This is a genomic window from Massilia genomosp. 1, assembly GCF_011682185.1.
GTDB classification, from domain to species: domain Bacteria; phylum Pseudomonadota; class Gammaproteobacteria; order Burkholderiales; family Burkholderiaceae_D; genus Telluria_A; species Telluria_A rubra.
Genome location: NZ_WHJF01000016.1, coordinates 1 through 57,671, shown reverse-complemented (window position 1 = coordinate 57,671; position 57,671 = coordinate 1). Strand labels below are relative to the sequence as shown.

The window sequence follows — 57,671 nt, the reverse complement described above, 5'->3', positions numbered from 1 at the left end:
AAGCAGGCATTATGGGGTAATCTCCTGCGTGTCGCCCCTCAACCGCCGAGAAGTCTATGCCCGCTACGCCTCAACTGCAAAAAACCATCGCGCTGGTCGTGCGGCCGAACACGGTCGGCATCGACGAGCCGGTCGGCCGCCTGCTGGCCTTTTTGCAGGGCGCCGGCTACCGCGTGGTACTGGAAAGCGAAACCGCGGCCCATCTCGGCCTGCCCGGCATCGAGGCGATGAGCGTGGGCGGCATCGGCGCGGCGGCCTGCGCCGTCATCGTGATGGGCGGCGACGGCACCATGCTCGGCATCGCGCGCCAGCTCGCGCCCTTCGATGTGCCGCTGATCGGCATCAACCAGGGGCGCCTCGGCTTCATGACCGATATTCCCATCGAGCGCATGATCCCCATCGTCGGCGACATTCTCAGCGGCAAGGCGCGCGCCGAAAAACGCACCCTGCTGGAGGGGCGCGTCCTGCGCGACGGCGCCATGATCGCCTGCGGGCTGGCGGTCAACGATGTGGTGGTGGCGCGCGGCGCCGGCGCCGGCATGGTCGAGCTGAAAGTGGCGGTGGACGGCAATTTCATGTACAACCAGCGCTCCGACGGCCTGATCATCTCCACCCCCACCGGATCAAGCGCGTACGCGCTCTCGGCCGGTGGCCCGCTGCTGCATCCGAGCCTGGGCGGCATCGTGCTGGTGCCGATCGCCCCGCACGCCTTGTCGAACCGGCCGATCGTGGTGCCCGACAGCAGCGAAATCGTGATCGAGATCGTCGGCGGGCGCGACACCAGCGTCAACTTCGACATGCAGACCTTCGCCAGCCTTGCGCATGGCGACCGGATCGTCATCTCGCGTTCGCCCAACCACATCACCTTCCTGCATCCGGAAGGCTGGAGCTATTACGACACCCTGCGCGAAAAATTGCACTGGCACGAATATCCGTCGGGCGAGGGCAAGCTGCGCTAAGGCGCTGTCCCGCACGCCATTCCCCATTCGAATACTGGACTGACACACCTTCATGCTGCGTACCCTGACCATCCGTGATTTCGTCATTGTCGATACCATCGAACTTGAATTTTCCAGCGGTTTTTCCGTCTTCACCGGCGAAACCGGGGCCGGCAAGTCGATCCTGATCGACGCGCTGCAACTGGCGCTGGGCGGGCGCGGCGACGCCAGTGTGGTGCGCGAGGGCGCGCCCAAAGCCGACATCACGGCCGATTTTTCGGTCAGCGCCGCCGCGCCAGCCCGTGAGTGGCTGGAACAGAACGAATTCGCCGTCGAGGAGGGCGGGGCGCTGCTGCGCCGCGTGATCGACAACGCCGGCCGCTCCAAGGCCTTCATCAACGGCATCGCCGCCACCGCCGCCCAGTTGCGCGACCTGGGTGACATGCTGGTCGATATCCACGGCCAGCACGCGCACCAGTCGCTGCTCAAAAGCGAGGCCCAGCGCGCGCTGCTCGATAACCAGGCCGCCTTCAAGGATGCCGGCGCCGGCGCCGATGCGCGCGCCGTGGCGGCCTCCCACAAGGCCTGGCGCGCCCTGGCCCGCCAGCGCGAGGAATTCGAAACCAATGCCAAGAACGTGCTGATCGAGCGCGAACGGCTCGAATGGCAGGTGGCCGAGCTGCACAAGCTGGCCGTCAAGCCGGGTGAATGGAGCGAGATCACCAACGAGCACAGCCGCCTGTCGCATGCCGCCAGCCTGCTCGAAGGCGCGCAGGAAGCGCTGGCCGCGATTTCCGAATCGGACCATCCGATCCTGTCGCAATTGTCGTCGCTCAACCAGAAGCTGGGCAAGCTGGTCGCGGTCGATGTGCAGTTGCAGACCGTGCTCGACTGCATGGAACCGGCCCGCATCCAGTTGCAGGAAGCGGTGTACGCACTCAATAACTACCTGGACAAGGTCGACCTCGATCCCGAGCGCCTGCGCACGGTGGACGCGCGCATGGAAGCGATCCATACCACGGCGCGCAAGTTCCGCGTGACCCCGGATGCGTTGCCGGAGGAGTTTGCCAGCCTGTCGGAGCGCCTCAAGCAACTGGCCGACGCCAGCGACCTGGACGGCCTGCGCCAGCAGGAAGAGAAGATCAAGGATAGCTATATGGCGGCGGCGGCGCGCCTGTCGGCCACGCGCGCCAAGGCGGCGCGGCTGCTCGGCACGCAGGTGACGGCGGCCATGCAGGAGCTGAACATGACCGGCGGCAGTTTCGTGGTGGGATTGAATGCCTGCGAGCCGACCAGCAATGGGGTGGAGCAGGTGGAGTTTCTGGTGGCCGGTCACGCCGGCGTGGCGCCGCGTCCGCTGGCCAAGGTGGCCTCGGGCGGCGAGCTGGCGCGCATTGCGCTGGCCATTTCGGTGATTACCTCGAACGCCACGACCACGCCGACCCTGATTTTCGACGAGGTCGACAGCGGGATCGGCGGCGCCGTGGCCGAAGTGGTGGGGCGCTTGCTCAAGCGGCTGGGGCAGGAACGGCAAGTGCTGTGCGTGACCCACTTGCCGCAGGTGGCCAGCCAGGCCAACCAGCATTTCCAGGTGGCCAAGGGGACCACGGGGGAGGGCAAGACCGTGTCGCATATCGATGTGCTGGACAACAAGGCGCGGGTGGAGGAAGTGGCGCGCATGCTCGGTGGGGTGGAGATTACCGCGACCACGCGCAAGCATGCGCGCGAGTTGCTGGCGATGTAATAGTGTCTGCCGTTCCCGCTACCTTCAGAACCGTCTTTCCCGCGCAGGCGGGAATCCATAGCACCTACGATGAGCGAAAGTGCTCTGGATCCCCGCCTGCGCGGGGACGACGTATCTGAGGCCGGTGGCGCTACCGGGTCGCACCCTGTTAAAACCGGTTCAACTCCCGTAAATAATGCTGGAATTTAACCCGGAACCCTATAATATCGGCTCTCCCGCTCACGATCGCCGAATCCATGTCCTTCCGCAAAGAACCCCCCTTCACCCACGGCACGCCGACCCGCAACGCCGTGGTGCTGGTCAACCTGGGCACGCCGGACGCGCCGACCACCCCGGCCGTGCGGCGCTACCTGAAGGAATTCCTGTCCGACCCGAGGGTGGTCGAAATTCCGCGCGCCATCTGGTGGATGATCTTGCACCTCATCATACTGCCATTCCGCTCCAGCAAATCGGCCGCCAAGTACGCCTCGATCTGGACCAGGGAAGGTTCCCCCCTCAAAGTCCACACCCAGAAGCAAGCCATCCTGCTGCGCGGCCTGCTGGGCGAGCGCGGCCATGATTCGGTGAACGTGGTGATGGCCATGCGCTACGGCTCGCCCTCGCTGCCGGAAGTGCTGGACCAGCTCAAGGCCGAGAACTGCGAGCGCGTCGCCATCCTGCCGGCCTACCCGCAATACTCGGGCACCACCACCGGCTCGATCAGCGACGCCGTGTTCGCCCACTACGCCGGCGTGCGCAACGTGCCGGAACTGCGCATGATCAAGCACTACCACGACCAGGATGGCTACATCGATGCCCTGCGCGATAGCGTGCTGGCGCACTGGAAAGTCAACGGCCGCGGCGACAAGCTGGTGATGAGTTTCCACGGCGTGCCGAAACGCACCCTGATGCTGGGCGACCCTTACCACTGCGAATGCTACAAGACGGCGCGCCTGCTCGCGACCAGGCTCGGGCTGTCGTCCGAGCAATACCTGGTCACGTTCCAGTCGCGCTTCGGCAAGGCCGAGTGGCTGCAGCCGTACACGGCGCCGACCCTGGTGCAGATGGCGAAAGAGGGCCTCAAGCGCGTCGACCTGATCTGCCCGGGGTTTACCAGCGACTGCCTGGAAACGCTGGAAGAGATCGCCATGGAAGCGAAGCACGACTTCGAAACCGCCGGCGGGCGCGAATTTCACTACATCGCCTGCCTGAACGAGTCGCCCAAGTGGATCGCCGGCCTGGCCGACATCGCCGAGCAGCACCTGCTGGGCTGGGATACCAAGACCACGCCGGCCCAGCGCGAGGCTGAAATGCAGGACAAGGAAACGGGCCGCCGCAACGCCGTCAAACTGGGCGCAAGCTGACCTGCCGCCGTGCCTACCGCCGTGCCTACCGCGGTGCCTACCGCCGTGCCTACCGCCGTGCAGATTGACAGGCGCTATTTGCCGCCTGTTAAAATAGCGTTCCGTGTACACTCAGCTCTGCGTAGCAGATCCAGGCCAGCGCGAGCACGGTGTAGGCAACAACGCTGACGGCAATCAACGGCAACTTCATGTCGAACTCCCTGAAACAGCCTTCGCGCGGGCGATGCACGCGCATTCAGGCTGGATAACTTCATGGTAGCCCGGGCCGTCCTGAAAAGAATCTCCTCATTGGTAAGATTTGTAACATTGCACAAAAAAGCAACGCTGTAGGATTCCCCTTGAAAATGTAGGTTATAGCCCCATCTGGGTCCCTATGTGGCTAGCAAGACACGTCAAACAATTAGTTAAGTCATTGATTCCAGGAGCTTTTCCGATGCAAGAGCAAGAAAATCCAGAAGTCTCGCAACCGTCCGACGAATCGGTCCAGGCGTCCGCGCCCGCCAACGGCGAACGCAGCCTCGAAGAGCAGCTCAGCGCCACCGAAGCCAAGCTGGCCGAGATGCATGACGCCTTCATGCGCGCCAAGGCCGAAGGCGAGAACATCCGCCGCCGCGCCCAGGAAGACGTCAACAAGGCGCATAAATTCGCCATCGAAAGCTTCGCCGAGGCCATGGTGCCGGTGCGCGACAGCCTCGAAATGGCGCTCAAGGTCGAGTCGCCAACGCTCGAGTCGCTGAAAGAAGGCGTCGAAATGACCCTCAAGCAGCTCACCTCGGCGTTCGAGAAGAACAAGCTGGTCGAGGTGATGCCGGCCCAGGGCGACAAGCTCGATCCGATGAAGCACCAGGCCGTCGCCGTGGTGCCGGCCGAGCAGGAAGCGAACACCGTGGTCAGCGTGCTGCAAAAAGGCTATATGATCGCCGACCGCTTGTTGCGTCCCGCCATCGTTACCGCAGCGCAAGCAAAATAAATACGGTGTGCTCTCTTGCAAGGTCTTGAAAGCACGCAGTTTTTCCACATATTCAAGTCATCTGAAACTAAGTAATTAAAAGGAAAAAATCATGGGCAGAATTATCGGTATTGACCTTGGCACGACGAACTCTTGCGTGGCCATCATGGAAAACGGTCAGCCAAAGGTAATCGAGAACGCAGAAGGCGCGCGTACGACGCCTTCCATTATTGCTTACCAAGAAGATGGCGAAATCCTCGTCGGCGCACCGGCCAAGCGCCAGGCTGTCACCAACCCGAAGAACACGCTGTTCGCGGTCAAGCGCCTGATCGGCCGTAAGTTCGACGAAAAAGAAGTGCAGAAAGATATCGGCCTGATGCCGTATTCGATCATCAAAGCCGACAACGGCGATGCATGGATCGGCGTGCGCGACAAAAAACTGGCGGCTCAGCAAATTTCCGCTGAAGTCCTGCGCAAGATGAAAAAAACCGCCGAAGACTATCTCGGCGAAGAAGTGACCGAAGCGGTCATCACCGTGCCTGCCTACTTCAACGATTCGCAGCGCCAGGCGACCAAAGACGCCGGCCGTATCGCCGGTCTCGACGTCAAGCGCATCATCAACGAGCCAACTGCGGCGGCGCTGGCGTTCGGCCTCGACAAAACCGACAAGGGCGACCGCAAGATCGCCGTGTATGACCTGGGCGGCGGCACGTTCGACGTTTCGATCATCGAAATCGCCGACGTCGATGGCGAAAAGCAGTTCGAAGTCCTGTCCACCAACGGCGACACCTTCCTCGGCGGCGAAGACTTCGACCAGCGCATCATCGATTACATCATCGACGAATTCAAGAAGATCAACGGCCTGGACCTGAAAAAAGATCCGATCGCCCTGCAGCGCATCAAGGCGTCGGCCGAGCGCGCGAAGATCGAACTGTCGTCCTCGCAGCAAACCGAAATCAACGAGCCGTACATCGCCATGGCGAACGGCGCGCCGGTCCACCTGAACCTGAAAATGACCCGCGCCAAGCTCGAGTCGCTGGTTGAGGAACTGATCGCGGCCACCATGGAACCATGCAAGATGGCGATCAAGGATGCCGGCGTCAAAGTGTCCGACATCGACGACATCATCCTGGTCGGCGGCATGACCCGTATGCCGAAGGTGCAGGAAAAGGTCAAGGAATTCTTCGGCAAGGAGCCGCGCAAGGACGTCAACCCGGATGAAGCCGTCGCTGTCGGCGCCGCCATCCAGGGCGCCGTGCTGTCGGGCGAGCGCAAGGACTTGCTGCTGCTGGACGTGACCCCGCTGTCGCTGGGTATCGAAACCATGGGCGGCGTGATGACCAAGATGATCCACAAGAACACCACCATCCCGACCAAGTTCAGCCAGGTGTTTTCGACCGCCGAAGACAACCAGCCTGCGGTGACGATCAAGGTGTTCCAGGGCGAGCGTGAAATCGCGGCCGGCAACAAGGGCCTGGGCGAATTCAACCTCGAAGGCATCCCGCCGGCATCGCGCGGCACGCCGCAGATCGAAGTGACCTTCGACATCGACGCCAACGGCATTTTGCACGTCGGCGCCAAGGACAAGGCCACCGGCAAGGAAAACAAGATCACGATCAAGGCCAACTCCGGCCTGACCGAAGCGGAAATCCAGAAAATGGTAAAAGACGCCGAAGTCAACGCCGAAGAAGACAAGAAGGTCAAGGAACTGGCCGAATCGCGCAACCAGGCCGATAACCTGGTGCACTCGACCCGCAAGTCGCTGACCGAATACGGCGACAAGCTCGACGCTGCCGAAAAAGAAGCCATCAACGCGGCGATTACCGACGTCGAAGGCGCGATCAAGTCCGGCGACAAGGCCGAGATCGATGCCAAGATCGAAAAACTGTCGGCTGCGTCGCAAAAACTGGGCGAGAAGATGTATGCCGACCAGCAGGCGCAGCAAGCTGCCGGCGGCGCTGACGCCGGCCAGCAGGCAGGCGGCGCCGAGGGCAAACCAGCCCAGGACGACGTGATCGACGCCGACTTCAAGGAAGTCAAGGACGCCAAGTAATTGATGCCGGTGCAAGGTGCGGGCCGCTTCAAAGCAGCCCGTGCCAGATCGAGCAAAAGGCGACGACAAGCCGAGCCCTCCCGCGGCTCGGTTTTTTGCATAAACAGTAGCGTAGTAGCTAGACAGCAAGGTGCCGACAAATGGCAAAGCGTGATTTTTACCAGATCCTCGGGGTCGCCAAGAATGCTTCTGAAGATGACATCAAGAAGTCGTATCGCAAGCTTGCGATGAAATACCATCCGGACCGCAATCCGGACAGTAAGGAATCGGAAGAGAAGTTCAAGGAAGTCAAGGAAGCGTACGAAATGCTGACCAATCCGGAGAAGCGCGAAGCGTACGACCGTTATGGTCACGCCGGTGTCGATCCGAACATGGGTGGCGGCGGTGGCGGCTTCGGCGGCGGCGCTGGCGGCTTCCCGGACAGCTTCGGCGATATCTTCGGCGACATTTTCGGCGGTGGCGGCCGCGGGCGCAGTGCCGGCCCGCAGGTGTACCGTGGTGCCGACATGCGCATGGGCTTCGAGATCACGCTCGAGCAGGCGGCGCACGGCCACACCCAGGAATTGCGCATCCCGAGCTGGGACAAGTGCGAAACCTGCCACGGCAGCGGCGCCAAGCCGGGCACGTCGCCGGTCACCTGCACCCAGTGCGGCGGACACGGCCAGACGCGTGTGCAGCAAGGCTTCTTCAGCATCCAGCAGACCTGCTCGCGTTGCCAGGGCAGCGGCAAGATCATTGCCGAACCGTGCGCTCCGTGCGGCGGCGAAGGCATGATCAAGCGCCAGAAGATCCAGGAAGTAAGTATTCCGGCCGGTATCGAAAGCGGCGTCAGCATCCGTTACAAGGGGCTCGGCCAACCGGGCACCAACGGCGGGCCGCCGGGCGACCTGTTGATCGAAGTGCGGGTCAAGCCGCACTCGGTGTTCAATCGCGAAGGCGACGACCTGCATTGCGAAATGCCGATCTCGTTCGTGAAGGCCACCCTGGGCGGCGAGATCGAAGTGCCTACCCTGTCCGGCAAGGTCTCGTTCACGATTCCTGAAGGCACCCAATCGGGCCGCACTTTCCGCCTGAAAGCGAAGGGCATCAAGGGCATGCGTTCCGGTTATCCGGGCGACCTGTTCTGCCACGTGGCGGTCGAAACGCCGGTCAAGCTGACCGACAAGCAAAAAGACTTGCTGCGCGAATTCGAGCGCCTGACGGTCGAAGGCGGCGGCAAGCACAGCCCGCAGAGCAAGGGCTGGATGGACAAGGTGAAAGATTTTTTCGAATAAGGCGGGCCTAGTTGCGCCTATTCATCCAAACCGCTGAACTTGGCCCATGGCTCTGTCAGCGGTTTTTTTTCGAACAGACAGGACTGACATGACTCAAGCACAATACGATATCGACGCGCTCTTCAAACGCAATCGCGACTGGGCTGCGGCCATGGTGGCCAAGGATGAGAACTTCTTCAAGGCATTGACCGCCCAGCAGTCGCCCGAGTATCTGTGGATCGGCTGTTCCGACAGCCGGGTGCCGGCCAACGAGTTGCTGGGACTGGCACCGGGCGAGTTGTTCGTCCATCGCAATATCGCCAACGTGGTCGTGCATTCGGACTTGAACTGCCTGACGGTGTTGCAGTTCGCCATTGACGTGCTCAAGGTCAAGCACGTCATCATTTGCGGGCACTATGGCTGTTCGGGCGTACACGCGGCCATGATCAACAAGCGCGTGGGCCTGGCCGACAACTGGCTGCGCCACGTGCAGGATGTGCAGCAAAAGCACGAGAAATACCTGGGCGATGTATTGCCGTCGCGCGCGCGTGCCGACCGCTTGTGCGAGTTGAACGTGACCGAGCAGGTGGTCAACACGGCGCAGACCACGGTGGTGCAGGATGCATGGGAGCGCGGCCAGCCGCTGACGGTGCATGGCTGGGTGTACGGCTTGCACGACGGCTTGCTGCGCGACCTGGGGATGAGTGTCAGCGGCGCCGATGAGCTGGCGCCGAAACTGGCGGCGCGCTTGCTGGAGTATCAGGAATAGCCGGAATTGGCCATGTGATCGTCGCCCTCGCGCAGGCGGGGGCCCAAGGTGGTTCTTTCGCCTGTAACCGGGCATACAAAATTGGACCCCCGCCTGCGCGGGGGCGACGGTTTTGCGGTTTTAGTTGCTTTCCTTGATCACACGTCCGTTCAAGTGTTGCACCGGACGGGCGTTGTGCTTGTACAGCTTGTGAAACTGGGCCAGTTGCGCCTTCGACATTTCCACCGGCGTTTTCAGCACGAACCAGTTGGCTTCTTCGCTGCATGGCGGCGTGGTCAAGGAGCCCGGGAAATTGTAGTAACCCTGGGTCGGCGGCAAAATGCCCATCATGTCGATGGTCACGCCATCGACCGCCTGCTCGACTTCCGCTTGCTTCGGCAGGTTGTTGAAGATATTTGTCAGCGCCGGGTTTTCCTTGCCCAGCTTGAACAATACCGCCACCACGGCCAGCTTGTTGTCCGCGTTCTTGTGTACCAGGTGCAAGCCGAGCGGATACTGCTTGCCGTTGATGCGCTCTTCGCTCGGCGTATGGAAATGGAATTGCAGCAATTCATGGCGTACGCCACCGATCGTCATCCCGCTGCCCGGTGCATAATTGACCTGCACCGTGTGCCCGTTATCGATGATTTTCAGCGGCGAAGGCTGGTATTCGAACACAATCGGATCGAGCTGGGACTTGGTGGTCGCATTCGTGCGGATATCGATCGGCGACTGCGCGTGACCGGTCTTGCAGATAACATAGTCGGACTTGAGGCCGCCCCATTTGGCCGGCCCGGTGGCGCCCTCATACGTCCATTCGTGTTTGGCATGCCTGGCATGCGCGGCGGGCGCCGCTGTTGGTGCGGCGGCTGGCGCTGGCGCCCCGGCCGGCGCCTGGGCGTGCGCCGGCAGCGGCAGGATGGCGGCCAGCGCCAGCGAAACGACGGTCATGCGTGAAAACATGTGAGTTCCTTTGATCGAATGGGATACCGTATGGAGTGGCGTCGCGGCGGGGCATGGCCGCACAAAGCACAGGAACGCGTCGTGGCGCTCGCTCTGTCCGGTAATAATATCTTGTCTTAGCACAGGTAAATACAGCAACGCTCGCACTTGCTGCAAAGACGCAACACAAATGCTGGCGCGGTTCCCTTGACCCACGTGTGGAAAATACTAATGGAGCAATAATTTGAATCAGGAAAATAATCAGCTGGAAACTATTCGCACCCTGGCGCGCAGCTTTGTCGAGGAGCGCGACTGGGGCCAGTTCCACACGCCCAAGAATTTATCGTCGGCGCTGTCGGTCGAAGCGGCCGAGCTGCTGGAACATTTCCAGTGGCTCAAGACCGGGACGCAGGAAGAATTGGGGGCGGACAAACTTGTCCAGGTGCGCCACGAAATGGCCGACGTGCTGGTCTACCTGGTCTTGCTGGCGGACCAGCTCGATATCGACCTGGGCGCGGCGGTGCAGGAAAAGATGGTGCTCAACCGGGCCAAATACCCGGCCGACAAGGTGCGCGGCGATGCCCGCAAATACCACGAATACCCGCCGGACTGAGCCGGCGGGCTTGCTTTGCCAGGCTGCGCGTTACAGCCCGCCCATGCAGATGTACTTGATCACCAGATAGTCGTCGATGCCGTAGCGCGAGCCTTCGCGTCCCAGTCCCGACTGCTTGACGCCGCCGAACGGCGCCACCTCGGTCGACATCAGGCCGGTATTGACGCCGACCATGCCCGTTTCCAGGGCATCGGCCACGCGCCACACGCGCCCGATGTCGCGCGAGTAAAAATACGCCGCCAGCCCGAATTCGGTATCGTTGGCCATGGCGATGACATCTTCCTCGGTATCGAAGCGGAACAGGGGCGCGAGCGGGCCGAAGGTTTCTTCGGTGGCCACCTGCATCGTCGACGTCACATCGGCCAGCACGGTCGGCTCGAAAAAGCTGTGTCCCAGGGCGTGGCGCTTGCCGCCGGCTAGCAGGCGCGCGCCTTTGGCGAGCGCGTCGGCGATGTGCTCCTCGACCTTGAGGACAGCCTTTTCCTCGATCAGCGGGCCTTGCGTCACGCCCACATCCTGGCCATTGCCGACTTTCAGCTTGGCCACCGCCGCCACCAGTTTTTCGGCGAAGCGCTCGTACACCCCATCCTGCACATACAGGCGGTTGGCGCATACGCAGGTCTGGCCGGCGTTGCGGTACTTGGACGCGATCGCCCCTTCCACCGCCGCATCGAGGTCGGCGTCGTCGAACACGATGAACGGCGCGTTGCCGCCCAACTCCAGCGACAGCTTCTTGATGGTCGGCGCGCACTGCTCCATCAGCACGCGCCCGACCTGGGTCGAGCCGGTGAAGGTGAGTTTGCGCACCAGCGGATTGCCGGTCATTTCGGCGCCGATCGCTTTCGAGTCGCCCGTGATCACGCTGAACACGCCCTTGGGCACGCCGGCGCGCTCGGCCAGTTCGGCCAGCGCCAGGGCCGAGAACGGGGTCAGCTCGGCCGGCTTGACCACCATCGGGCAGCCGGCCGCCAGCGCGGGGCCGACCTTGCGCGTGATCATCGCCGCCGGAAAATTCCACGGCGTAATCGCCGCGCACACGCCGATCGGCTCCTTGGTCACCACCAGGTGCCGGTCGGGCCAGGGCGACTGCAGGGTGTCGCCTTCGATGCGCTTGCCTTCCTCGGCGAACCACTCGATGAACGACGCCGCGTAAGCGATTTCGCCCTTCGATTCGGAGAGCGGCTTGCCTTGTTCTGCGGTCATGATCAGGGCCAGGTCGTCGGCATTCTCGATCATCAGGTCGTTCCACTTGCGCAGAATGACGCTGCGTTCGCGCGCGCTCTTCTTGCGCCAGGCGGGCCAGGCCGCGTTGGCCGCCGAAATGGCGCGCGCGGCGTCCTCCTTGCCCATGCGCGGCACCGTGCCGAGGGTGTCGCCGGTGGCCGGATTGGTCACGGTGATGGTGGCCGCGTCGCCCGCATCGCACCATTCGCCGTCGATAAAACATTGCTGCCGCAGCAGCGCAGGGTCTTTGAGATTCAACATGACAGGGCTTTCGTGATCAGGCTTGGCGCGAGGCCGGGCAATCATCTTAGCGTTTTTTGCAAGCGGTTGCCGGGCAGCGCAGCGCGCGTGCTGCGATGCTTGCCACCAAGCAGCATCCGCTCACTGCCGTCTTGATCGCGCGCAGGCCGTCTGCATTCTGTGGGGAACTTTTTGTGAGGGCACAAACCCGGGCGCCGCGCCGGGACCATCCTGAACGGTGACGGCGCCGCTTCCGGCGTTGCCCGGTATCCCTGCGGGAACCGCCACCGCTCACGACGAGGTGCCTTATGCGTCAACCTGCCCGCCTTCTTCCCGCACTGGCGCTGTGCGCCGCCTGCCTGCCGGCGCTGGCCGCGCCAGCGCCGCGCTACCGCATCACCACCATCCTGGCCGGCCAGTTCGACTATGTCGAAGCGACCGGCATCAACAAGCACGGCGACGTGGTCGGCGGCACCTACGTGACCGGGCAAGAGTGGCGCGGCTACCTGTTCGCCGACGGCCGCACGGCGCAGCTGGGCAGCCTGGGCGGCCAGTACACGCGTGCGCAGGCGATCAACGACGCGCGCCAGGTGGTGGGCGAATCGAAGACGGCGGACGGCATCAGCCACGCGGTCATGTTCAGCGGCGCCACGGCGACCAACCTGACCCCGTGGGCGCTCAGGGAAAGCGGCGCCAACGCCATCAACAACGCCGGCACGGCGGTCGGCGCGATTCCCTGCGACTGCCTGGAATTCCACGCGGCGCGCTTTACGGGCAGCGGCGTGACCGACCTGGGCACGCTGGGCGGCAAGTCGAGCAACGCCGACGGCATCAACAGCGCCGGGCAGATCGTCGGCTGGGCCGCGCTGGCCGGTCCCTACACCCCGCGCGCCTTTTTGTACGACAACGGCACGATGCGCGACCTCGGCGCCCTGGGCGGTGAATGGTCGAGTGCGAGCGCGATCAACGAGGCGGGGCATGTCGCCGGCAGCTCTGCGCTGGGCGGGCAAGCGGGCGAGCACGCTTTTTTGTACGTCAATGGCGTGATGAGCGACCTGGGCGCCTTGTCCGGCATGGGCAGCGCCGCGCGCGGCCTGAACAATGCGGGGCAGGTGGTGGGACTGTCGTACCAGGGCTGGGACGTGAAGGAGGCGGTGCTGTGGGAGGGCGGGGCGCTGTTCAATCTGAACAGCCTGATCGACCCGGCGTCCGGCTGGCACCTGACCGATGCCGGCGCCATCAACGACCTCGGGCAGATTGCCGCCAGCGGCTGCCATCAGGGGCTGGGCGTGTGCGGCATGCTGCGGCTCGATCCGGCCAGCATGCTGCCGGTGCCGGAACCATCGACCTGGGCCATGCTGCTGGCCGGGCTGGCGCTGGTGGGCGTGCGCGGCCGGCGCCGCTGAACCTTGCTTAACCGGGGTCTGACCTCAATTAAGAAAATAGTTGCCTTTTTGGAATATTTAGGGCGGTGGCGGTTCGTGTTGGCATGTTTGACAACTTGCCGGTAAGCTCTAACTGTGGTCAGGCGCATCGATCTGCGCCAAACCTATGTTGTCCATTTGAGATGGATCAAGCAGCACTCGCCATCAGGCCGATTAGCCATTATGATGAACCGGGTGCGTCATTCGTTCCTATATCGACAATCATGCGCCGTCCTATCGTCCTCGTTCCCGCTTGCACGCGCCAGATCGGCCCTCATCCGTATCATGCCGCGCAGCTCAAATATGTCGACGCCGTCGTCCTCGGCGCCGACTGCGCTCCCATGGTCCTGCCCGCGCTCGGCGCCGCGCTCGACCTTGAGGCGTCGCTCTCCGTCTGCGACGGCATCATGCTGACCGGCTCGGCCTCGAACGTGCATCCGGGCTACTACGACCAGGACGTGTACGACCCGCGCCTGCCGCAGGACCCGGCGCGCGACGCCACCACCTTGCCGCTGATCCGCGCCGCCCTCGAGCGCGGCATTCCCATCATCGCGGTGTGCCGCGGTTTCCAGGAGATGAATGTGGCCCTGGGCGGCAGCCTGTACCAGGCGGTGCAGGAAGTCGAAGGCAAGATGGACCACCGCGAAGACCCGGACGCCTCCATCGAAGACCAGTACGGCCCGGCCCACGATGTGATCATCACACCCGGCGGCGCCTTCCAGCGCATGCTCGGCGGGCTTGACCGCATCGCCGTCAATTCGCTGCACGGGCAGGGCGTCGACCGGCTCGCGCCCGGCATCGCCATCGAAGCGCTCTCGCACGACGGCCTGGTGGAAGCATTCTCGGTGCCGTCCGCGCCCGGCTTTACCCTGGCCGTGCAGTGGCATCCGGAGTGGCGGATCCTCGAGAACCCGGCGTCGATGGCCATGTTCGGCGCCTTCGGCCAGGCTTGCCGCGCTTTCCAGGCGGGGCGCGCATGAACATCCGCAGCGCCAGCCGCTACGAAAAGTGGGCCCTCTGCTGCGTGCCTTAGCGCCGCTTGCCATCCTCGGTTCCACAGCACGCCCGCGGCAGTCGCCCGCGCGCGCAATGAGCAAACTACAGAGCGCAAATTACAGAGCGCAAACTACAGAGAGAACATCATGGCAATTCGCGAAAACTTTACCTACACCGACATGGACCTGTGGCTCAACGAGAAACGGGTCACCGAAATCGAATGCCTGATTCCCGACTTGACCGGGGTCGCGCGCGGCAAGATCCTCCCGCGCGGTAAGTTCACGCAGGAGCGCGGCATGCGCATCCCCGAGGCGGTGCTGGGCATGACCGTGACCGGCAACTATCCCGTCGACGACGAAGCCTACGACCGCGCCATCTCGGCCACCGACCGCGACATGATCCTGAAAGCCGATCCGACCACCATCACCATGGTGCCGTGGGCGGTCGACCCGACCGCGCAGGTGATCCACGACTGCTATTTCGCCGACGGCAAACTGGTCGACTTCGCGCCGCGCACGGTGCTGCGCCGCGTCTTGAAGCTGTATGCCGACAAGGGCTGGAAGCCGGTGGTCGCGCCCGAACTCGAGTTCTACCTGACCGCCAAGAACATCGATCCCGACCTGCCCCTGAAACCGCCGATCGGCCGCAGCGGCCGCGCCGAAACCAGCCGCCAGGTCTACAGCATCGACGCCGTCAACGAGTTCGATCCCCTGTTCGAGGACATCTACGACTACTGCGAACTGATGAACCTCGACGTCGACACCCTGATCCACGAGATCGGCGCCGGCCAGATGGAGATCAATTTCCTGCACGGCGATCCGCTCGGCCTGGCCGACAAGGTGTTCTTCTTCAAGCGCACCCTGCGCGAAGCGGCCCTCAAGCACGACATGTACGCCACCTTCATGGCCAAGCCGATGGCCGGCGAACCCGGTTCGGCCATGCACGTACACCAGAGCGTGGTCGATACCAAGACCGGGCTGAATATCTTCAGCAGCGAAGACGGCTCGGCCTCGCCCCTGTTCAAGCAGTACATCGGCGGCCTGCAGCGCTACATGCCGTCGGCCATGGCGATCGTCGCGCCGTACGTCAATTCGTACCGCCGCATCGTGCGCCACACCGCCGCCCCGATCAACATCCAGTGGGGCCTGGACAACCGCACGGTGGGCTTTCGCGTGCCGGAGTCCGGCGTGCAGGACCGCCGCGTGGAAAACCGCATCATCGGCGCCGACGCCAATCCCTACCTGGCGCTGGCCGTCACCCTGGCCTGCGGCTACCTCGGCATGACCGAGCAGCTCGAACCGACCGCGATGATGAACGGCAGCGCCTACGAAATGCCGTTCGAGCTGCCGCAAGGCCTGCCCGAAGCGCTGCACCTGCTGCGCGCCGAGGACAAGCTGCGCACGGTGCTGGGCGAGCGCTTCATCGATGTGTATGCGGCCATCAAGGACCTGGAACACCAGGAATTCATGACCGTCATCAGCCCGTGGGAACGCGAACACCTGCTGTTGCACGTGTAAGCATCGCGCAGCACCGACAACAACAATAACGAAAACGAAAACGAGGTCCATCATGACAGCCAACCCCATGGTCCCGAGCGCCGCGCTGGTCGCGTCGGTCAAGGCCGCCACGCACGACGTCTACGACACCGCCGAAATCCAGCGCCAGGACGCGGCGCACTACATGCATCCCTTCACCGACCACAAGGCGCTGGGCGAACGCGGCGCGCGCGTGATGGTGCGCGGCGATGGCATCTACCTGTGGGATTCCGAGGGCAACAAGATCCTCGACGGCATGTCCGGCCTGTGGTGCGTGAATGTCGGCTACGGGCGCACCAGCATCTCGGACGCGGTCTACCGCCAGATGCAGACGCTGCCCTTCTATAACAGCTTCTTCAACACCACCAACGTGCCGGCCACGCGCCTGGCCGCGCTGCTGGTGGAGATTTCGCCGCCCCAGTTCAACCACGTGTTCTTCACCGGTTCCGGCTCGGAAGCGAACGACACCAACCTGCGCATGGTGCGCCGCTACTGGGACCTCAAAGGCCAGCCGCAGCGCCACACCATCATCAGCCGCTACAACGCCTACCACGGCAGCACCGTGGCCGGCGCCGCGCTGGGCGGCATGGCGGGCATGCACGAGCAGGGCGGCATGATCCCGGGGATCGAGCATATCGGCCAGCCGAACTACCTGGAAAACGGCAGCGGCATGACGCTTGATGAATTCGGCATCGTGGCCGCCGGCTGGCTCGAGACCAAAATCCTCGAGGTCGGCGCCGACAAAGTGGCCGCTTTTATCGGTGAACCGGTGCAGGGGGCGGGCGGCGTGATCATTCCACCGGCCACCTACTGGCCCGAAATTCAACGCATCTGCGACAAATACGGCGTGCTCTTGATCGCCGACGAAGTCATTTGCGGGTTTGGCCGTCTTGGTACATGGTTTGGCTCCGAGTTGATGCAGATCAAACCTGATCTGATTACATTCGCGAAGGGTGTGACCTCGGGATATGTTCCTCTTGGTGGCGTGCTGGTCGGTGACCGGGTCGCAAACGTGTTGATCAACGAAGGCGGCGACTTCAATCACGGTTTCACGTATTCCGGCCATCCGGTGGCGTGTGCGGCGGCGCTCGAAAACATCCGCATCCTGATGGACGAGCGCCTGGTGCAGCAGGTGGCGCAAGACACCGGCCCGTACCTGAAAGAGAAGTTCGAAGGGCTGATGGATCATCCGCTGGTCGGTTACGCCGACACCTGCGGCTTCGTGGCGGGCCTGAACCTGGTGCGCAAGAAAGCCGCGGCGGTGCATGACTGCGAGTACTTCGATCCGGAGCAGGGCGTGGGCATGATCTGCCGCGGCTACATGTTCGCCAACGGGATCATCATGCGCGCCGTGGGCGAGCGCATGATCATCGCGCCGCCGCTGGTGATGACGCGCGCGCAGATCGACGACATGATTTTCAAGATCAGGTACTGCCTCGAGGCCACCCTGATCGACGTGCAGAAGCGGGGCTGGGTAACTTGAACGAACCTTGATCGGGAGCCAGGATGAAGACGATACGCCGCATCGCACACAGCTTCATCCTCGGCCTCGCGGCCGCCGCCAGCGTGGCGGCCGCCAACGGGGCCGCCGCCCCGCCGGAAGAGAAAGTCCTCAACATCTACAACTGGTCCGACTACATCGCCGACGACACGGTCCGCAACTTCGAAAAAGAAACCGGCATCAAGGTCCGCTACGATGTCTTCGACAGCAACGAAGTCCTGCACGCCAAGCTCAGCGCCGGTAAAACCGGCTACGACATCGTGGTCCCCACCGCCCACTGGGCGCGCCTGCAGATCGACGGCGGCCTGCTGCGCCCCCTCGACAAGGCCAGCCTGCCATACCTGGCCAATCTTGACCCGACCCTGCAATCGCTGCTCAAACGGCTCGACCCGGACAACAAGCACCTGGTGGTCTGGCTGTGGGGTTACACCACGCTCGGCATCAACGTCGACAAGGTCAAGGCGGCGCTCGGGTCTTTACCCATGCCCGACAATGTATGGGACCTGGTGTTCGATCCGCGCTACGCCAGCAAACTGACTTCGTGCGGCATTTCCTTTCTCGACTCGCCGTCCGAAGTACTGCCCGCCGCGCTGCTCTACATCGGCAAGCCGGCCTACTCGAAGAACAGCGCCGACTACCAGGACGCCGGGCGCATGCTGCAAGCGATCCGCCCGGCGGTGACCCTGTTCAGCTCTTCCGGCTACATCAACGACCTGGCCAACGGCGCGCTGTGTGTCTCGCTCGGCTGGTCGGGCGACATCAACATCGCGCGCCAGCGCGCCATCGACAACAAGAATGGCCACAACATCGTGGCGCTGGTGCCGAAGACGGCCACCCTGATGTTCGACACCATGGCCATTCCGGCCGACGCCCCGCATCCGGGCAACGCCCACCTGTGGATCAACTATATTTTGCGCCCCGAGGTACACGCGAGCCTGACCAACAAGGTTTTCTACGCCAACCCGAACAAGGCCGCCACCCCGATGGTGCGGCCCGACATCGCCGGCAACCGCACGGTCTACCTGCTTGATGCCGACAAGCAGCGCATGGTGGTGCCCGAGCCCTTGAGCGCCGAAGCGCGCCGCACCATGACGCGCGTGTTCACCCGTTTCAAGACCGGAATGTAAGCCGTAATGTAATCATTTTGCATGCAGACCGGCGTATGTCCGATAAAATTGCGGCTTTGCCTCATCTTTCATCATCCCTATGACGATTGCACAACCCGCAAGCTCGCAGCCCTTTCTCCTGATCCGCAACCTCGTCAAGGAATTCGACGGCGTGCGCGCCGTGAACGATATTTCGCTGGCCATCGACAAAGGCGAGATCTTCGCGCTGCTGGGCAGCTCCGGCTGCGGCAAGTCGACCCTGCTGCGCATGCTGGCCGGCTTCGAGACCCCGACCGCCGGCGCCATCGAACTGGCCGGCCAGGACCTGGTCGGCGTGCCGCCCTACGAGCGCCCGGTCAACATGATGTTCCAGTCGTACGCGCTGTTCCCGCACCTGACGGTGTGGGACAACGTCGCTTTCGGCCTGCGCCGCGACGGTTTGCCCAAGGCGGCCATCGCCGAACGGGTCGACCAGATGCTGGCGCTGGTGCAGCTGGGCCCCTACGCCAAACGCAAGCCGCACCAGCTCTCGGGCGGGCAGCAGCAGCGCGTGGCGCTGGCGCGCAGCCTGGCCAAGCGCCCGCAATTGCTGCTGCTCGACGAGCCGCTCGGCGCGCTCGACAAAAAACTGCGCGAACAGACCCAGATGGAACTGGTGAACATCATCGAGCAGGTCGGGGTGACCTGCGTGATGGTCACCCACGACCAGGACGAGGCCATGAGCATGGCCACCCGCATCGCCGTCATGAGCGAAGGGCGCATCCTGCAGGTGGGCGCGCCGGGCGAGATTTACGAAACCCCCAACTGCCGCTTCGTGGCCGACTTCATCGGCACCGCCAACATGTTCAACGGCCATGTGCGCGTCGACCAGCCCGACCATGTCGTCGTCGAGACAGCCGAATGCCGCCACTATGTCAGCCACGGCATCAGCGGCACCAACAACATGCCGGTGACGGTCGCGGTGCGGCCCGAAAAAATCGCCCTCCAGCGCGAAATGCCCGGCGTGGCGCAGCGCGCCTCGGCCGCCGAAGATGGCTACAACTGCGTGGCCGGCGAGATCGTCAACGTCTCCTACTTCGGCAACGAGACCCACTACCAGGTGCGCATGGCGCAAGGCGGCATCCTCAAGGTGGCGCGCACCAACGCCGCGCGCCATGAAGAGGCGCGCATGGAACGCGGCCAGCATGTCGTCGCGTGGTGGGATGGCAGCGACATCGTGGTCCTGACCCATTGAGGCGGCCATGATCAAGCCTTTTCGTCAATCGGCCGCTGGCCGCCGCTTCGTGATCGGCGTGCCGCTGGTGTGGCTTACCATCGCCTTCCTGATCCCGTTCCTGATCGTGCTGCGCATGAGTTTTTCGGAACTCGACGAGAGCGGCAGCCCGTTCGGCCCCCTGCTCACCTTCAGCGACGGGGTCCTCTCCATCAAGGCCAAGGTGGTCAACTACGTCGCCCTGACCGAGGACTCCACCTACCTGTGGACTTTCATGCGCTCGCTCGGCTACGCCGGCCTGACCATGGTCCTGTGCCTGGTCACCGGCTACCCGTTCGCCTACTTCATGGCGCGCGCCAATCCGGCGCACCGCACGGTGCTCCTGATGATGGTGATGCTGCCGTTCTGGACCTCCTTCCTGCTGCGCATCTACGCCTGGAAGGGCATCCTGGCCAACCAGGGCTTGCTCAACAACCTGCTGCTGTGGCTCGGCGTGATCGGCGAACCGCTGAAAATGATGAACACCCCGTTCGCGCTGGCGCTGGGGATGTTCTACGCCTACCTGCCGTTCATGATCCTGCCGCTGTACGCCAACCTGGTCAAGCTGGACGTGCGCTACCTGGAAGCGGCGGCCGACCTGGGCGCGACGCCCTGGCAGGCGTTCTGGCGCATCACCGTGCCGCTGTCCAAATCCGGCATTATCGCCGGCGCCATGCTGGTGTTCATTCCGGCGGTGGGCGAATTCGTCATTCCCGAACTGCTCGGCGGCCCCGAAACGCTGATGATCGGACGCCTGCTGTGGGACGAATTTTTCGTCAACACCGACTGGCCGCGCGCCTCGGCGCTGGCGGTGGTGGCGATCCTGCTGATCCTGGTGCCGATGGCGATCTTCAATAAATACAAGGCCGAACAGGAAGCGGAGGACCGCGCATGAGCACCAACATGAGCGCGAAGGTGAACAAAATGACCCTGGCCCGCTGGTTCGGGCGCGGCTGGCTGTCGATGGGCTACCTGTTCCTGTACCTGCCGCTGCTGGTGCTGGTCGTGTTTTCGTTTAACAGCTCGCGCCAGGACATGGTGTGGAGCGGTTTTTCAACCCAGTGGTACCCGGAACTGTTCAAGGATGCGGAACTGGTCAGCGGCTTCGTGCTGTCGCTCAAGATCGCCCTGACCAGCGCCACCGCCGCCGTGCTGCTGGGGACCATGGCCGCCTTTGCCCTGAACCGCTACAAGCGCTTTCCGGGCCGCCTGCTGTTCTCCGGGATGGTCAGCGCGCCGCTGGTCATGCCCGAGGTGATCATCGGCCTGTCGCTGCTGCTGATGCTCGTCTCGGTGCAAAAGATCTTCGGCGTTCCCGAACGCGGCGCGTTTACCATCTGGATCGGCCACACGCTGCTCGGCATGGCCTATGCGGCCGTGGTGGTGCAGGCGCGCCTGCGCGAGATGAACCGCTCGCTCGAAGAAGCGGCCATGGACCTGGGCTGCCGTCCCTACCAGGTGTTCTTCCTGGTGACCTTGCCGAACATTACGCAGTCGCTGGCCTCGGCCTGGCTGCTCACGTTTACGCTCTCGCTGGACGACGTGGTGCTGTCGAACTTTTTGTCGGGCCCCGGCTCGACGACCATGCCGCTGGTGATCATGTCGCGTGCGCGCCTGGGGCTGGACCCGCGCGTGAACGCGGTGGCGGCGTTAACAATCCTGGTGGTGTCGACCGGCGTGATCATCGCCGCCATCATGATGGCGCGCGCCGAGCGGCAGCGCCAGAAGCAGGTGGCGGCCGCAGTCAAGTCGTAACGCTCTTCGGCCGCTGCATACGGTGGCGGGCAAGCATGCCCGCCACCCTCACCGTTGGCCCGAGAGGAGTGATTCATGCACAACTACCGCAACGCCGTCATCGCATTCGCCGCAGCTTGTCCCGCCGTCGCGCAAGCCCAGAGCACCGAACAACTCAAGACCGAACTCGGCGCCCTCAAGGCGCATGTGCAGAAGCTCGAAGCCATGATCGACCAGGCCGACCAGGCCAGGGCCGAGGCCAAGGCCAAGGCCAGGGCGCCCGAACCGGACACCTCGGCCGAAGTGGCGCGCCTGCGCGTGAAGACCGACGCCACCGACGACGCCATGCAGGCCAGCGGGCTGAAAGGCCTGAAGATCTCGGGCTACATCGACCCCACCTATATCCGCAACCGCAACGCCGGCACCTCCAGCTTCGTCTTCCTGAACAATAACAGCTCGATCAACGGCTCCGGCGAGAGCTTCGGCTACGACAATACCTACTTCGGCAGCGCCTTGCTCAATCTCGACAAGGAGCTCGAAGGCGGCAGCAAACTGAGAATCTCGCTCATGCCCAGCAAAGGCACCGCCTCCGGCTACAATTTCGGCAACCTGGTGCATGAAGCGTCGGCCTCGATTCCGCTCGGCGACCAGTCGACCCGCCTGTTGCTCGGGCAAATTCCAGACTGGAGCGGCTACGAATACATCCCCTCGACCCAGAACAAGCTGCTGACCCACAACCTGCTGTTCGATTTTTCGTCCGCCAATTTTTACACCGGCGCCGGCTTGCAGCTGTTGCGCGGCAAATGGGACAGCAAGATTATGCTGGGGAACATGAACAGCGCCCGCGTCAACGATGGCGGCGACAGAACCCCCGGCGTGTTCTACCGCGTCGATTACGCCATGAGCGAATTTTCGGGTTTCGGCATATCCGGCACCCATGCCGGCTTCGACGATGAGGATACGGTTGGGCGCCTGGACCTGATGGAGGTCGATGGCTTTTACACGCGTGGCGACTGGAATATCCAGGGTCAGTTAAGCTATGGGCGCCAGCAAGCCACCGCCGCCAACCGGTATGGCGCGGAGCAGCAGCGCTGGTACGGCTTGTCGTCGCTGGTGTCGTACAAAATCATGCCGCGCCTCGAAGCCATCGCCCGCCTCGACTACATCTTCAACGGCACGGGCGGCGGCGGGGTGTTCGGCGCGACCCTGGCGCCCGGTTGCAAAGACCTGGCCGGTTTTGCGGCCAATTGCCCGGACGGGCGCAATGGCTTCGGCCCTGGCATGGTTTTGCGCGGTGGACAATGGTTCGTGCTCGACCCCACCCAGGGCGCCAATCGCGGCACGCTGTCGGTGGGCACGCGGTACCTGCTCGTTCCTGGCGTAAGCGTGAAGGGCGAATACCGTTACGACTACGCCACGGCCAGGACATTCAGGACATTGGACGGACAGTACCGCCGCGACAATCAGGTTATCGGCGTATCGACAGTAGTGAGCTTTTAGGGAGCACGGCATGGGAAACACGCAATGGCACGCACGGGCGGCAGCCCTGGACATCGACGGACGCGCATTCATCGGCGGTGAACGCGTCTGGGCCAGGTCGGAGCAGCAGTTCGACAATCTCTCTCCGATCGACGGGCGCCAGCTTGGCCTGGTCGCGCGCTGCGACGGGCTTGATGTCGACGTAGCCGTGGCGGCTGCGCGCGCGGCCTTCGACGACCGGCGCTGGGCCGGCCAGGCCCCGGCGGCGCGAAAGCGCGTCATGATCAGATTTTCCGACCTGATCCTGGCGCACGCCGAGGAACTGGCCCTGTTAGAGACGCTCGACATGGGTAAGCCGATCAGGTACAGCCAGAGCGTGGATGTGGCGGCCGCGGCCAACTGCATCCGCTGGTACGGCGAGGCGATCGACAAGATCTACGACGAAATTGCGCCCACCGGCGAAAACAGCCTGGCCCTGATCACGCGCGAGCCGGTCGGCGTGGTGGCGGCCATCGTGCCGTGGAACTACCCGATGATCATGGCTGCCTGGAAGATCGCCCCGGCGCTCGCCGCCGGCAACAGCGTGATTCTCAAACCGTCCGAAAAGTCGCCGCTCACCGCCCTGCGCCTGGCCGACATCGCGCTCGAAGCCGGACTGCCGGCGGGTGTGTTCAACGTCGTTCCCGGCTACGGCATTGAAGCCGGGGCGGCGCTGGCGCTGCACATGGATGTCGATTGCATCGGCTTTACCGGCTCGACCAAGGTCGGCAAGCAGATCTTGCAGATGGCCGGGCAATCGAACCTCAAGCGCGCCTGGACCGAATTGGGCGGCAAGTCGGCCAATATCGTCTGCGCCGACTGTCCCAACCTCGATGCGGCGGTGAGCGCGGCGATCGGCTCGATCTACTTCAACCAGGGCGAAAGCTGCAACGCGCCTTCGCGCCTGTTCGTGGAAGCGTCGATCAAGGACGCCTTCCTCGAAAAGGCGCTGGCGCTGGTGCCCGATTTTGCGCCGGGCGACCCGCTCGACGAAGCCACCGTCATGGGCGCCATTGTCGATGCGGCCCAGATGAAAACCGTGATGGGCTACATCGAAGAAGGCAAGCAGGCCGGCGCCAGGCTGCTGGCCGGCGGCGAGGCCGCGCGCCTTGATACCGGCGGCTTTTACGTGGCGCCGACCCTGTTCGACCAGGTCGACGGCTCCATGAGCATCGCGCGCGAAGAAATCTTCGGGCCGGTGCTGTCGGTGCTCGGTTTTACCGACATCGACGACGCGGTACGGCAGGCCAATTCGACCCAGTACGGCTTGCAGGCGGCGGTGTGGACGGGGAACCTGAACAAGGCGATCAAGACCGCGCGCGCCCTGCGCGCCGGCACCGTGCATGTGAACCAGTATGACGGCGACGACATCACGGTGCCGTTCGGTGGCGTCAAGCAGTCGGGCAACGGGCGCGATAAATCGCTGCACGCGTTCGATAAATACACCGAGCTCAAAACCACATGGATCCAGATTGGATGACCGCTCCGCGCCCCCGCGCCTGAAGTACCGGCTGGCCATTTTCGACTTCGACGGCACCCTGGCCGACTCGTTTCCCTTCTTTCAGAGCGTGTACAACGCCCTGGCGGACCAGCATGGCCTGCGCCGCATCGAGGGCGACCAGGTGGCGCGCTTGCGCGGCATGAGCACGCGCGAGATCATGCGCCATATCGGCATGCCGGCCTGGAAAATGCCGGTGGTGTCGAAAAGCTTCATCGCGAAGATGAGCGAGAACGCGGCCAGCATCGCCCTGTTCGACGGCGTGGGCGAGGCCTTGCGCGTGCTGTTCGAGTCCGGCGTGATGCTGGCGGTGGTGTCGTCCAATTCGGAGCACAACGTACGCCGCGTGCTGGGGCCGGAGTTAAGCAGCCTGTTCATCCACTTCGAGTGCGGCATGTCGGTGTTCGGCAAGGCCTCGCGCATCGGCAAGGTGGTCAAGCGAAGCCGCATCGACGCGGCCGATGCGCTGTATGTGGGGGACCAGGGCACCGACGCCGAGGCATCGGCCAAGGCCGGCGTGGCGTTCGGCGCGGTGGCGTGGGGTTATGCGCCGATTAAGGCATTGCGCGCGCATGGCCCGGCCGAAGAGTTTGAATCGGTGGCAGCGATGCTGGCGACTTTGTCGGCCGCCGGCGCGACGCTCAGTACACCTGGGTCGGATGCAATCCACACGCCGCAAAATGCGGGTCGAGCCGGCGCGACAGGCGCCGCAGGTTCAGGGTCGGCACTTGCGGATACAGGTGATGTTCGAGGTGATAAGTCAGGTTCATGAACAGCGCCGGCACGATCGCGCCACGCATGGTGCGCGCCTGTTCGAGCGGTTTGCTGCCCGGTTTGTAGTGCGGCAGGTAGGCCGTCGCCAGCGGATAGAACCAGCCGCCGGCCCAGGCCATGGCGCAGTACAGCAGCGGCCCGGTTGTCCAGCGCGTCAGCCACAGGGCCAGCAGCACCAGCGCCAGCGAGGTGGCCAGTTCGGCGACCATCCAGCGGCGCTCGCGCGCCGGGCGGATCTTGCGCAACGATTCGCGCCACAGGCGCGGCAGGTACAGCGGACCGGCCAGCAAGGCCCCGAGCAGGCTTGCGCGCGCTGGCGCGCCTTCCAGGTCGTCTTCTTCCAGGCAGTGCGCGTGGTGGTGCAGGTGGGTGTAGCGGAACGAATGCCCGCTTTGCAGCACCAGCACGCTGACAATGAACAGCACCACGTGGGTAACGCGCGCGTCCAGGCCCGCCGAGCCGTGCGCCACGTCGTGCAGGTAGGCCACCGTGACCACGAAGTGCATCAGCATCACCACCGGCAGCGCCAGGTACAGGCCTTGCGCGTAGAGGGCGCTGAAGGCGGCCAGGGTCAGCACGGGCAGGGCGGCGAGAACGATGCGCTGCCACGCGGCAACCGTCAGCAGGTGGTCGTCGAGCGAGCCCAGTTGCGGCATGCCCGCGTTGCGACGGGTGAGCGAGGGAAAAGTAATGGAGGTGGCGAAAGAGGCGGGTGCGGTGGCGAAGGCGGACATGATGGTACTTACCTGATCAGGTTAATGAAGGACACGAAAAAGAAGACGACGACGACCATGACGGCCAGGTCCTGCGCGTTGCTGCGCATGCCCCAGCGCCGCAGCGCCAGATCGATGGCCGGATGAAGATGCTGGACCAAGGTGAGCGGCACGCGCAGCAGCGGCCAGAAGACCAGCGCGGCGCCTGGGACGATCCAGGCGAAAAGCGCAATCAGCACCGGGACCACGGCGTCCAGCACGGACCTCGGCAGAAGGGGCAAACCAAACAGCAGGAGCCCAAGCAGGAAGGTCAGCCCCAGCCGATGCCCGCTTAACAGAAACGTGTTGCGCGGGCTCAGATCCCTGGTCTTGCGGCCGAAGACATGCAGCGCCACGTTGAAACGGCGCGTCGCGCTTTTCGGCATGCCGAACAGAGCCAGCGACAGCGCCCCATGCGCCAGCAGGATCACCAGGTCGAGCGCCAGGCCGCGCATGAACGGGGTGCCGAGCGCGATCTGGGCCAGCGGCGAGACAATCAAGGCCCACGCCAGCAGGCGGTTGACGCGCATCCAGATAATTTTGGGCGGCATCAGCGCGCGGGGGCGGAAGGTGGCGAGTGGATGGATCATGGCGAGTGCCTGTGCAGGGGTTGTGTGGGGATTTAGTTGAAGGTGTGTACGATGGCCGGTACGCAAAAGGACAGCAGCGCGACCGCAGCCAGGCCGGCCCCGTTGAACCCCCAGCGCCGGCCAGCCTGCCGCGCGGCGGCGTGGATGTGCAGCAGCACGAAGATCGCCATGAAGGAGATCGGCGCGCAATATGCCATCAGTACCCAGAACATGGCGGGGCCGAAAAACAGGTCTACCCGCGCGATCCGGTAGGCCAGGACGGCAATGAGCGGAACGATCATGCCGGCGCCCACGAGGACCAGGAAAATGCGATAACCGGTCATCAAGAATTCGATGCGCGCGCTCAGGTCCCAGGGACTGAATCCAAACACATGCATCGACACGCTGAACGTGCGCGACTTGCGCTCCGGTTTGCCGAACAGCGCCAGCGACAGCCCGGCATGCGCCAGCAACATCGCCAGGTCGATCCACAGGCAAAGCCAGAACGGCGCGTCCAGCACCCATTGAAGCAGTGGTGAGCCGATCAGCGTCCACGCCAGGATGCGGTTGAACCTGATCCAGACACGCTTCGCTGATGTTTGCTTGAGCAGGCCGGGGAACTGGCGGGTTGTCATGATGCGTCGATGCCTTTGCTGAGTCGTTGCGGCTTGCGCCGTCCTACTCTTCAATACGCAAGCCGCATGCCACCCGCGCAGCGATCCTAAGCTGCTGTTTTTAAACATGAAACTGACGACGGGTACGCATCGGGTGTCAACTTGCTATATAGTTAGCCCGTTGCAACTATCAAGCTGCCTTACACCCGGCCCGCATGGACATCTACCGCGTTTACTATTTTTCCCTGGTGGTCCAGGGCTGCATCAGCCTGGGACTGGCGGCCTGGCTGTGGGCCAAGGCGCCGCACCAGAGCGGCATCAAGCCGCTGGCGCTGTTTTGTGTCGGCATCGGCTGCTGGGCGCTGGGGCAATTGGGCATGCATCTGGGCGAAGACAGCGTGGCGTCTTTGGGCAAGCGCCTGGTCAACTGCGGCCCGATCAACGCGGTGTTTTTCCTGCACTTCGTGTTCCGCTTCCTGCAGCGCGAGCGCCCGCGCCAGCTGCTCGGCATGTATATCCTTGGCCTCGCCACCCTGCTGCTGGTGCAGGTACTCGACATGGGCACGCTGGCGCCCTGGCTGGGCTTCGAACGCTACTACTTTTTCCCGGTCTGGGGCGCGATTCCCGGCGTCGTGGTTACTTCGATCAGCATCTGGGCCTATTTGCTGCTGCTGGCGGCCTGGCCCAAGGCCGCACCCAAACAGCGCGGCAAGATCCTGGCGATCTGGTTCGCCGGCGTGTGGGGCTCGGGCGCCTCGCTGATGTTCCTCAACGCCTCGCTCGGGATCGACATCTTCCCCTACAGCGTGATCCTGCTGCCCGGTTACGCGCTGCTGCTGGTGTTCGGCATCCTGCGCTACGACCTGATGGTGGTGAACCTGTGGGCCAACCGCCTGCTGGCCTGGCTGGTGCTGACCGCCATCACGGTGGCCCTGGCCAGCCTGCTCCTGAGCGTGGCCGCGCGCACCGGGTTTGCGTCCTTGGCCGCCGTGCCCCTGTGGCAGCTCTGGCTGCTCGGCACGGCCATGCTGGCCGCGATGCTGGTGCTGGAAGGCCCGTCGCGGCGCGCCATCGAACGGCTGGTATTCCCCGGCGCGCACCTGGAAGCGGGCGTGCTGGCCGACTGGCGGGTGCGCCTGGACGCCGCCAGCAGCTGGCACGATCTCGAACGGATCGCCGCGTCCACCCTCGGCGCGCACCTGCGCCAGCCGATGCGGGTGGTGCTGGGCGATGCGTCGCCGGGCGATGGCGCCGGCCAGCCGGGCGTGCATTGCTACCTCGCCCCAGGCAAGGATGGCGAAGCGCCGCACTGGCGCACCGACCTGATGGAGTGGGAAGGCGCAACGCCGAGCGTGACCCGCGTCGGCGAAGTGTTCGGCGCCCTGCTGGCGGCGGCCGCGGCGCGCCTGGACCAGTTGCTGCGCTACGCGGAGCACGAAAAGGAACGCCTGCAGCAGGCGCACCTGCTGGAACTGGGCGGGCTGGCGGCGACCGTGGCGCACGAATTGCGCAATCCCCTCAATATCATCAGCATGGCCGCGGTCATGTCGCCGCCGGAAACGCGCGCCGAGATCCGCGCCCAGATCGAGCGCGCCGACCACCTGATCCAGGACTTGCTCAGTTATTCGGGCGAGGTGCGCCTTACTCCCCAGCGCGTGGCGGTGGCCGAACTGGTGCAGCGGGTGGCGGCCGGCCATCCATCCCAGCGAATCGAACTCGATGTGGACGCGGCCCTGTGCCTGCACATCGACCCGATGCGCGGCGAACAAATCCTCGGCAACCTGATTGGCAACGCCATGGCCATGCTGCGCGGCCGTTCGGACCCGCGCATCCTGGTCGACGCACAAGCGCAAGCCGGCGGCCGGGTGCTGCTGCGCGTGTGCGACAACGGCCCGGGCGTGCCCGCCGACCTGGCGGCTGACCTGTTCCAGCCTTTCACCACGCGCCGTCCGGGCGGCACCGGCCTTGGCCTGGCCATCGTGCGACGCCTGGTCGAGGCCCACGGCGGCACGGTCAGGCTGGGCGAGCGGGCCGGCTGGAACTGCTGCTTCGAACTTCTTTTACCAGGTATGCCATGACCCAAGAACGCATTCTTCTCGTCGACGACGAACCCGCCTTCCAGCGCCTGTGCGGCAACTGGCTGGCCAGCCTTGGCTACGACGTCAAGGTCGCGGCATCAAGCGAACAGGTGCTGGCCTTGTGGGCCGGGCACACCTTCGACCTGGTGTTGCTCGACCTGGCGCTGCCGCCGTCCTTCCGCCCCGATGAAGGGCTGGCGCTGCTGCCCGGCCTTGCCTCGGCGCCGGTGGTAGTGATGACCGGTCACGCCGACCGCGAACTGGCGCTGCGCGCGATCGCCGCCGGCGCCTGGGACTTCCTGCCCAAGCCGCTCGACCCGGACCTGTTGCGGGTGGTGGTCGAGCGCGCCCTGACCAAGCGCCGCCTGGAGCGCGAGCTGGCCGACTGGCGCGCGCGCGCCGCGCCAGATGACGCCACCATGGGCCTGATCGGCATCAGCGCCGACCTGCGCGACCTGCGCGCGCTGATCCGCCGTATCGGGCCGACCGACGTGCCGGTGATGATCACGGGGCCGAGCGGCACCGGCAAGGAACTGGTGGCGCGCGCGCTGCATGCCAACGGCAAGCGCGCCGCCAAGCCGTTCGTGGCGGTGCATTGCGGGGCGATTCCGGCGGAGCTGTTCGAGAGCGAATTGTTCGGGCATTGCAAGGGCAGTTTCACGGGAGCGGACCGCGACCGCATCGGCTTGATCGCCGCAAGCCATGGCGGCACCCTGTTCCTCGACGAGATCGGCGACATGCCGCTGTCGATGCAGGTCAAGCTGCTGCGTTTTTTGCAGGCCGGGAGTTTTTTCGCGGTGGGCGCGCGCAGCGAAACGCGGGTCGACGTGCGCGTGGTGGCCGCCACCAACCGCGACCTGGCGGCGATGGTGGAAGAAAAATCGTTTCGCGACGACCTGTTTTATCGCTTGAAGGGCATCCAGGTCAGGACCACGGCGCTGGCCGACCGGGCCGAGGATGTGGCGCTGATCGTGCAGGCGGTGGCGGCCAGGTTGGCGCCGCCCAAGCGGCTCGCGCCGGACGCGCTGGAGTGGGTGGTGTCGCGCAGCTGGCCGGGCAATGTGCGCGAGTTGCAGCATTCGGTATCGACGGCGGCGGCGCTGGCGGGCAGTGCGGATGTGATCACGGTCGACGACCTGGCGCTCGCGTGCGGCGAGGCGGCCGCGCCGCTGGCGGTGCAGGGCGATGGTTTGCTCGACGCGCAGGTGGCGGCGCTGGAAAAGCGCTTGATCGTCGCCGCGCTCGACGAGACGGCGCATAACCACACCCACGCCGCGAAACAGCTGGGCATTTCGCGGGTGGGGCTGTTGAACAAGATGAAGCGCTACGGCTTGCGCTGACGAGGTGTCAGAAGCAGTGCTCGACCCCCGGAAAACTGCCATCCTTGACCGCGCTCACATACGCGCTCACGGCGGCGTCGATACTGGTCTGCCCTTCCATGAAGTTTTTCACGAAGCGCGCTTTGCGCCCCGGGAAAACCCCCAGGATATCGTGCATCACCAGCACCTGGCCCGAGCAGTCCGGCCCCGCGCCAATGCCGATCGTCGGCACCTTGAGCGCCTCGGTCAGCTCCTTGCCCAAGGCGCTAGGAATCGCCTCGTACAGCACCATTGCCGCTCCCGCCGCTTCCAGCGCCAGCGAGTCGGCCTTGAGCTGCGCCGCGCTTTCGATGGTCTTGCCCTGCACCTTGTAGCCACCCAACTGGTGTACCGATTGCGGCGTGAGCCCCAGGTGCGCGCACACCGGCACTGCCCGGTCGGTCAGGAAGCGGACCGTCTCGGCCAGCCACGCGCCGCCCTCGATCTTGATCATGTGCGCGCCGGCCTGCATCAGCTGCACCGCATTGTTGAACGCCGCTTCCGGCGTGCCGTAGCTGCCGAAAGGCATATCGGCGATCACCATCGCACTCTTGTTCCCCCGCGCGACAGCGGCGGTGTGGTACACAATCTCGGCCACCGTCACCGGCAAGGTCGAGTGATGCCCATTGCAGACCATGCCCAGCGAATCGCCGATCAGCAGCACTTCCACGCCGCAGCGGTCCATCAAGGTGGCGAAGCTGGCGTCGTAGCAGGTCAGCATCGTGATCTTGGCGCCCGAAGCGCGCATCGCGTTCAGCGAAGGAATCGTCACCGCCTTCGTCATCACTGGTTTGACCGGCGCCGGCGTATCGCCGCCCGCCATGTCCTTACCCTGCAGATAGCCGCTCATAATAGTCCTTTGATATCAAAATGGTCGCAACGGCGCATAGTGTAATGCCATTGGGCCGAACGTGCCCATGATGGATCGAAAGCTCGCCTGAGGTCGTCGCGCCGGAAGACGGGATAATCGCCGCCCGGGCATCCCGTTGAAAAGAGCAAACATGCACCTCATGCAAAATGAACTTTCACGAGCCGGCGCGCAGCAGCGAAATGGTAAGCGGCGCGACGCGCCCTCAGCTGCGGAAGATGAAGTAGACGGCGCCGACCAGGCAAAGCCCGGCCCACACGTAATCGAGTTTGAACGGTTCGCCCATGTAGAACATCGCGAACGGGACGAACACGGTGAGGGTGATGGCTTCCTGCAGGATCTTCAACTGCGCCAGGCTGTACTGGGTGTGGCCGATACGGTTGGCCGGCACCTGCAGCAGGTATTCGAACAGGGCGATGGCCCAGCTGACCAGCGCCGCATACCACCACGCCTTGCTCGACATGTTCTTCAGGTGGCCGTACCAGGCGATCGTCATGAAAATGTTGGACAGCACCAGCAGGCCGGTGGTCTGCACAAAAATCGGAATCTGCATGTCAGTTCAGTCGTTCGATGGCCTGGCCGGCAACGCCTGCCAGGTAGCCGCGCGCCGGGCCATGCCCTGGCACGTCGATGGAGGGCGCGATTTCCAGCAGCGGCGCCAGTACGAAGGCGCGCTCGAGCATGCGCGGATGCGGCACCTGCAAGGCGGCGCTGTCGATCCGTTCATCGTTGTAGAGCAGGATGTCGAGGTCCAGGGTGCGCGGGGCGTTGCGGTAGGGCCGTTCGCGCCCGTGCGCCAGTTCGATCGCCTGCAGCGCGGCCAGCAGGCCGTGTGCGCTCAGGGTCGTGTCGATGCAGGCCACTGCGTTGATGTAGTCGTCGCCCGAGGAGTCGATGGGCGCGGTGCGCCAGGCCGACGACTGCGCCAGCAGGCGGCTGCCGGCGAGCGTGGCCAGGCGCGCCAGGGCGTCGGTCACGTTAGCGCGGGCGTCGCCCAGGTTGGCGCCGATGCCGACGTACGCGATCATTCGTCGCCGCTGGTGCTGCCGGTCGTGCTGGTGGCGGCGGCGTTGTCGCCGCCCTCGCCATTGGCGCGGCTGCGCGGTGCGCGACGCGGCGCGCGCTTGCGCTTGGCGCCGGCCGGCGCGGCGCCGGCGTTGGTGAGCAGGTTTTCGCGTTCGACGGCGTCGCCGTCATAGAAAGCGGTCCACCATTCGCCGATTTCCATCTCGATCTCGCCCGACTCGCAGCGCAGCAGCAGGAAGTCGTAGCCGGCCCGAAAGCGCGGGTGTTCCAGCAGCTTGTACGGGGCCTTGCCGTTGCGTCGCTCGAAGCGCGGCTGCATCGACCAGATGTCGCGCATGTCCGAGCCGATCTTGCGCTGCAGCGCCAGTTTTTCGGTCTGCGAATCGAGCACGTCGTCGGCCGCCAGGTGCAGCGCCGGAATCGGCGACTCGCCCGCCGCGCGGTAGGCGGTCCATTTTTCCACCACCTGGTGCCACAGCAGCGAGGCAAACAGGAAGCCGGGCGAGACGCCCTTGCCGGCCTTGATGCGGTTGTCGGTCGACTCCAGCGCCAAGGTCACGAACTTCATGCCGATGGGCTGCTCGAGCACCACGTCGAGCAGCGGCAGCAGGCCGTGGTGCAGGCCCTCCTTGCGCAACTGCTGCAGGCAGGCCAGCGCGTGCCCGCTCATGAGCAGCTTGAGCATTTCGTCGAACACGCGCGCGGCGGGCACGTTGTTGATCAACGGCGCCATGACCGGAATCGGTTCGCGCGTGTGCGGCTCGATCGTGAAACCAAGGCGCGCGGCGAAGCGCACCACGCGCAACAGGCGCACCGGATCTTCGCGGTAGCGCGCTTCGGGCTGGCCGATGATGCGCAAGGTCTTGTCGCGGATGTCGGCGATGCCGCCGTGGTAGTCCAGCACCACCTGGGTGGCCGGATCGTAGTACATGGCGTTGATGGTGAAGTCGCGCCGCATCGCATCTTCGTGCTGGGGGCCGAAGTGATTGTCGCGCAGGACCCGGCCATGTTCGTCCTTGGGCGCGCTGGACTCGCCGGCGCCGCGGAAGGTGGTCACTTCCAGCAGGTCGGAGCCGAACATCACGTGTACGATCTGGAAGCGCTTGCCGATGATGAAGGCGCGCCGGAACAGGCGCTTGACCTGTTCGGGCGTGGCATCGGTGGCGATGTCGAAGTCCTTCGGCTTGACCGACAGCAGCAGGTCGCGCACGGCGCCGCCCACCACGAACGCCTTGAAGCCCGCCTCCTGCAATGTTTGCGTCACGCGGATCGCGTTCGACGACAGCAGCCTGGGGTCGATCCCGTGCTCCGCCGGTCCCAGGATCACGGGTTCGGTCAGGTCGCGTACTGGCTGCTTCTCTTTGACGCCGAGGATTTTGCGGATGAATTTTTTAATCATTGAATAGATGGAGTAAAGGCCAGCCAAGGCGTGTGGCATGGGTCGCCAGCACGGCGTTCGGGTTGGTCGCGACGGGATGGGTGACGACGGACAGAAGGGGGATATCGTTGTGCGAATCGCTGTAGAAGTGGCTGCGCCCGAAGCCATCGAGCGGCGTGCCCACTTGCGCCAGCCAGGCGTGGGTGTGGGTGACCTTGCCGGCGCCCGAGGTGGGCACGCCAACGAGCTTGCCGGTCAGGTTGCCGTCGGCGTCTTCTTCGGGGACGGCGGCGATCAGGTGTTCCACGCCCAGCGCCTTGGCGATCGGGGCGGTGACGAAGCGGTTGGTGGCGGTGATGATGGCCACCAGGTCGCCGGCGTCGATGTGCTGGCGCAGCAGGGCGCGCGCGCGCGGCAGGATGGCCGGCTCGATCACTTCGGCCATGAAGCGCGCGTGCATGGCGTCGAGTTCCTTGCGCGGAAAGCGCGCCAGGGTGCCGAGCGCGAATTCGAGGTATTCGACCGGGTCGAGCGTGCCGGCCTTGTATTGGTCGAAGAATTCGTCGTTGCGGCGCTTGAATTCGAGCGGGTCGACAGCGCCGGTGCGGACTAAAAATTCGCCCCATTCATGGTCCGAATCGATCGGCAGCAGGGTGTGGTCCAGGTCAAACAGCGCCAGGTTCTTCATTCTTTGGTGTCCGCTTGCGGGTTCGCTTGTAATAGTAAATCGCGCAGCAACGGCAGGGTGACCGGTCGCTGGGTTTCGAGGGAATACTGATCGAGTGCGTCTAGCATCGTCGACAGGGAGCGCATGTCGCGCTTGAAATGGGACAGCAGATAGGGTAACACGCTGGCCGACAAGGTCAAACCGCGCGCTTCGGCGGCGTGCGTGAGTGCGGCGATCTTCTGTTCGTCGGCCAGGCCGTGGATCTGGTAGATCAGGCCCCAGCCCATGCGCGTGCGCAGGTCTTCGCGCACCGGCAGCACCACCGGCGGCACCGGCCCGGTGCTGACCATGTAGGCGCCGTGTTCGCGGATCTGGTTGAACAGCGCAAAAGCGTCGATCTGGGCCTGCGGCGAGAGCTGTTCGCAGTCGTCGAGCAGGTACAGGGTGGTGTCCTGCGTGTAGGTGAATTCGCACTCGGGGGCGTTGCAGGCGATGTAGCGCGAGCCGGGGGTGGCGGCCAGGGCTTGCAGCAGGTGGGTCTTGCCGGCGCCGGTTTCGCCCCACAGGTAAGCGAAATGTTCGCGCGAACGACGCTCCGCGAACTGGTGCATCAGATGCGCCAGTTCGGCATTTTGCCCTACCTCGAAGGTATCGAGGCTGTGCGCCTGCTCTGCGCCCAAATCGAGTACCAGCTGTTTCATGAGTTCATTCTTGCGCCGTCGTGTACATCAGGCATTATAGAAGCTGCCACGCGGATCGTGGGGGTGGCGATGGTGGCAGCTTGCCGGCCCTGTGCTGCGGTGCTTTGGCGGAGAAAATTGGCATCTTATTGTTGTAATGTGGGTTAAATCGGCTTTGGACCGGGCATTTTGATAAAATAGCGGATTGACCGGTTTTGGCCGCCCGCGGCTCGAATCGGTTCGCCGCCTTCTATTTTACCGCCTCCGCTGCCAAATACACCATGAGCCAACTTTCTAATGTTTCCCTCTCCTACCGCGACGCCGGTGTCGATATCGATGCGGGCGACGCCCTGGTCGAAGCGATCAAGCCGTTTGCCAAGAAAACCATGCGCGAAGGCGTCATGGGCGGCATCGGCGGTTTCGGCGCGCTGTTCGAGATCAGCAAGAAGTTCAAGGAGCCGGTGCTGGTGTCCGGCACCGACGGCGTGGGCACCAAGCTCAGGCTCGCGTTCGAACTGAACCGCCACGACACGGTCGGCATCGACCTGGTCGCCATGAGCGTGAACGATATCCTGGTGCAGGGCGCCGAGCCGCTGTTCTTCCTCGATTACTTCGCTTGCGGCAAGCTCGACGTGCCGACCGCCACCGCCGTCGTCAAGGGCATCGCCCAGGGTTGCGAGCAGGCCGGTTGCGCCCTGATCGGCGGCGAAACGGCCGAAATGCCGAGCATGTACCCGGCCGGCGAGTACGACCTGGCCGGTTTCGCGGTTGGCGCGGTGGAAAAATCGAAAATCATCGACGGCACCAAGATCACCCCGGGCGACGTGGTGCTGGGCCTGGCTTCGTCGGGCGTGCATTCGAACGGGTATTCGCTGGTGCGCAAGATTATTGAAGTGGCCAAGCCGGACCTGAACGCCGACTTCCACGGCCGTCCGCTGGCCGACGTGCTGATGGAGCCGACCCGTATTTACGTCAAGCCATTGCTGGCGCTGATGGAATCGATGGAAGTCAAAGGCATGGTACACATCACCGGCGGCGGGCTGGTCGAAAACGTGCCGCGCGTGCTGCAGCCGGGGCTGACGGCGGTGCTCGATTCTAAGGCGTGGACCATGCCGCCGCTGTTCCAGTGGCTGCAACAGCATGGCGGCGTGGCCGACGCCGAAATGCACCGCGTGTTCAACTGCGGCATCGGCATGATCGTCATCGTGTCGAAAGAAAATGCGGATGCGGCGTTTGCCCAGTTGCAGGCGGCTGGCGAGGGCGTGTCGCGCATCGGCACGATCCGCGCGCGCGAGGGCGACGAGCACCAGACGATCGTCAGCTGAGGCGAGCATGTAATACCGCTTGCGCTCAATCAAAAAACGGACGGCGCCTTCGGGTCCCGTCCGTTTTTTTTTGAACTTTCTCATGTAATGAAACAGCGGCAGCGTCACGGCGGGCTAGAAAAATCTACTTCCGGTTGTTGGCCAGTTCCTTGCGGCGCGCCGCGATGGCTTGCTTGACGGTCATCTTGTAATCGATATCCTGGGCCATCGTGTGCTGCGCCACGTAGGACACCAGCAGCTCGGCTTCTTCCGGCGAGAGGGTCTTTTTCAGGGCCTCTCCCTTGACCGGGTCGCCGCTGTCGGCCAGGGTGACGTCGAGCGGGCCGTTGCAGGCGGCCAGCAGCAGGGGAAAGCACACACACGCCAGAAGCAGATTTTTCATCATCGTTCCCCTCAAGGACAGTAGCCATAACTTAACACAGTCCCATCAAAAATGCCTTTTTAAAAACGTTTTAGTTTTTATAAGCGGCGTGTGTTGCGCGCCCGTTACTGCGCTTGCTTGGCCTTGTGACGGATGCTGATGCGCTTGGTCGTCGCATCGGCCGCGATCTGCGCCTCGGTAAAGGGCAGGGTATGCCAGGTCTTGCTCGAAAACAGCCCAGTCTGGTCGGCGTAGTGCGGCGAGGCCGGGTCGACCGACTGCGAGTAGGAGAGCACGGCTTGCGCTTGCGGGCCGTTGCGGTCGAACATCACGGTCTGCACGTAGCTGCCGCCTTCGCTCACCTCGCGTCCGCCCCCGGCCGCCGGCTTGCTGACGATGGCGTTGTAGATCCCGTAGTTGTAGAGCCCGCCGTGGATGGGAATCCGCTTGCCATTACGTTCGGTGTGCTGGATCTCGCCCCAGGTGCTGTTCAGGCCCCAGCCGTTCGCTTCCATGTCGAGTACGGCGTTGGCCAGGGCCGTGCGCAGGGCGCTCACGCCGGCCGGATCGTCCACGCGCAAGCCGCGCGGCGTGCTAATCGGATCGGCCACGTTGAAGGGTACGGCCCAGAACAGCGACGAGCCGTACAACTGGTCCCACACGCTGGCGAAATAGCCGAAGCCGATATTGGTCTCCAGGTTGGCGGTACGGTCCCAGGCGCGCAGTTTGGCGCAGGCCGGCGCCAGGTCGACCATGGCGCCGTTGGCGGCGCGCGCCTGGCGTTCGCCGTCGCAGGCGCGCAGCACGTCGTCCATGATCTGGCCGGCGTAGTAGACGCGGTTGCTGAACAAGAGCCCTTGCAGCTGCGGCATCGAGATGCGCCGGCCCGGCAGGCCATCGGTGCCGGCCAGGCGCGCCTGCAATTGGGCAATGCCGACGCGGGTGCGCCCGCTTTGTTGCTGCGCGTCGAGACTGACAATCGACGGGAAGCCGGTCAGCGGCGCGGCCGGATTGGTCATCCAGGCGCTGTCGTTCGAGTTCTGCACAAAATCGTCGCGTTCCAGGCGCGGCAGGCTGGCGCCGGCGAAGATGCCGCTTTGCGGCGCGGCCGGGTCGTTGTCGGGACGGCAGGCGCTGGTCGAGCCGTCCAGCACCAGCACGCCGCCGGCCGCCGCGTCGCGGAAGGCTTCCGGTACGCAGGCTTTTTCCTTGGCCAGCGGCACGTTCGGCACCACTGTCACGTCCATGTACATGGTCTTGCCTTCCTTGTCGGCGGCGATGGTGCCGACCCATGGCAGGCCGACGATGCGGTCGATGCCGTCGCGCAGCTCGTTCACGCTGCGCGCGCTGTTCATGGCGCGCCATTGTTCCAGCATGCGGTGATTGCCCATGCTGGGGTCAAGCAGGGTATAGGCGACCTTGCGGTTCCACTCCAGTTGGTCGGATACGTGCATCACCACGCCCACGTCGGTCTGGTAGAAATCGTGGCTGCGCGTGGCCAGGCTGCCGTCGGGCTGGCGCACCTCGACTTCGACGCGCTTGCGCGTCATGGGCTGGGACTTGCCGTCGACCATATAGCTGGTCGGATCGCGCGGGTCGAGTTGCAACTGGTGTACCGTGAAGTGGCTGGACGTGTTGTTGGTGTGGGTCCACGCCACGTCCTTGTTGAAGCCGATGCTGACCATCGGCATGCCGCCGAGCGAGGCGCCCATCGTGTCGAGCTTGCCGGGAATGGTCAGGTGCAGCTGGTAAAAACGAAAATCGCCTTGCCAAAAATTGTGTGGATTGGCCAGCAACAGGCCCTGGCCGTTCTCGGTGGCATCCTTGCCCAAGGCCACGCCGTTGCTGCCGAAGCGGGCATGCTGCTCTTGCCAGTATTGCGGATCGATCGGGCTGGCGCCGCCACGGCGCGGGGCGGCCGCCGGTGACGGTGGCGCTGGCGCGGCCGCGCCCGGCGGCGCGGCGGCCACGAGTTCTTCGATCAAATGAGCGCCCCCGCCTTCGACGGCATAGCGGCGGATGATTTTCATCATGTCGGCGCTGCTCATGCTGCGCACCCAGGGGGCGTTCTTGCAGGCGTCGGGCAAGCCGCCCTTGCCGCGCTCGTCCAGGTACTGGTTGTAGCCGGCCACGTAGCCTTCGACCAGCGCGCGCATCGGCGCCGGTTGCTGTTGCCAGGCGTTGGCCACCGCCTCCGGTTCGTTGATCAGGCGATAGTAGAAGTCGGAAGCCAGGTTGGGCACCGCGTCCTCGGTGATGCCGCGCGCCTCCGGACCGAAGTACTTGGCGCGTTCGCCGTTGGCGGTGACGATGCGCTCGGCCATCAGGCACACATTGTCTTGCGCGTAGGCGTAGCCGATGCCGTAGCCGAGGCCGCCATCATCATCGGCCTTGATGTGCGGGATGCCGTAGGCGGTGCGGCGGATTTCGGCGGCGTACTTGGGGGCCGGTTCGGCGGGCGTGCCGTTCTTGTCGCCGCAGGCGGCGAGCGCCAGCAGCATGGCGGCGCCGCTGGCGCGCAGCAGAGGGAGGTGGGAACGAGGTAACAGGGTCATGGCGGTCCGGGCTTGGGAAGTTGACGGGACCGCAGTGTTGCGTTGTTGGCGTTGCTAAAACAATCAAAATGCGAAAAGGTCAAGCGGGCGGGCCCGAGTGGTGCATCCGGCGGTACCTGGGGTAATTTTTTCGTCAAGGTCATCCAGATAGAGCCTGTTGCGACGGTTCAGACAGGCCTGACGCAGGGAAAAAAACGTGGCCTTATGTGTTCTTTTTTGAACTATAATTATCTATTGGTAAATATTTTTTTATAACTCACCAGGAACATTGAACCTGGTTAGTCTTATAAAAACAATGCTATAATGGCAATGCTATCCCTTGGGGCGTGAGATGAGGGATGCAAATGTATTCTGAACTCCGTTGTGCGGGCTTACATATTTATAATCACGCGCATTTTATTAAATCAAAAGGATCTTCGATGTGGCAAAAAGAAGTTGCTGTGCAGTATTTAAATGAACATGGTGGGGCTGATAGCCTTGGTCGATGTGGTGAATATGTAAGGAAAGCTATTGAAGCGGGCGGCACCCAATTGAATCGCCACAGGCGTGCCAAGGATTATGGCGCCAGCTTATTGACTTCGGGTTTTGTTGAAATAGAGAATACGATCACACGGGCCGGTGACGTCGCCGTCATTCAACCAATCCCAGGACATCCTAGTGGGCACATGGCTATGTTTAACGGGACTATTTGGGTATCTGATTTCAGGCAACTACATGGATACTACCCCGGACCCGGGTACAGGCAATTGCGGCCACCAGTAAAATTTTATCGGCGAACGCATTGAAATATTATGTCTATGTCAAAAATCAACAAGATAATATTTGCCAAGGCGATTTGTGCGTTTTTTTCATGCATATTAGCTTGCCTTAGTTTTCCCGCGCTGGCCGCTGAACTTCCATCACCTGCGGTGACGACTTCGGATTTTTACAAATGGTATATCCATTCGCTCGTCACGAATCATCAACCGCTTAGCGACGAAAAAATCAAACTTGGCACATACGTTTCAAAGTCCTTGATTGCGGAAATTGAAAAGCGTATGAATAGCGAGGATGGACTGGATGCCGATTATTTTATCCAGGCGCAGGATTATTTTGATGATTGGGAAAAAAATATCTCAGTTACGAAATCCAGGATAAGTGGAAACACCGCAACAGTTCGTGTCACGCTTGGAGCAAGCAAAGAAAGCATTCACCACTTGGAGCTGACTTTAAAAAAAGAAGACAGCGTCTGGAAAATTCGCAGAGTGCGCCCGTTATAGAGAACGACGGCGCAGAATCGGCCGCGACAAAAGCAAACAGTGCCGCATGGCGGACAGAAGCCAATGCATTACTCTGCTGTTTGTCGCGGGCGAGTTGGCAAACGGGCAAATGCAGTCCTTCATTCATAGCCGGCCCAGCTCAGGATCGACCAATAAAGGCCTATTTATGACAAATCAAACTCCTCTATCCGAACTGCTTGATCTCAAAACACATATCCTCGAGTGCATGGCCGACTACATGCCATCCCTTGTGGATAATGATGTACGCATTCAGCTTAACTTGACAGCGTGCGAGCTGGCGTTAAAAAAACACCTGGGGGGAGTGTTTCTGGCGTCGGCGTGGGAAGATCCCCTTGCCATTGTGTCCGAGATCCGGTGGGTATTGAATCACCTCGGTAACGATAGTTTCGAAGACTTTGTCAGCGGCGCCTTGACACTCCCTCCAGACGCTCAAGCACAAGGCAAATTTTTGAAGAAATGCCGTGAGGTCTTTGACATTTCCCTGGTCAGACTGTTGGAACCGGCCGCGAATGCCGATATTCTCACGGTGATTAGCGCGTTGCGTCGCGCCATGCTGGCATTGGCATTTCTGAACCTGGATGCAATCTGCGACGATGTGCAACGGAAAGCTCCCGGGTATCACCCGTATTGCTATACAGAGGCGGAGCTCGCACAATGCGACGCGATCCTGAGCCATTACCTGCAAACCGTTCAGGCTCCGTCGGTGAGGAATGATGGCGCCAGAATCCTGGGCGCGGTGCAGCACGTTGTCGAATCGCTCAACGACTTGAATGATCGCTGCGGCCGCAGCCTCATCGAAACCGACGGACGAGAGGACATTTGCAAGCTCATCCAGTGCGCAGCCCAGAGCGCCGGCCTGGATAGCGACGACAGGGACATTACGGAGGAATGGCGGGATTGGTAAGCAGGTCCGCTTTCAGCGTAGTGTCGTGCGAACGCGTTGATCAGATTGGCCGACGACCATTCTTGAAGATCTTCCTGACGGCAAACCAGTTACACAACGTGACTGTCCAGCCGCTACGCGGCGAGCGGGGCAGGATTGCCATGGAAGGCCCGAAGCAGAACATCGAGCATTCCATGACCTTGCTTGCGCAGCGTGTCGATACATGAGTGGATGTCGCAGCAATCCGTTCGTCAGGAGAATCTTCCCGGAGGCCACACTTAGCGCGGCCGCTGTCTGCCCTATTTCTTGCCCAGGATCTTCTCGACCGGGGCCGGACGCAGGCGGAAGGCGTCGGGCATGCCCGAACCGAGCAGCGGGCGCAGGTACAGGCGGAAGGCGTCGGTCACGTCGGTGCCGCTCTCGCTGATGAAGATGTCTTCCATCGTGCGCGTCTTGCCGGCCACGCTTTCCAGTGGCACCAGTTCATAGTCGACCGAGTAGTAGCCGGTGCGCTTGATCGCCACCGAACCGTCGCGCTCGCCCCACATGGCGAACTGCACCGCTTTTTCGCCCACTTCGCGCGCCTCGCGCTGGTCCACGTCCGACACGCAACCGATGAAGGAGCGTTGCAGGTAGCCAAAGGTGTCGCCGCGCACGCGTTTGATGCCGAGCTTGGACTTGATTTCGTCGCACAGCAGGTCGGCCAGCGCGCCGGTGCCCGACAGTTGCACATTGCCGTGCGCATCGCGCTCGATGTCCTTGGACAGCAAACTGGCGATCGGCTCGCCCGAGGCGTCGTGGATGCCTTCGGACACGGCGATCACGCAGCGTCCGTAGCGCGCGTACGTGGCCTTGACGTCGGCCAGGAATTGGTCGAGCACGAAGGTGCGCTCGGGCAGGTAGATCAGGTGCGGGCCGTCATCGGAAAACTTCTTGCCGAGCGCGGCGGCGGCGGTCAGGAAGCCGGCGTGGCGCCCCATCACCACGCCCACGTAGACGCCGGGCAAGGCCGCGTTGTCGAGGTTGGCGCCGGCGAAGGCTTGCGCCACGAACCGCGCGGCCGAGGGAAAGCCGGGTGTGTGGTCGTTGCCGACCAAATCGTTATCGATGGTTTTGGGAATGTGAATGCAGCGCAGCGGATAGCCGGCTTGTTGCGCTTCCAGGCTGACGATGCGCACCGTGTCGGAGGAATCGTTGCCGCCGATGTAGAAAAAATGCGCGATCTCGTGTGCGCGCAGCACCTCGAAAATCTTTTGGCAATACGCCATGTCGGGCTTGTCGCGGGTCGAACCGAGCGCCGAGGAAGGCGTCTTGCCGACCAGTTCGAGGTTGTGGCTGGTTTCCTGGGTCAGGTCGATGAAGTCTTCGTCGACGATGCCGCGCACCCCGTGCATGGCGCCGTACACGCGCGTGACGTTGCGAAAGCGGCGCGCTTCGAGCACCACGCCGACCATCGACTGGTTGATCACGGCGGTGGGTCCGCCTCCCTGTGCGACCAGAATTTTTCCTGACGACATGTGCATCTCCTTGAAGTATAAGAGCCTATCTCAGTAGATCGGAGTCGCTGCTGGCGCGCCTGGCAAGCGAGTGCCGCCTCGGTATTCCTTCGGAATACCCTCGTCGTTGCATGGCTAGCCATGCCGCCTCCTCGCGCCTTGCCCTCGCTTGCCATGCATCGCCTACGCGCATGTCGCCATCCGCTTCCCCCGATCTACTGAGATAGGTTCTAAGCGGCGCTGAACAGGCAGTCTACCGCCAGGGCGGAGGACTGCCTGTTTCTTTACAACTTACAACTTACAACTTACGGCTTGGATGCCGGCTTGCCATCGGCCTTGCGCGTCACCGTCATCGTCGAGAACGCCGGATCGGCCTTGATCTGCGCTTCCGTGTACGGCTGGGTGATCCATTCCTTCTTCGAGAAGCGCTCGGTCTGGTCGGCGAAATGCTGCGAGGCCGGGTCGGTCGATTGCGAGTAGGCCAGCATGGCTTGCACTTGCGGGCCATCTTTGTTGAAGGATACGGTCTGGATGTAGCTGGTGCCGTAGATCACTTCGAGCTTGCCGTCGCCGCTTGGCACGGTGCCGATCGCGTTGTACACGCCATCGGTGCCCTTGCCGCCGTGGATCGGAATGCGGCGGGTGCCGCGCGTGGCCAGCTGCACGTCGCCCCAGCGCGTATCCTGCGACACGCCCAGCTTGGCCACGTCCTGCGCCGCCGCCGCCAGCGCCTGGCGCACCGTGTTGGCGATAGCCGGGTTAGCGAGGTTCAGGCCGCGCGGCGTGTTGACCGGGTCGGCCGGGTTGAACGGCACTGCCCACATGCCAGGCACGCGCAGGATGCGTTCCCACAGGCCGGTGAAGTACAGGTAGCCGATGTTGCTGTCGAGGTTGACGGTGCGGTCCCACTGGTTCAGGCGCGCGCAGGCGGTCGTGATATCGCCGCTGCCGGCCTGCGCGTCACGGCACAGGGCCAGCACATCGTCCATGATCTGGTCGGCGTAGTAGACGCGGTTGCCCAGGGCCAGGGCTTGCAGTTGCGCGACCGTCATCTTGCGTCCGGCCAGGCCATCGGTGCCGGCCAGGCGCTTTTGCACCTGGGTGATGCCGAGGCGGGTGCGGCCGAACTGCTCGACATTGTCGACGCTGACGATGTCTGGAAAACCGGTGATGGGCGCCAGCGGATTGGAGAGCCAGGCGCTGTCGTTGGAGTTTTGCACGTAGTCGCTACGCAACAGGCGCGGCAGGCTGGCGCCGGCGAAGATGCCCGCTTGCGGCGCGTTGATGTCGGTGGCCGGCGCGCAGGCGCTGGTGGCGCCGTTGAGCACGAACAAGCCGCGCGCGGCCAGCGGTTTGAACGGCGCCGGCACGCAGGCGTCCTGCATGGCTTTGGTGACGTGCGGGACCACGGTGACGTCCGTGAACAGGGCGGCGCCTTCCTTGTCGACGGCCAGGGTGTTGACCCACGGCAGGCCGACGGTGCGCTCGATCGAGGCCTTGAACTCGTCCATGTTGTGCGCGGTGTTCATGCCGTACCACTGTTCCAGCAGGCGATGGTTGCCGAGGTTGGCGTCGTTGAGCGAAAACGCCATGCCGGCATTCCAGTCGAGCTGGCCGGGAATCACGACCAGCGGGCCGTACTGGGTGCTGTAGAAGGTGCGGCTCTGGGTGCTCAGCACGCCGTCGGCGCCCTTGACCTCGACATTGACGGTCTTGCGGATCATCGCTTGCGGCTTGCCGTCGACCAGGTACTTGGTCGGATCGCTCGGGTCGAGCGGCGTCATGTGGACCGTGAAGTGGGCCGAATTGTTGACCGTGTGGCTCCAGGCCAGGTTCTGGTTGAAGCCGATATTGACCATCGGCATGCCACCGAGGGCGGCGCCCATCGCGTCGAGCTTGCCCGGAATGGTCAGGTGCAGCTGGTAGAAACGCAGTGCGCCGCGCCAGGGGAAGTGCGGGGTGCCGAGCAGCATGCCCTGGCCGTTGTCGGTGGCGTCCTTGCCCAGCGCCACGGCATTGCTGCCGGTGCGTTCGCGCATCGCGACCCAGTAATCGGGGTCCATCGGGTGCATGCCGGCCTTGGGCGGGACGGCCGGCAGCAAGCCATTCTGGCCGGGCGGGGTGGCGCCGACGATGGCGGCGATGAACTGGCCGGAACTGGCTTCGGCGGCGTAGCGGCGCAGCAGCTTGATCATGTCCTGCTCGCTCACCTTGCGCACCCAGGAACCGTTCTTGCAGGCGGCCGGGAGCTTGTTCATGCCGGTTTTTTCGAGGTAATCGTTGTAGCCGGCGACATAGCCTTCGATCATCGCTTTCATCGGCGCCGAATGGGCGTTCCAGGCCGTTTTGACAGCCTCGTCGTCGTTGATGACGCGGTAAAAGAAGTCGGTTTGCAGGTTTGGAATATCCGAGGTCTGGCGCGTGGCGGTCGGGCCGAAGTGCTTCGAGCGCTCGCCGCTGACGGTGGTGAATTCGTCGGCCAGCAGGCAGACGTTATCTTGCGAATAGGCGTATGCCACGCCGTAGGCGAGGCTGCCTTCGTCATTGGCCTTGATGTGCGGCACGCCGAACGAGGTGCGGCTGATCTCGGCCTGGTATTTGGCGGCCGTCTCGCCCGGCTTGGCCGAATTGTTCGAATTGGAATCGGTGGAATCGTCGTTACTGCAACCGGCGGCCAGGGCCATGGCGACAGCGCCGGCGAGCGCCAGCAGGCGGGGCGCGCGGTGGTTCTTGAAAGGGATGGTCATGTAGGTCTCGTGTTAGAAGCAATGATGGTGCGACAGTGCGATATTTTATATCGAAATTACATCAAAATTGCAGAAATAATAACTTTGATGAGCCGCTACGGACGTGCTAGAAATGGGCCGGCGGCAGGCATCCGCCAGGCCCGCGCCAGCCTCCTCACAGGGTCTTGCCGTCCAGTGCGGCGAGCTCTGCTTTGGTCAGCGAAGAGCGGGCTTTCTGGTACGACCAGGCCAGCAATTGGGCCAGCCAATCCTGCGGAAAAGTGCTTGCATCGACCATTGTCACCCAATGAAAGCGGCCCATGTAGCGGGCCGGCTTTACACCAGGCATGGCGGTCAGCCCGAGGAACAGATCGGGCGCGACGCGCAGACTGAAACGTCCGATTTCCGGTTCACTGGTCTTGAAGTAGGCGAACTTTTTTCCGCCCACCGCATACACCAGAATATTGCCCGGACTCGCATGCAAGGTCTCGGTTGCATGCGCAAAGGCGCGGCAACGCTGTTGTAATTGTTGCGCGTTCATGACAGTGGAATCGTTTCAAGGCGTGCCGATGTGGCGGCCGAGAAATTTTTCGACCCGTCCCCAGAAGTCGACGCGGTTTTTTGGCAACGCCCAGCCGTGCCCTTCTTCCTGGTACACCACCCATTCGACGTTCGGGTTGGTGGCGGTGACGGCGTCGCGGAATTTCTTGCCGTGATACAGGGGCACGCGCTTGTCGGCCGCGCCGTAGGCCAACAGCAGCGGCTGGGTGATGCGGGCGGCCTGCTGCAGCGGCGAGGTGGCGCGCAGCTGGGCCGCGTCCTTGTCGGGGTCGCCGATCAGGATCGGCGCGCCGTACTTGAGGTAGCCGGCGGTCATGTCGGAGGCAAAGCTCCAGTGGCCCGTGTAGAGCAGGTTGATGTCGGTCACGCCGACCCAGTTGATGCCGCACTTGTACAGGCCCGGATCGTTCACCAGGCCCATCAGGGTGGCGTAGCCGCCGTAGCTGGCGCCGGCGATGCAGATGCGCTTGGGGTCGGCGATGCCCTGGGCGATCGCCCATCTGGTGGCGTCGGCAATGTCGTCCTGCATCTTCAAGCCCCATTGCTTCCAGCCGGCCTTGTAGTGTTTGTTGCCGAAGCCGGTGCTGCCGCGAAACTCGGGTTCCAGCACCGCGTAGCCGCGCGAGGCCAGGAACTGGGTGTCGGCCGACCAGCCCCATTCGCCGCCGCGCACGTAGGGCCCGCCATGCACCAGCACCACCATCGGCAGGTTCTTGCGCTTGTCCTTGTCTTTGTCCTTGTCTTTGTCCTTGCCCATGCTGCCCGTGTTCGGCAAGGTGAGCCAGGCCGGCAGCGGCAAACCGTCGCGCGCCGCCACACGCACCAATTCGCGCTCGGCCATGTTGGCCGGCACGATGCGCTCATGGGTGCCGCCGACGCCGGTGAACTTGCCGGTTTCGATGTTGTACAAGGCGTAGTACGCCGGTTGCCGGTCGGAATACGACTGCACCAGCACCCAAGGACTGTCGGGGCGCGCCGCCGGCTTGATCAGGTTGACGGTCGAGGGCAGGGCGGCGTCGATGCTCGCCTGCAGGGTTTTCATCTTGCTGTCGAACCACACCGTGGCGCGCGCATCGCTCAGGTAGCGCACCCCGAGCAGCTTCGCGCCCGAGGTGACCAGCTGACCGTTGAAGTCATAGTCGGTCAGCGACACCAGCGGCTCGGCACTGAGGCGATTGTTGACCAGGTCGAAGGTATGCAGCGCCTGCTTGTCCTTGCCGGCGTCGCTCCTCACGTACAAGGTGCCGTCCGGACCGAAGGCCAGCGGCGTGAAGGCATCCTTGCCGCCCGCGTAGGCATCGAAGGAGGCCAGGGTGCGCCATTCATTGTTGGACGGATCGCGATACCAGATGGTCTGGATATTTTTTTCCAGTGTGATGCACAGGCGCGGTTCGCCCTTGTGGTCGAGCAGCCAGCCTTGGGCCGGCCCCGGCCGATTGACCGTCTCGGTCCGTCCGGTCACGGTGTTCAGGCGGATCAGGTTGACGTACTTGATGTCGCCGTTCTCGCGGATGCCGTCGCGCTGGGGATTGATCACGTACACATCGTCGGACGCTTGCGCGCCTTTCTGCCGCACCAGGTAATGGTTGGGCGGCAAGGTAATCCGGGTCACGCTGTGTTGCTGGAGTGCAGCCCAGTTGACGTGTACCAGTTGCCTGAAATTAGTGCCGTCCCGGTTCACCGCGAACAGGCCCGGGCCGCTGACGACGTCGCCCTGGCCGATGGTCTTGTCGGTCGAGTCCAGCACCAGGCGCTCGTTATTGACCCATTGGAAGGCGTTGACATCGCGATCGTCGAACTGGGCCACGACCTTGGTGGCGTTGCTGGCCAGGTCGATCACGATCAGGCGGTCGCGCTTGTTATCGTTGGAAAAGCGCACTGCCAGGAACTTGCCGTTCGGCGAGAGTTCGGCATCGCTGAAGACCGAGTTGTCGAAAAAATCGGCGATCGGCGGGGGCGGTGGCGGCGCGACCGGTTCGGCGGCAAAGGCGGGCGCGGCCAGGGCGCAGACGAGCAGGGCGGCAAGGTGCAGGAGGGAGGGGCGTAAAACAGGCATGGATTGGCTCGGTAAAGGGGGAAGAAAAGGCGTTGTTTCTGTCTGTCCTGTCAATACTATCGTTTTGCCAACCTTGGCGCCAGTGCTATCGCTCGCCGGCCTCGCGCGGCGTGCCGATATGGCGCTGCAAGAATTGTTCGACCCGGCCCCAGAAGTCGATGCGGTTCTTCGGCAAGGACCAGCCGTGCGCTTCGTCCTGGTACACCACCCATTCGACGTTGGGATTGTGCTCCTTGAGCGCCTCGACGAACTTCTTGCCGTGGTACAGGGGCACGCGCCGGTCGACCGCGCCGTAGGCCAGCAGCACCGGCTGGCCGATGCGCGCGGCCTGCAGCAGCGGCGAGGTGGCGCGCAACTGGGCCGCATCCTTGACCGGGTCGCCGATCAGGGTCGGCGCGCCATACTTCAGGTAGTCGCTGCTCATGTCGGAGGTAAAGCGCCAGTGGCCCGTGTAGAGCAGGTTGATGTCGGTCACGCCGACCCAGTTGATGCCGCACTGGTACAAGGGGCCATCGTTGACCAGTCCCATCAGCGCGGCGTAGCCGCCGTAGCTGGCGCCGGCGATGCAGATGCGCTTGGGGTCGGCGATGCCCTGGGCGATGGCCCAGCGGGCGCCGTCGGCGAGGTCGTCCTGCATCTTCAAGCCCCATTGTTTCCAGCCGGCGTGGTAGTGTGCCCTGCCGAAGCCGGTGCTGCCGCGGTATTCGGGTTCGAGCACCGCGTAGCCGCGCGAGGCCAGGAACTGGCTGGCGGCCGACCAGCCCCATTCGCCGCCGCGCACCCAGGGGCCGCCATGCACCAGCAGCACCAGCGGCAGGTTTTTACGCGCGCCCAAGGGCGAGCCGTTCGGCTTGCCGTTCGGCTCGCCCTTCGGCTCGCCGTTCGGCAAGGTCAGCCAGGCCGGGATGGCCAGGCCGTCGCGCGCCTTGTAGCGCACCGCTTCCTGCGCGGCCATGCTGGCCGGCACGATGCGTTCATGGGTGCTGCCGACCGGGTTGAACTTGCCGCTTTCGAGGTTGTACAACAGGTAGCGCTCGGGCTGACGGTCGGAATACGAATGCACCAGCACCCACGGCGCCTCGGCGCGCGCCGGGACGTCGACCAGGTTGACGGTGGCCGGCAGGGCGGCATCGATGGCCGCCTGCAGGGTTGTCATGCGGGCGTCGAACCACACCGTGGAGCGGGCGTCGCTCAGGTAGCGCACGCCGAGCAGCTGGTCGCGCGTGGTGACCAGTTCGCCGCTGAAATCGTAGTCGGCCAGCACCACCAGCGGTTCGGCGCTGATCTGCAGGGTGCTCAGCTTGAAGGTATGCAGGGCCTGCTTGTCCTTGCCCCTGGCGCTGGTGACGACCAGGCTGCCGTCGGGGGCGAAGGCGAGCGGCGTGAAGGCATCCTTGCCGCCCAGGTAGGCGTCGAAGGCGGCGATTTCGCGCCATTGATCGTTGGCCTGGTCCAGGTACCAGGTGGTTTGGATATTCTTGTCGAGCGTGATGCAGATGCGCGGCTCGCCCTTGTGGTCGAGCAGCCAGTCGATCGCCGGGCCGGGCCGGCGCACCGTTTCGCTGCGCCCGGTCACGGTATTGAGGCGCAGCAGGTTGACATATTTGAGGTCGCCGTCGCCATGCATGCCGTCGCGCTTGGGATTGGTGACGTACACATCGTCCGAGGTTTGGGCGCCGGTCTGCCGGACCAGGAAATGGTTGGCCGGCAAAACGTTGCTGGCCACGACGTGCTGCTGCAGAAAGGACCCGGTCGCCTGCACCAGTTGGCGGAACCTGGCGCCGTCGCGGTTGACCGCGTACAGGCCCGGCCAGTAGCGCTCGTCGCCCGGCCCGACGGTGTTGTCGGTGGTGTCGAGCACCAGGCGCTCGTTGTTGACCCACTGAAAATTGCGGACGTCGCGGTCGCTGAAGCTGGCCGCCACCTTGATGGCCTGGCTGGCCAGTTCGATCACGATCAGGCGGTCGCGCTGCTTGTCCTTGTTGTAGCGCACCGCGAGGAACTTGCCGTCGGGCGAAAGAAGCGCCGCGCTGAAGGCCGGGTTGTCGAAGAAGTCGGCCAGGGGCGGTGGCGGCGCGGCCGGCGCGGCGGCGGCGGCGGGGATGAGCAGGGTAGCGGCGCACAAAAACGCGACACGCAACAAGTGCAGCAGGTGCGGCAGGTGGGCGGACATAAAAACTCGCTGGTCGGAAGACGACACGCGCGGCGTGGCGCCGTCGCCCGGTCAATCCTAGGCGCTTGCCGGAGCGGCTGCCAGCGCGTTTCGCGGCGCCGCTGCGTTGTTACGACAATTCGTCATTCGGGCGCGCGTACATAATCGACCAGGCCGTGCGCGCGCGCGTCCGGCGCCCGCGTGAGCAGGCTGGCCACGACCAGCACCAGCAATCCGGCCGGCACGCCGAACACCCCGGCCGACATCGGCGCGATGTGGAACCACTGGCCGGCCGCGCTGCCGCCGAGGATGGGGTTGGTGTGCAGCATGTAGTACAGGCACACGCTGAAACCGGCCGCCATGCCGGCCAGCGCGCCGGCGTGGTTGGCGCGCTTCCAGAACACGCCCAGCACCAGCGCCGGAAAGAGCGTCGAGGCCGCCAGTGAAAACGCCGCGCCCACCAGCGACAGGATGTCGGCCGGCTTCTGCGAGGCGGCGTAGGCGGCGATGAAGGCCACCCCCAGCAGCAGCAGCTTGGAAATGGTGACCCGCTTCTGGGTCGAGGCGCCCGGGTCGAGCACCTTGTAGTAAAAATCGTGCGACAGCGCGTTGGAAATGGCCAGCAGCAGCCCGTCCGCGGTCGACAGCGCCGCCGCCAGCCCGCCGGCCGCCACCAGGCCCGAGATCACGTAGGGCAGGCCGCCGATTTCGGGCGTGGCCAGCACCAGCATGTCGCCGTCGATGGCGATTTCGGCCAGTTGCACGATGCCGTCGCCGTTGATGTCGGCAATGCTGATCAGGGGATGGAGCTTGTCGACATTGGCCCAGTAGCTGATCCAGTTGGGCAGGTGGGAAAACCTGGTGCCCACCAGCGTGCTGTACAGGTCGTACTTGATCAGCACCGCCAGCGCCGGGATCGACAGGTAAATGAGCAGGATGAAGAACAGGGTCCAGAACACCGACACGCGGGTGTCATGCACCGAGGCGGTGGTGTAGGAGCGCATCAGGATGTGCGGCAGCGCGGCCGTGCCCAGCATCAGGCAAAACACCAGCGCCAAAAAGTTGTTGCGCCGGATGTCGGAGGCATCGCGGTCGGCCCCCGGAAAGGGCGTGGCGTGCGGCTGCGGCGGCAGGGAACGGGCCAGGTTGGCCGCGCGCGCGCTGCTCCACAGGCGCGCGGCTTCTTCGGCGCTCTTCGGATAGTGTACCAGGGCGCGCTCGGCGGCGCGGATATCGCCCATCGTGGCATTGCGCAGGCGCACCGCGTCGAGCCGGTGCTGCACATCCTGGCGCCCGCTTTCCCACGAGCCGGGCAGGCTGGCCGCGAGCGCGCCGTAGGCGGCGGCGCGCTGGGCGAAGATGGCGCGCACTGCGCGCTCGCGCGGGTCGCGTTCCAGTTCGGCCTCGCGCGCGGCCAGCTTGGGCATGACGGCGCCGTACGCGACCTGGGGCACCGGATTGTCGGCATGCTTGAGCGAGAGCCACATGGTCGGCAGCAAAAACGCCACCAGGATGATGATGTACTGCGCCACCTGGGTCCAGGTAATGGCGCGCATGCCGCCCAAAAACGAGCACACCAGGATGCTGGCCAGCCCGAGGAAGATGCCGACCGAAAAATCGACCCCGGTAAAGCGCGACGCGATCAGCCCGACCGCGTAGATCTGCGCCACCACGTAGGTGAACGAGACGATGATGGTGGCGGCCACCGCCATCACCCGCACCGGCCCGCCGCGCCCGCCGGCGCCGCCGCCGTAGCGCGCCGCCAGGAAATCGGGGATGGTGTACTGGGCGAACTTGCGCAGGTAGGGCGCGATCAGCAGCGCCACCAGGCAATAGCCGCCGGTCCAGCCCATGATGTAGGCCAGGCCGTCGAAGCCGTGCAGGTACAGCCCGCCGGCCAGGCTGATGAAGCTGGCCGCCGAAATCCAGTCGGCGGCGGTGGCCATGCCGTTGAACAGGGCCGGCACGCGCCGCCCGGCCACATAGTATTCGGTCACGTTCGAGGTGCGGCTGATCACGCCGATGGCGGCGTACAGCACGATGGTGGCGAACATGTACAGGTAGCCGAGCCAGACGCGTGGCATGCCTTCGCGTTCGAGCAGGGCCAGCGCGACGATGAAGGCGACGAAGCCGGCCGTAAACCACAGGTAGTAGCGGCTCAGGCGCCGCAACGCGGCGCTCACGACGTCCCCCCGGGCGCGGCTTTGAGCAGGGCCAGGAAGCGGCGGTCGGCGCGCCGCATCGCCAGCACGTACACGCCGAGGATGGCCAGGTACACCAGCGAGGCGCCCTGGGCGGCCAGGTAGAACGGCAGCGGCCAGCCGGCCAGCGACCAGGCGGCCAGTTCGCGCGCGAAAAACACGGTGCAAAAGCCGCTCGCCAGCCACACCAGCAGGAGGATGGCGGTGAGGCGGCGCGTGCGGCGCCAGTGAATGCGGCGCGCGGCCACCAGGCGGCGGCGCTGCTCGGCCAGGGAGCCAAGGGCGGTCGGCATCAGCAGTTGTCCTCATCGGTGACGCACGGCGGCGGGAAGGTCAGGCGGAACAGGCAGCCGGGCGACCCTTTTTTTTGTCCGCTGCGCGGATTGTTGACAATGTCGATCTCGGCCCCGTGCTGCTGGGCGATCTCGCGCACGATGGCCAGGCCGAGGCCGCTGCCGGGCGCGCTGTTGCCGAGGATGCGGTAAAAGCGCTCGAACACGTGGGCGCGCTCGGCCGGGGCGATGCCGGGGCCGCTGTCTTCCACTTCCAGGATCGCCAGATCAAGCTCGCGCCGCACGCGCACGGTGACGCTGCCGCCGGCCGGGGTGTAGCGCAGGGCGTTGTCGATCAGGTTCGACAGCATTTCGCGCAGCATCATGGCGTTGGCGGCGATCGGCACCGGCGCCTCGGGCTGCTCGAAGCCGAGGTCGATGCGGTGCGCGAACGAGGCTTGCACCCAGTCCTGCACGGTGTCGCGCGCGCTGTCGCACAGGTCCAGCACTTCGTAGGCGAGGCCGGCGTTGGGCTGGTTTTCGGCGCGCGCCAGGGCCAGCAACTGGTTGACCAGGCGCGTGGCCGCTTCCGAGCTCTTGGCCAGTTGCTCGAGCGAGCGGCGGATTTCATCGGGGTCGCGCTGGCGCAGCGCCAGTTCGGACTGCATGCGCATGCCGGCCAGCGGGGTTTTCATCTGGTGGGCGGCGTCGGCGATGAAGCGCTTTTGCATGTCGATGGTTTGCGACAGGCGTTCGAGCATGTCGTTGAGGGAACCGACCAGCGGCGAGATTTCTTCCGGCACCTGGCGCGAATCGATCGGCGACAGGTCGTCGGGACGGCGCGCGCGGATGCGTTCCTGTAACTGCGCCAGCGGCGACAGGCCGCGCGCGAGCGCGAACCAGACCAGGGCCAGCACGATCGGCAAGATGATGAACTGGGGCAGGATCACGCCCTTGATGATTTCGTTGGCCAGCTGGGCGCGCTTGTCCAGGGTTTCGGCCACCTGCACCAGGGCGGCCCAGGGTTCGTCGCCGCGCCTGGCCAGCGGGCGCAGGTTGACATACGAAAAGGCGATGCGCACCGGCGTGCCGTGCATCAAGTCATTGCGGAAATGCACGCGGCCGTTGCGCAGGCGCTCGTCGTCGGGCGGCAGCGGCAGGTCGCGGTCGCCGTCGATGTGCTCGCGGCGCGGGCCGCTGATCTGGATGAACACCTGGTCCACATCGTCGGCGCGCAGGATGTCGCGCGCGCTGCCGGGCAGGCGCGAGAACACCTTGCCGTCGACTTCGCGCACCTGCTGGGCCAGCACGGTGATGCTGTCTTCCAGCGCATGGTCGAAGGGCTGGTTGGCGATCGACTTGGCCACCAGGTAGGTGATCGCGATGCTCATCGGCCACAGCAGCAGCAAGGGCGCCAGCATCCAGTCGAGGATTTCTCCGAACAGGGAATGCTGGATGTTTTCTTCCAGCTCGGCGCCGGGCGGCACATACAAGGTCTCGAGGGCGTCCGGGGCCTCCGGCGGCGCCAGGGCGGCGTCGCGCACGCTCACTTCGATGCCGCGCCCGTGTCGGGAGCGCCGCGTCCGGCGTCGGGGAATTTTTCCAGGCAGTAGCCCAGGCCGCGCACCGTGGCGATGCGCACCCCGCCCACCTCGATCTTTTTGCGCAGGCGGTGTACATAGACTTCGATGGCGTTGTTCGACACTTCCTCGCCCCATTCGCACAAATGGTCGACCAGTTGTTCCTTGGACACCAGGCGCCCGGCGCGCGCCAGCAAAATTTCGAGCAAGCCTAGTTCGCGCGCCGACAAGTCCAGCATCTGCTCGTTGATATAGGCGCTGCGCCCGACCTGGTCGTACGCCAGCGGGCCGTGGCGCACCACGGCCGCGCCGCCGCCGGCGCCGCGCCGGGTCAGGGCGCGCACGCGCGCCTCCAGCTCGGACAGGGCGAACGGCTTGGCCATGTAATCGTCGGCGCCCAGGTCGAGGCCGTTGACCCGCTGCTCGATCGAGTCGGCCGCGGTGAGGATCAGCACCGGCAGCAGCGAGGCGCGCGCGCGCAGGCGGCGCAGCACTTCCAGCCCGGACAGGCGCGGCAAGCCCAGGTCGAGGATCAGGAGGTCGAATTCCTGGGTGGACAGGGCGGTATCGGCCTCCTGTCCGTTCTTCACACAATCGATGGCGTAGCCGGACTGGCGCAAGGAGCGCGTCAATCCATCGGCAAGCACGCTATCATCTTCGGCAAGTAAAATACGCATGGTGGCACCGGGACGTCTAATTAGGGCTATTGTGTTTCATTTGCCGCAACGCCGGGAATTTTTTTGAAACTGAGGCGTGTGGCGCTTGCACAAACCACTGTTTATTTGTACAGTAGTGCCTGTGACGTGCTACCCGCCCTTGATCTGGACCACTCTCTGGACTGAAAGAAAGTTATGGACGATAAAAAAACCGTATTAAATGCTGGCGAGAAGGGCAAGGCGCTGGCCGCTGCCCTGGCGCAGATTGAAAAGCAGTTCGGCAAGGGCTCCGTCATGCGCATGGACGCCAACGCGCCGGTCGAAGATGTGCAGGTCGTCTCGACCGGCTCGCTCGGCCTGGACATTGCGCTTGGCGTGGGCGGCCTGCCGCGCGGCCGCGTGGTCGAGATCTACGGTCCTGAATCGTCGGGTAAAACCACCTTGACCCTGCAGACCATCGCGCAAATGCAAAAACTGGGCGGCACCTGCGCCTTTATCGACGCCGAGCACGCGCTGGACGTCGGCTATGCCCAAAAACTGGGCATCAACCTGTCCGAACTGCTCATTTCGCAGCCGGACACGGGTGAACAGGCGCTGGAAATCACCGACGCGCTGGTGCGTTCGGGCAGCGTCGACCTGGTCGTCATCGACTCGGTCGCCGCGTTGACGCCGCGCGCCGAGATCGAAGGCGACATGGGCGACTCCCTGCCGGGTTTGCAGGCACGTCTGATGTCCCAGGCGCTGCGCAAGCTGACTGGCTCGATCAACCGCACCAACACCCTGGTGATCTTCATCAACCAGATCCGCATGAAGATCGGCGTCATGTTCGGCAGCCCGGAGACCACCACCGGCGGTAACGCGCTCAAGTTCTACGCCTCGGTGCGCCTGGACATCCGCCGTACCGGTTCGATCAAGTCCGGCGACGAAGTCATCGGTAACGAAACCAAGGTCAAGGTCGTCAAGAACAAGATCGCGCCGCCGTTCAAGGAAGCGCACTTCGACATCCTGTATGGCGAAGGCACGTCGCGCGAAGGCGAGATTCTGGATCTGGGTGCGGATAACAAGATCGTCGAGAAGTCGGGTTCCTGGTACAGCTATAACGGCGAACGTATCGGCCAGGGTAAGGACAATGCGCGTATTTACCTCAAGGAGCGTCCGGCTCTGGCGCGCGAGATCGAAAACAAGGTACGCGTCGCTCTCGGCGTGCGCGAACTGCCGCCGGTCGCTGGCGAGGAGCCTGCCGTCAAGGCGGCCAAGCTGAAGGCTGTCCCCGAGTAATCGGCGGGCCTGGCGATGGCAGCACCCCATTTGAGCCTGAAAGGCCGTGCCCTGCGCTATCTGTCGATGCGCGAGCACAGCCGGCTCGAGCTGGGGCGCAAGCTGGCGCGCCATGCGGAGGAGGGCGACGATGTCGAGGCCCTGCTCGATTTTCTCGAGAAAAACAACTGGCTGTCGCAGGAACGTTTTTCCGAATCCCTGATTCACCGCCGCTCGGCGCGCTTCGGCAACAGTCGCATCATGGCCGAGCTGCAAAGTCACGGGGTCAGGGGCGAAGCCTTACAGGAGCTCAAGGCCGGCCTGGTCGACAGCGAGATGGCGCGCGCCCGCGAGGTGTGGGAGCGCAAGTACGGCACGGTGGCGAGCGATCCCGCCGAGCGCAACAAGCAGATGCGGTTCTTGATGCAGCGCGGGTTTTCGCAGCGCGCGGTCAAGGCGGCGATGCAGGGGCGCGATCCGGATGATGATTAAGTCGGTCCGGGCGATGAATATGTATTATCGGTAATTGATATATCCCCTTGTTTGCGGGTTGTTTTTACAAGTGCGCCGCAACGCTGGTGCCACGTCTCTGGGCCACGCCCTGGGGCGGAAAAGCGGAGCGCCTTTCGCCGTATGCCGGGCTGGTACGCCTGTCATACTCCTCAACGGTGGAAGGCGCTACGCTTTTCCGCTCTATTCTATTTATCTTCGTTCATAACGCTGTTGCGCATGTCAAGTAGTTATGCCAGCGACTCTCCTAGCCTGAATGTTGCACAAACCACCGCCGCAGCGCCGCTTTTCCGATGCAGGACCTTTTCAACTTGAATCGGAATGTCGCGGGCGATAGCGTCCCTACCCAATTGAACGGGACAGTCAATGAAGCGGTTTGAAGGTTGAAGTTTGGCGGCGTGTGGTCGATTCTCGGCAGACCGGAC

Annotated in this window: 50 protein-coding genes and 1 pseudogene; 28 read left to right on the top strand and 23 right to left on the bottom strand. The window is 63.9% G+C overall.

Annotated elements, in window-relative coordinates:
• The first annotated feature begins 56 nt into the window (after positions 1-56).
• The 7 genes from F1735_RS08515 (at position 57) to can (ending at position 9,049) form a co-directional block, all read left to right on the top strand.
• Positions 57-959: an NAD kinase gene (locus F1735_RS08515; RefSeq protein ID WP_167236529.1), complete on the top strand. Its 903-nt coding sequence runs from the start codon at positions 57-59 to the stop codon at positions 957-959.
• A gap of 52 nt (positions 960-1,011) precedes the next feature.
• Entirely contained in the window at positions 1,012-2,682 is a 1,671-nt protein-coding gene (recN, locus tag F1735_RS08510) for a DNA repair protein RecN (RefSeq protein ID WP_167236528.1), read from the top strand.
• Positions 2,683-2,918: 236 nt separating this feature from the next.
• Positions 2,919-4,025, top strand: a complete 1,107-nt coding sequence (gene hemH, locus F1735_RS08505; protein WP_167236527.1) for a ferrochelatase — start codon at positions 2,919-2,921, stop codon at positions 4,023-4,025.
• 433 nt (positions 4,026-4,458) lie between these two features.
• Positions 4,459-4,995 (top strand): nucleotide exchange factor GrpE, encoded by a 537-nt coding sequence (gene grpE / locus F1735_RS08500; protein ID WP_167236526.1) that lies wholly within the window; start codon positions 4,459-4,461, stop codon positions 4,993-4,995.
• 91 nt (positions 4,996-5,086) lie between these two features.
• Entirely contained in the window at positions 5,087-7,027 is a 1,941-nt protein-coding gene (gene dnaK, locus F1735_RS08495) for a molecular chaperone DnaK (protein ID WP_167236525.1), read from the top strand.
• A gap of 140 nt (positions 7,028-7,167) precedes the next feature.
• A complete protein-coding gene (dnaJ, locus tag F1735_RS08490) occupies positions 7,168-8,301 on the top strand; it encodes a molecular chaperone DnaJ (RefSeq protein ID WP_167236524.1) in 1,134 nt (377 codons plus the stop codon).
• A gap of 88 nt (positions 8,302-8,389) precedes the next feature.
• Positions 8,390-9,049, top strand: a complete 660-nt coding sequence (gene can, locus F1735_RS08485) for a carbonate dehydratase (protein ID WP_167225200.1) — start codon at positions 8,390-8,392, stop codon at positions 9,047-9,049.
• A 120-nt stretch (positions 9,050-9,169) separates the two neighbouring features.
• Here can and F1735_RS08480 read toward each other — a convergent pair whose 3' ends face one another.
• Positions 9,170-9,991: a carbonic anhydrase gene (locus F1735_RS08480; protein ID WP_229505679.1), complete on the bottom strand. Its 822-nt coding sequence runs from the start codon at positions 9,989-9,991 to the stop codon at positions 9,170-9,172.
• Positions 9,992-10,214: 223 nt separating this feature from the next.
• Between F1735_RS08480 and F1735_RS08475 the strand changes: the two genes are divergently transcribed.
• Complete coding sequence (locus F1735_RS08475; protein WP_167236523.1) at positions 10,215-10,583, top strand: nucleotide pyrophosphohydrolase; 369 nt, start codon at positions 10,215-10,217, stop codon at positions 10,581-10,583.
• Between the two features lie 30 nt (positions 10,584-10,613).
• On the opposite strand, the gene gabD is transcribed toward F1735_RS08475, so the two are convergent.
• On the bottom strand, positions 10,614-12,068 hold the full coding sequence (gene gabD / locus F1735_RS08470) for an NADP-dependent succinate-semialdehyde dehydrogenase (RefSeq protein ID WP_167236522.1): 1,455 nt from the start codon (positions 12,066-12,068) through the stop codon (positions 10,614-10,616).
• 287 nt (positions 12,069-12,355) lie between these two features.
• Here gabD and F1735_RS08465 point away from each other — a divergent pair, with 287 nt between their 5' ends.
• From F1735_RS08465 to F1735_RS36405, 11 genes and pseudogenes are all read left to right on the top strand, one after another.
• Positions 12,356-13,453 (top strand): PEPxxWA-CTERM sorting domain-containing protein, encoded by a 1,098-nt coding sequence (locus F1735_RS08465; RefSeq protein ID WP_167236521.1) that lies wholly within the window; start codon positions 12,356-12,358, stop codon positions 13,451-13,453.
• Positions 13,454-13,695: 242 nt separating this feature from the next.
• A complete protein-coding gene (locus F1735_RS08460) occupies positions 13,696-14,451 on the top strand; it encodes a gamma-glutamyl-gamma-aminobutyrate hydrolase family protein (RefSeq protein ID WP_167236520.1) in 756 nt (251 codons plus the stop codon).
• Between the two features lie 162 nt (positions 14,452-14,613).
• Positions 14,614-15,984, top strand: coding sequence for a glutamine synthetase family protein (locus F1735_RS08455; RefSeq protein WP_166894540.1), 1,371 nt, complete (start codon positions 14,614-14,616; stop codon positions 15,982-15,984).
• Between the two features lie 67 nt (positions 15,985-16,051).
• Positions 16,052-17,485: an aspartate aminotransferase family protein gene (locus tag F1735_RS08450; protein ID WP_373888488.1), complete on the top strand. Its 1,434-nt coding sequence runs from the start codon at positions 16,052-16,054 to the stop codon at positions 17,483-17,485.
• Between the two features lie 23 nt (positions 17,486-17,508).
• On the top strand, positions 17,509-18,630 hold the full coding sequence (locus F1735_RS08445) for a polyamine ABC transporter substrate-binding protein (protein WP_167236518.1): 1,122 nt from the start codon (positions 17,509-17,511) through the stop codon (positions 18,628-18,630).
• Between the two features lie 79 nt (positions 18,631-18,709).
• A complete protein-coding gene (locus F1735_RS08440) occupies positions 18,710-19,843 on the top strand; it encodes an ABC transporter ATP-binding protein (protein ID WP_167236517.1) in 1,134 nt (377 codons plus the stop codon).
• 7 nt (positions 19,844-19,850) lie between these two features.
• Positions 19,851-20,756, top strand: a complete 906-nt coding sequence (locus F1735_RS08435) for an ABC transporter permease subunit (RefSeq protein WP_167236516.1) — start codon at positions 19,851-19,853, stop codon at positions 20,754-20,756.
• The gene (locus tag F1735_RS08430; RefSeq protein ID WP_229505678.1) at positions 20,753-21,616 is read left to right on the top strand and encodes an ABC transporter permease subunit; all 864 of its coding nucleotides are present in this window, start codon (positions 20,753-20,755) and stop codon (positions 21,614-21,616) included. Before F1735_RS08435 ends, F1735_RS08430 begins: the two co-directional genes overlap by 4 nt.
• 75 nt (positions 21,617-21,691) lie before the next feature.
• Positions 21,692-23,095: a DUF3138 family protein gene (locus F1735_RS08425; protein ID WP_167236515.1), complete on the top strand. Its 1,404-nt coding sequence runs from the start codon at positions 21,692-21,694 to the stop codon at positions 23,093-23,095.
• A gap of 10 nt (positions 23,096-23,105) precedes the next feature.
• On the top strand, positions 23,106-24,593 hold the full coding sequence (locus F1735_RS08420) for an aldehyde dehydrogenase (protein ID WP_167236514.1): 1,488 nt from the start codon (positions 23,106-23,108) through the stop codon (positions 24,591-24,593).
• A pseudogene (locus F1735_RS36405) lies at positions 24,499-25,134 on the top strand (HAD hydrolase-like protein); the annotation flags it as partial. The gene F1735_RS08420 and the pseudogene F1735_RS36405, both read left to right, overlap by 95 nt.
• Positions 25,135-25,252: 118 nt before the next feature.
• On the opposite strand, the gene F1735_RS36400 reads toward F1735_RS36405, so the two are convergent.
• The 3 genes from F1735_RS36400 to F1735_RS08405 are packed head-to-tail and all read right to left on the bottom strand — an operon-like array spanning position 25,253 to position 27,341.
• A complete protein-coding gene (locus F1735_RS36400) occupies positions 25,253-26,119 on the bottom strand; it encodes a fatty acid desaturase (protein ID WP_229505677.1) in 867 nt (288 codons plus the stop codon).
• 8 nt (positions 26,120-26,127) lie between these two features.
• Complete coding sequence (locus F1735_RS08410; RefSeq protein WP_167236513.1) at positions 26,128-26,727, bottom strand: hypothetical protein; 600 nt, start codon at positions 26,725-26,727, stop codon at positions 26,128-26,130.
• A gap of 32 nt (positions 26,728-26,759) precedes the next feature.
• Entirely contained in the window at positions 26,760-27,341 is a 582-nt protein-coding gene (locus F1735_RS08405; protein ID WP_167236512.1) for a hypothetical protein, read from the bottom strand.
• 194 nt (positions 27,342-27,535) lie between these two features.
• Between F1735_RS08405 and F1735_RS08400 the strand changes: the two genes are divergently transcribed.
• Together F1735_RS08400 and F1735_RS08395 are read left to right on the top strand one after the other, a co-directional pair.
• Positions 27,536-29,398, top strand: coding sequence for a sensor histidine kinase (locus tag F1735_RS08400; protein WP_167236511.1), 1,863 nt, complete (start codon positions 27,536-27,538; stop codon positions 29,396-29,398).
• A complete protein-coding gene (locus F1735_RS08395; protein ID WP_167236510.1) occupies positions 29,395-30,738 on the top strand; it encodes a sigma-54-dependent transcriptional regulator in 1,344 nt (447 codons plus the stop codon). The genes F1735_RS08400 and F1735_RS08395 overlap by 4 nt, the downstream gene beginning before the upstream one ends.
• A 7-nt stretch (positions 30,739-30,745) precedes the next feature.
• On the opposite strand, the gene panB is transcribed toward F1735_RS08395, so the two are convergent.
• The 6 genes from panB to hda all read right to left on the bottom strand — a co-directional run bounded on the left by panB (position 30,746) and on the right by hda (position 35,396).
• On the bottom strand, positions 30,746-31,606 hold the full coding sequence (gene panB, locus F1735_RS08390; RefSeq protein ID WP_167236509.1) for a 3-methyl-2-oxobutanoate hydroxymethyltransferase: 861 nt from the start codon (positions 31,604-31,606) through the stop codon (positions 30,746-30,748).
• A 223-nt stretch (positions 31,607-31,829) separates the two neighbouring features.
• The gene (locus tag F1735_RS08385; RefSeq protein WP_167225233.1) at positions 31,830-32,177 is read right to left on the bottom strand and encodes a DMT family protein; all 348 of its coding nucleotides are present in this window, start codon (positions 32,175-32,177) and stop codon (positions 31,830-31,832) included.
• Between the two features lies 1 nt (position 32,178).
• Positions 32,179-32,652, bottom strand: coding sequence for a 2-amino-4-hydroxy-6-hydroxymethyldihydropteridine diphosphokinase (folK, locus tag F1735_RS08380; RefSeq protein WP_167236508.1), 474 nt, complete (start codon positions 32,650-32,652; stop codon positions 32,179-32,181).
• Entirely contained in the window at positions 32,649-34,049 is a 1,401-nt protein-coding gene (gene pcnB / locus F1735_RS08375) for a polynucleotide adenylyltransferase PcnB (protein WP_167236507.1), read from the bottom strand. Before pcnB ends, folK begins: the two co-directional genes overlap by 4 nt.
• Entirely contained in the window at positions 34,042-34,716 is a 675-nt protein-coding gene (locus F1735_RS08370; protein ID WP_167236506.1) for an HAD family hydrolase, read from the bottom strand. The genes pcnB and F1735_RS08370 overlap by 8 nt, the downstream gene beginning before the upstream one ends.
• Positions 34,713-35,396, bottom strand: a complete 684-nt coding sequence (hda, locus tag F1735_RS08365) for a DnaA regulatory inactivator Hda (protein ID WP_167236505.1) — start codon at positions 35,394-35,396, stop codon at positions 34,713-34,715. Before hda ends, F1735_RS08370 begins: the two co-directional genes overlap by 4 nt.
• Positions 35,397-35,656: 260 nt before the next feature.
• On the opposite strand from hda, the gene purM reads away from it, so the two are divergent.
• Entirely contained in the window at positions 35,657-36,700 is a 1,044-nt protein-coding gene (gene purM / locus F1735_RS08360; protein ID WP_167236504.1) for a phosphoribosylformylglycinamidine cyclo-ligase, read from the top strand.
• A 124-nt stretch (positions 36,701-36,824) separates the two neighbouring features.
• Here the strand turns inward: purM and F1735_RS08355 are convergent, their stop codons facing one another.
• Together F1735_RS08355 and F1735_RS08350 are read right to left on the bottom strand one after the other, a co-directional pair.
• A complete protein-coding gene (locus tag F1735_RS08355) occupies positions 36,825-37,082 on the bottom strand; it encodes a hypothetical protein (RefSeq protein WP_167236503.1) in 258 nt (85 codons plus the stop codon).
• A gap of 104 nt (positions 37,083-37,186) precedes the next feature.
• Positions 37,187-39,616, bottom strand: a complete 2,430-nt coding sequence (locus F1735_RS08350; protein ID WP_167236502.1) for an acylase — start codon at positions 39,614-39,616, stop codon at positions 37,187-37,189.
• 344 nt (positions 39,617-39,960) lie between these two features.
• Here F1735_RS08350 and F1735_RS08345 point away from each other — a divergent pair, with 344 nt between their 5' ends.
• From F1735_RS08345 to F1735_RS08330, 4 genes are all read left to right on the top strand, one after another.
• Positions 39,961-40,401 (top strand): CHAP domain-containing protein, encoded by a 441-nt coding sequence (locus F1735_RS08345; protein WP_229505676.1) that lies wholly within the window; start codon positions 39,961-39,963, stop codon positions 40,399-40,401.
• Positions 40,402-40,413: 12 nt separating this feature from the next.
• Positions 40,414-40,875 carry a DUF3828 domain-containing protein gene (locus tag F1735_RS08340; RefSeq protein WP_222852964.1) on the top strand — a complete coding sequence of 154 codons (462 nt, stop codon included), beginning with the start codon at positions 40,414-40,416 and terminating at the stop codon, positions 40,873-40,875.
• Between the two features lie 166 nt (positions 40,876-41,041).
• Positions 41,042-41,800, top strand: a complete 759-nt coding sequence (locus F1735_RS08335) for a hypothetical protein (RefSeq protein WP_167236500.1) — start codon at positions 41,042-41,044, stop codon at positions 41,798-41,800.
• Between the two features lie 62 nt (positions 41,801-41,862).
• The gene (locus F1735_RS08330; protein ID WP_167236499.1) at positions 41,863-42,006 is read left to right on the top strand and encodes a hypothetical protein; all 144 of its coding nucleotides are present in this window, start codon (positions 41,863-41,865) and stop codon (positions 42,004-42,006) included.
• A gap of 72 nt (positions 42,007-42,078) precedes the next feature.
• Here the strand turns inward: F1735_RS08330 and F1735_RS08325 are convergent, their stop codons facing one another.
• From F1735_RS08325 to F1735_RS08285, 9 genes are all read right to left on the bottom strand, one after another.
• Positions 42,079-43,296, bottom strand: coding sequence for a 6-phosphofructokinase (locus F1735_RS08325; RefSeq protein ID WP_167236498.1), 1,218 nt, complete (start codon positions 43,294-43,296; stop codon positions 42,079-42,081).
• Between the two features lie 284 nt (positions 43,297-43,580).
• The gene (locus F1735_RS08320; RefSeq protein ID WP_167236497.1) at positions 43,581-46,022 is read right to left on the bottom strand and encodes an acylase; all 2,442 of its coding nucleotides are present in this window, start codon (positions 46,020-46,022) and stop codon (positions 43,581-43,583) included.
• 154 nt (positions 46,023-46,176) lie between these two features.
• Complete coding sequence (locus F1735_RS08315; protein WP_167236496.1) at positions 46,177-46,542, bottom strand: MmcQ/YjbR family DNA-binding protein; 366 nt, start codon at positions 46,540-46,542, stop codon at positions 46,177-46,179.
• A 15-nt stretch (positions 46,543-46,557) separates the two neighbouring features.
• Positions 46,558-48,618, bottom strand: a complete 2,061-nt coding sequence (locus F1735_RS08310; protein ID WP_167236495.1) for an alpha/beta hydrolase family protein — start codon at positions 48,616-48,618, stop codon at positions 46,558-46,560.
• Positions 48,619-48,703: 85 nt separating this feature from the next.
• Entirely contained in the window at positions 48,704-50,791 is a 2,088-nt protein-coding gene (locus tag F1735_RS08305) for an alpha/beta hydrolase family protein (protein ID WP_167236494.1), read from the bottom strand.
• A 122-nt stretch (positions 50,792-50,913) separates the two neighbouring features.
• A complete protein-coding gene (locus F1735_RS08300; RefSeq protein WP_167236493.1) occupies positions 50,914-52,953 on the bottom strand; it encodes a sodium:solute symporter family protein in 2,040 nt (679 codons plus the stop codon).
• Positions 52,950-53,264, bottom strand: a complete 315-nt coding sequence (locus F1735_RS08295; protein WP_167236492.1) for a DUF4212 domain-containing protein — start codon at positions 53,262-53,264, stop codon at positions 52,950-52,952. The genes F1735_RS08300 and F1735_RS08295 overlap by 4 nt, the downstream gene beginning before the upstream one ends.
• Positions 53,264-54,793: a sensor histidine kinase gene (locus F1735_RS08290; RefSeq protein ID WP_373888487.1), complete on the bottom strand. Its 1,530-nt coding sequence runs from the start codon at positions 54,791-54,793 to the stop codon at positions 53,264-53,266. The genes F1735_RS08295 and F1735_RS08290 overlap by 1 nt, the downstream gene beginning before the upstream one ends.
• Positions 54,790-55,500: a response regulator gene (locus F1735_RS08285; RefSeq protein ID WP_166894605.1), complete on the bottom strand. Its 711-nt coding sequence runs from the start codon at positions 55,498-55,500 to the stop codon at positions 54,790-54,792. Before F1735_RS08285 ends, F1735_RS08290 begins: the two co-directional genes overlap by 4 nt.
• A gap of 174 nt (positions 55,501-55,674) precedes the next feature.
• On the opposite strand from F1735_RS08285, the gene recA reads away from it, so the two are divergent.
• Entirely contained in the window at positions 55,675-56,757 is a 1,083-nt protein-coding gene (gene recA / locus F1735_RS08280) for a recombinase RecA (RefSeq protein WP_166877971.1), read from the top strand.
• 15 nt (positions 56,758-56,772) lie between these two features.
• Entirely contained in the window at positions 56,773-57,228 is a 456-nt protein-coding gene (gene recX, locus F1735_RS08275) for a recombination regulator RecX (protein ID WP_167236491.1), read from the top strand.
• A 248-nt stretch (positions 57,229-57,476) separates the two neighbouring features.
• Here the strand turns inward: recX and F1735_RS35635 are convergent.
• A partial coding sequence (locus tag F1735_RS35635; protein ID WP_222852963.1) for a hypothetical protein occupies positions 57,477-57,671 on the bottom strand: 195 nt, incomplete at its 5' end.

Excerpts from the sequence above, each read along its gene's own strand:
- F1735_RS08515 (WP_167236529.1), top strand. The coding sequence starts at position 57 with ATGCCCGCTACGCCTCAACTGCAAAAAACCATCGCGCTGGTCGTGCGG.
- recN (WP_167236528.1), top strand. The coding sequence starts at position 1,012 with ATGCTGCGTACCCTGACCATCCGTGATTTCGTCATTGTCGATACCATC.
- hemH (WP_167236527.1), top strand. The coding sequence starts at position 2,919 with ATGTCCTTCCGCAAAGAACCCCCCTTCACCCACGGCACGCCGACCCGC.
- grpE (WP_167236526.1), top strand. The coding sequence starts at position 4,459 with ATGCAAGAGCAAGAAAATCCAGAAGTCTCGCAACCGTCCGACGAATCG.
- dnaK (WP_167236525.1), top strand. The coding sequence starts at position 5,087 with ATGGGCAGAATTATCGGTATTGACCTTGGCACGACGAACTCTTGCGTG.
- dnaJ (WP_167236524.1), top strand. The coding sequence starts at position 7,168 with ATGGCAAAGCGTGATTTTTACCAGATCCTCGGGGTCGCCAAGAATGCT.
- can (WP_167225200.1), top strand. The coding sequence starts at position 8,390 with ATGACTCAAGCACAATACGATATCGACGCGCTCTTCAAACGCAATCGC.
- F1735_RS08480 (WP_229505679.1), bottom strand. The coding sequence starts at position 9,991 with ATGTTTTCACGCATGACCGTCGTTTCGCTGGCGCTGGCCGCCATCCTG.
- gabD (WP_167236522.1), bottom strand. The coding sequence starts at position 12,068 with ATGTTGAATCTCAAAGACCCTGCGCTGCTGCGGCAGCAATGTTTTATC.
- F1735_RS08465 (WP_167236521.1), top strand. The coding sequence starts at position 12,356 with ATGCGTCAACCTGCCCGCCTTCTTCCCGCACTGGCGCTGTGCGCCGCC.
- F1735_RS08460 (WP_167236520.1), top strand. The coding sequence starts at position 13,696 with ATGCGCCGTCCTATCGTCCTCGTTCCCGCTTGCACGCGCCAGATCGGC.
- F1735_RS08455 (WP_166894540.1), top strand. The coding sequence starts at position 14,614 with ATGGCAATTCGCGAAAACTTTACCTACACCGACATGGACCTGTGGCTC.
- F1735_RS08450 (WP_373888488.1), top strand. The coding sequence starts at position 16,052 with ATGGTCCCGAGCGCCGCGCTGGTCGCGTCGGTCAAGGCCGCCACGCAC.
- F1735_RS08445 (WP_167236518.1), top strand. The coding sequence starts at position 17,509 with ATGAAGACGATACGCCGCATCGCACACAGCTTCATCCTCGGCCTCGCG.
- F1735_RS08440 (WP_167236517.1), top strand. The coding sequence starts at position 18,710 with ATGACGATTGCACAACCCGCAAGCTCGCAGCCCTTTCTCCTGATCCGC.
- F1735_RS08435 (WP_167236516.1), top strand. The coding sequence starts at position 19,851 with ATGATCAAGCCTTTTCGTCAATCGGCCGCTGGCCGCCGCTTCGTGATC.
- F1735_RS08430 (WP_229505678.1), top strand. The coding sequence starts at position 20,753 with ATGAGCACCAACATGAGCGCGAAGGTGAACAAAATGACCCTGGCCCGC.
- F1735_RS08425 (WP_167236515.1), top strand. The coding sequence starts at position 21,692 with ATGCACAACTACCGCAACGCCGTCATCGCATTCGCCGCAGCTTGTCCC.
- F1735_RS08420 (WP_167236514.1), top strand. The coding sequence starts at position 23,106 with ATGGGAAACACGCAATGGCACGCACGGGCGGCAGCCCTGGACATCGAC.
- F1735_RS36400 (WP_229505677.1), bottom strand. The coding sequence starts at position 26,119 with ATGTCCGCCTTCGCCACCGCACCCGCCTCTTTCGCCACCTCCATTACT.
- F1735_RS08410 (WP_167236513.1), bottom strand. The coding sequence starts at position 26,727 with ATGATCCATCCACTCGCCACCTTCCGCCCCCGCGCGCTGATGCCGCCC.
- F1735_RS08405 (WP_167236512.1), bottom strand. The coding sequence starts at position 27,341 with ATGACAACCCGCCAGTTCCCCGGCCTGCTCAAGCAAACATCAGCGAAG.
- F1735_RS08400 (WP_167236511.1), top strand. The coding sequence starts at position 27,536 with ATGGACATCTACCGCGTTTACTATTTTTCCCTGGTGGTCCAGGGCTGC.
- F1735_RS08395 (WP_167236510.1), top strand. The coding sequence starts at position 29,395 with ATGACCCAAGAACGCATTCTTCTCGTCGACGACGAACCCGCCTTCCAG.
- panB (WP_167236509.1), bottom strand. The coding sequence starts at position 31,606 with ATGAGCGGCTATCTGCAGGGTAAGGACATGGCGGGCGGCGATACGCCG.
- F1735_RS08385 (WP_167225233.1), bottom strand. The coding sequence starts at position 32,177 with ATGCAGATTCCGATTTTTGTGCAGACCACCGGCCTGCTGGTGCTGTCC.
- folK (WP_167236508.1), bottom strand. The coding sequence starts at position 32,652 with ATGATCGCGTACGTCGGCATCGGCGCCAACCTGGGCGACGCCCGCGCT.
- pcnB (WP_167236507.1), bottom strand. The coding sequence starts at position 34,049 with ATGATTAAAAAATTCATCCGCAAAATCCTCGGCGTCAAAGAGAAGCAG.
- F1735_RS08370 (WP_167236506.1), bottom strand. The coding sequence starts at position 34,716 with ATGAAGAACCTGGCGCTGTTTGACCTGGACCACACCCTGCTGCCGATC.
- hda (WP_167236505.1), bottom strand. The coding sequence starts at position 35,396 with ATGAAACAGCTGGTACTCGATTTGGGCGCAGAGCAGGCGCACAGCCTC.
- purM (WP_167236504.1), top strand. The coding sequence starts at position 35,657 with ATGAGCCAACTTTCTAATGTTTCCCTCTCCTACCGCGACGCCGGTGTC.
- F1735_RS08355 (WP_167236503.1), bottom strand. The coding sequence starts at position 37,082 with ATGAAAAATCTGCTTCTGGCGTGTGTGTGCTTTCCCCTGCTGCTGGCC.
- F1735_RS08350 (WP_167236502.1), bottom strand. The coding sequence starts at position 39,616 with ATGACCCTGTTACCTCGTTCCCACCTCCCTCTGCTGCGCGCCAGCGGC.
- F1735_RS08345 (WP_229505676.1), top strand. The coding sequence starts at position 39,961 with ATGTATTCTGAACTCCGTTGTGCGGGCTTACATATTTATAATCACGCG.
- F1735_RS08340 (WP_222852964.1), top strand. The coding sequence starts at position 40,414 with ATGTCAAAAATCAACAAGATAATATTTGCCAAGGCGATTTGTGCGTTT.
- F1735_RS08335 (WP_167236500.1), top strand. The coding sequence starts at position 41,042 with ATGACAAATCAAACTCCTCTATCCGAACTGCTTGATCTCAAAACACAT.
- F1735_RS08325 (WP_167236498.1), bottom strand. The coding sequence starts at position 43,296 with ATGTCGTCAGGAAAAATTCTGGTCGCACAGGGAGGCGGACCCACCGCC.
- F1735_RS08320 (WP_167236497.1), bottom strand. The coding sequence starts at position 46,022 with ATGACCATCCCTTTCAAGAACCACCGCGCGCCCCGCCTGCTGGCGCTC.
- F1735_RS08315 (WP_167236496.1), bottom strand. The coding sequence starts at position 46,542 with ATGAACGCGCAACAATTACAACAGCGTTGCCGCGCCTTTGCGCATGCA.
- F1735_RS08310 (WP_167236495.1), bottom strand. The coding sequence starts at position 48,618 with ATGCCTGTTTTACGCCCCTCCCTCCTGCACCTTGCCGCCCTGCTCGTC.
- F1735_RS08305 (WP_167236494.1), bottom strand. The coding sequence starts at position 50,791 with ATGTCCGCCCACCTGCCGCACCTGCTGCACTTGTTGCGTGTCGCGTTT.
- F1735_RS08295 (WP_167236492.1), bottom strand. The coding sequence starts at position 53,264 with ATGCCGACCGCCCTTGGCTCCCTGGCCGAGCAGCGCCGCCGCCTGGTG.
- F1735_RS08285 (WP_166894605.1), bottom strand. The coding sequence starts at position 55,500 with ATGCGTATTTTACTTGCCGAAGATGATAGCGTGCTTGCCGATGGATTG.
- recA (WP_166877971.1), top strand. The coding sequence starts at position 55,675 with ATGGACGATAAAAAAACCGTATTAAATGCTGGCGAGAAGGGCAAGGCG.
- recX (WP_167236491.1), top strand. The coding sequence starts at position 56,773 with ATGGCAGCACCCCATTTGAGCCTGAAAGGCCGTGCCCTGCGCTATCTG.